53 protein-coding genes (1 of these 53 cut by a window edge) are annotated in these 55015 nt (G+C 70.2%); 39 read left to right on the top strand and 14 right to left on the bottom strand.

Annotated features, from left to right (window positions below; all coding sequences use genetic code 11):
- The 3 genes in view from CK240_RS11400 to CK240_RS11390 are tightly spaced (at most 39 nt apart) and all read right to left on the bottom strand, a layout consistent with a single transcriptional unit that may run on beyond the window.
- Positions 1-877, bottom strand: the 5' portion of a protein-coding gene (locus CK240_RS11400) for a 5-oxoprolinase subunit C family protein (protein WP_095640469.1). The gene continues 152 nt to the left of window position 1, outside the view; 877 of the gene's 1029 nt are visible here — the first part of the coding sequence; it begins with the start codon at positions 875-877; its stop codon lies off the left edge, out of view.
- Complete coding sequence (locus CK240_RS11395; RefSeq protein WP_095640468.1) at positions 874-1599, bottom strand: 5-oxoprolinase subunit B family protein; 726 nt, start codon at positions 1597-1599, stop codon at positions 874-876. Before CK240_RS11395 ends, CK240_RS11400 begins: the two co-directional genes overlap by 4 nt.
- Before the next feature lie 39 nt (positions 1600-1638).
- Positions 1639-2295 (bottom strand): arylesterase, encoded by a 657-nt coding sequence (locus CK240_RS11390; RefSeq protein WP_095640467.1) that lies wholly within the window; start codon positions 2293-2295, stop codon positions 1639-1641.
- A gap of 95 nt (positions 2296-2390) precedes the next feature.
- Here CK240_RS11390 and CK240_RS11385 point away from each other — a divergent pair, with 95 nt between their 5' ends.
- From CK240_RS11385 to CK240_RS11335, 11 genes are all read left to right on the top strand, one after another.
- Entirely contained in the window at positions 2391-3068 is a 678-nt protein-coding gene (locus CK240_RS11385) for an ABC transporter ATP-binding protein (RefSeq protein ID WP_095640466.1), read from the top strand.
- Positions 3069-3106: 38 nt separating this feature from the next.
- Entirely contained in the window at positions 3107-5584 is a 2478-nt protein-coding gene (locus tag CK240_RS11380) for an ABC transporter permease (protein ID WP_095640523.1), read from the top strand.
- Between the two features lie 62 nt (positions 5585-5646).
- Complete coding sequence (locus CK240_RS11375) at positions 5647-6225, top strand: DUF2585 family protein (protein ID WP_135058828.1); 579 nt, start codon at positions 5647-5649, stop codon at positions 6223-6225.
- 43 nt (positions 6226-6268) lie between these two features.
- Entirely contained in the window at positions 6269-6889 is a 621-nt protein-coding gene (locus tag CK240_RS11370) for a TetR/AcrR family transcriptional regulator (protein WP_095640464.1), read from the top strand.
- A gap of 17 nt (positions 6890-6906) precedes the next feature.
- A complete protein-coding gene (gene fni, locus CK240_RS11365) occupies positions 6907-7929 on the top strand; it encodes a type 2 isopentenyl-diphosphate Delta-isomerase (protein WP_095640463.1) in 1023 nt (340 codons plus the stop codon).
- 96 nt (positions 7930-8025) lie between these two features.
- On the top strand, positions 8026-8739 hold the full coding sequence (locus CK240_RS11360) for a fatty acid desaturase (protein WP_205957815.1): 714 nt from the start codon (positions 8026-8028) through the stop codon (positions 8737-8739).
- On the top strand, positions 8736-9263 hold the full coding sequence (locus CK240_RS11355; RefSeq protein WP_095640462.1) for a sterol desaturase family protein: 528 nt from the start codon (positions 8736-8738) through the stop codon (positions 9261-9263). Before CK240_RS11360 ends, CK240_RS11355 begins: the two co-directional genes overlap by 4 nt.
- Positions 9264-9269: 6 nt before the next feature.
- On the top strand, positions 9270-10478 hold the full coding sequence (locus CK240_RS11350; protein WP_095640461.1) for a nucleotide disphospho-sugar-binding domain-containing protein: 1209 nt from the start codon (positions 9270-9272) through the stop codon (positions 10476-10478).
- Positions 10475-11629, top strand: coding sequence for a lycopene beta-cyclase CrtY (gene crtY, locus CK240_RS11345; protein ID WP_095640460.1), 1155 nt, complete (start codon positions 10475-10477; stop codon positions 11627-11629). The genes CK240_RS11350 and crtY overlap by 4 nt, the downstream gene beginning before the upstream one ends.
- Positions 11626-13128, top strand: coding sequence for a phytoene desaturase (locus tag CK240_RS11340; protein ID WP_205957814.1), 1503 nt, complete (start codon positions 11626-11628; stop codon positions 13126-13128). The genes crtY and CK240_RS11340 overlap by 4 nt, the downstream gene beginning before the upstream one ends.
- Positions 13125-14036, top strand: coding sequence for a phytoene/squalene synthase family protein (locus tag CK240_RS11335; RefSeq protein WP_095640459.1), 912 nt, complete (start codon positions 13125-13127; stop codon positions 14034-14036). The genes CK240_RS11340 and CK240_RS11335 overlap by 4 nt, the downstream gene beginning before the upstream one ends.
- On the opposite strand, the gene CK240_RS11330 is transcribed toward CK240_RS11335, so the two are convergent.
- A complete protein-coding gene (locus CK240_RS11330; RefSeq protein WP_167650027.1) occupies positions 14033-14923 on the bottom strand; it encodes a polyprenyl synthetase family protein in 891 nt (296 codons plus the stop codon). The genes CK240_RS11335 and CK240_RS11330 overlap by 4 nt on opposite strands.
- A 427-nt stretch (positions 14924-15350) precedes the next feature.
- On the opposite strand from CK240_RS11330, the gene CK240_RS11325 reads away from it, so the two are divergent.
- The 5 genes from CK240_RS11325 to CK240_RS11305 all read left to right on the top strand — a co-directional run bounded on the left by CK240_RS11325 (position 15351) and on the right by CK240_RS11305 (position 18310).
- Positions 15351-15854 (top strand): type III secretion system chaperone family protein, encoded by a 504-nt coding sequence (locus tag CK240_RS11325; RefSeq protein ID WP_095640457.1) that lies wholly within the window; start codon positions 15351-15353, stop codon positions 15852-15854.
- 69 nt (positions 15855-15923) lie between these two features.
- Complete coding sequence (gene proC / locus CK240_RS11320) at positions 15924-16733, top strand: pyrroline-5-carboxylate reductase (protein ID WP_095640456.1); 810 nt, start codon at positions 15924-15926, stop codon at positions 16731-16733.
- On the top strand, positions 16730-17080 hold the full coding sequence (locus CK240_RS11315; RefSeq protein WP_095640455.1) for a tRNA-binding protein: 351 nt from the start codon (positions 16730-16732) through the stop codon (positions 17078-17080). Before proC ends, CK240_RS11315 begins: the two co-directional genes overlap by 4 nt.
- On the top strand, positions 17080-18030 hold the full coding sequence (locus CK240_RS11310; protein WP_095640454.1) for a 2-hydroxyacid dehydrogenase: 951 nt from the start codon (positions 17080-17082) through the stop codon (positions 18028-18030). Before CK240_RS11315 ends, CK240_RS11310 begins: the two co-directional genes overlap by 1 nt.
- Positions 18031-18109: 79 nt before the next feature.
- Complete coding sequence (locus tag CK240_RS11305; protein WP_095640453.1) at positions 18110-18310, top strand: CsbD family protein; 201 nt, start codon at positions 18110-18112, stop codon at positions 18308-18310.
- Between the two features lie 103 nt (positions 18311-18413).
- Here the strand turns inward: CK240_RS11305 and CK240_RS11300 are convergent, their stop codons facing one another.
- Positions 18414-19385, bottom strand: coding sequence for a DUF808 domain-containing protein (locus CK240_RS11300; protein ID WP_095640452.1), 972 nt, complete (start codon positions 19383-19385; stop codon positions 18414-18416).
- A 166-nt stretch (positions 19386-19551) separates the two neighbouring features.
- Between CK240_RS11300 and cobS the strand changes: the two genes are divergently transcribed.
- A complete protein-coding gene (gene cobS, locus CK240_RS11295) occupies positions 19552-20529 on the top strand; it encodes a cobaltochelatase subunit CobS (RefSeq protein WP_095640520.1) in 978 nt (325 codons plus the stop codon).
- A gap of 38 nt (positions 20530-20567) precedes the next feature.
- On the opposite strand, the gene CK240_RS11290 is transcribed toward cobS, so the two are convergent.
- Positions 20568-21152, bottom strand: coding sequence for an NADPH-dependent FMN reductase (locus CK240_RS11290; RefSeq protein ID WP_240517387.1), 585 nt, complete (start codon positions 21150-21152; stop codon positions 20568-20570).
- Positions 21153-21237: 85 nt separating this feature from the next.
- On the opposite strand from CK240_RS11290, the gene CK240_RS11285 reads away from it, so the two are divergent.
- A complete protein-coding gene (locus CK240_RS11285) occupies positions 21238-21624 on the top strand; it encodes a winged helix-turn-helix transcriptional regulator (RefSeq protein ID WP_095640450.1) in 387 nt (128 codons plus the stop codon).
- Here CK240_RS11285 and CK240_RS11280 read toward each other — a convergent pair.
- Positions 21609-22115 carry a hypothetical protein gene (locus CK240_RS11280; protein WP_095640449.1) on the bottom strand — a complete coding sequence of 169 codons (507 nt, stop codon included), beginning with the start codon at positions 22113-22115 and terminating at the stop codon, positions 21609-21611. The two genes, CK240_RS11285 and CK240_RS11280, sit on opposite strands and share 16 nt — an antisense overlap.
- A 114-nt stretch (positions 22116-22229) precedes the next feature.
- Between CK240_RS11280 and cobT the strand changes: the two genes are divergently transcribed.
- The 8 genes from cobT to CK240_RS11240 all read left to right on the top strand — a co-directional run bounded on the left by cobT (position 22230) and on the right by CK240_RS11240 (position 34141).
- Positions 22230-24092, top strand: coding sequence for a cobaltochelatase subunit CobT (gene cobT / locus CK240_RS11275; RefSeq protein ID WP_095640519.1), 1863 nt, complete (start codon positions 22230-22232; stop codon positions 24090-24092).
- The gene (locus tag CK240_RS11270) at positions 24092-25294 is read left to right on the top strand and encodes a patatin-like phospholipase family protein (protein ID WP_095640448.1); all 1203 of its coding nucleotides are present in this window, start codon (positions 24092-24094) and stop codon (positions 25292-25294) included. Before cobT ends, CK240_RS11270 begins: the two co-directional genes overlap by 1 nt.
- A 16-nt stretch (positions 25295-25310) precedes the next feature.
- Positions 25311-27104: an aminopeptidase P family protein gene (locus CK240_RS11265; RefSeq protein WP_095640447.1), complete on the top strand. Its 1794-nt coding sequence runs from the start codon at positions 25311-25313 to the stop codon at positions 27102-27104.
- Between the two features lie 128 nt (positions 27105-27232).
- Complete coding sequence (locus CK240_RS11260) at positions 27233-28612, top strand: FAD-binding oxidoreductase (RefSeq protein WP_095640446.1); 1380 nt, start codon at positions 27233-27235, stop codon at positions 28610-28612.
- A gap of 136 nt (positions 28613-28748) precedes the next feature.
- Positions 28749-29576 (top strand): glycoside hydrolase family 25 protein, encoded by an 828-nt coding sequence (locus tag CK240_RS11255; protein ID WP_205957813.1) that lies wholly within the window; start codon positions 28749-28751, stop codon positions 29574-29576.
- Between the two features lie 155 nt (positions 29577-29731).
- Positions 29732-31510 carry an aspartate--tRNA ligase gene (aspS, locus tag CK240_RS11250; protein WP_095640445.1) on the top strand — a complete coding sequence of 593 codons (1779 nt, stop codon included), beginning with the start codon at positions 29732-29734 and terminating at the stop codon, positions 31508-31510.
- A gap of 99 nt (positions 31511-31609) precedes the next feature.
- The gene (locus tag CK240_RS11245; protein ID WP_095640517.1) at positions 31610-32956 is read left to right on the top strand and encodes a DUF1800 domain-containing protein; all 1347 of its coding nucleotides are present in this window, start codon (positions 31610-31612) and stop codon (positions 32954-32956) included.
- Between the two features lie 12 nt (positions 32957-32968).
- Positions 32969-34141 (top strand): DUF1501 domain-containing protein, encoded by a 1173-nt coding sequence (locus CK240_RS11240; protein WP_095640444.1) that lies wholly within the window; start codon positions 32969-32971, stop codon positions 34139-34141.
- A 69-nt stretch (positions 34142-34210) separates the two neighbouring features.
- Here the strand turns inward: CK240_RS11240 and CK240_RS11235 are convergent, their stop codons facing one another.
- A complete protein-coding gene (locus tag CK240_RS11235) occupies positions 34211-34861 on the bottom strand; it encodes a TerC family protein (RefSeq protein ID WP_095640443.1) in 651 nt (216 codons plus the stop codon).
- 311 nt (positions 34862-35172) lie between these two features.
- Complete coding sequence (locus CK240_RS11230) at positions 35173-36357, bottom strand: SIMPL domain-containing protein (protein ID WP_167650026.1); 1185 nt, start codon at positions 36355-36357, stop codon at positions 35173-35175.
- Between the two features lie 209 nt (positions 36358-36566).
- Here CK240_RS11230 and CK240_RS11225 point away from each other — a divergent pair, with 209 nt between their 5' ends.
- Positions 36567-40139 (top strand): hypothetical protein, encoded by a 3573-nt coding sequence (locus tag CK240_RS11225; protein ID WP_135058826.1) that lies wholly within the window; start codon positions 36567-36569, stop codon positions 40137-40139.
- A 15-nt stretch (positions 40140-40154) separates the two neighbouring features.
- Here the strand turns inward: CK240_RS11225 and CK240_RS11220 are convergent, their stop codons facing one another.
- Positions 40155-40787: a lytic transglycosylase gene (locus tag CK240_RS11220; protein ID WP_095640440.1), complete on the bottom strand. Its 633-nt coding sequence runs from the start codon at positions 40785-40787 to the stop codon at positions 40155-40157.
- Positions 40788-40935: 148 nt separating this feature from the next.
- On the opposite strand from CK240_RS11220, the gene gatB reads away from it, so the two are divergent.
- Both gatB and CK240_RS11210 read left to right on the top strand, forming a co-directional pair.
- Entirely contained in the window at positions 40936-42450 is a 1515-nt protein-coding gene (gatB, locus tag CK240_RS11215; RefSeq protein ID WP_095640439.1) for an Asp-tRNA(Asn)/Glu-tRNA(Gln) amidotransferase subunit GatB, read from the top strand.
- 85 nt (positions 42451-42535) lie between these two features.
- Positions 42536-43141 (top strand): DUF4177 domain-containing protein, encoded by a 606-nt coding sequence (locus CK240_RS11210; RefSeq protein ID WP_095640438.1) that lies wholly within the window; start codon positions 42536-42538, stop codon positions 43139-43141.
- A 36-nt stretch (positions 43142-43177) separates the two neighbouring features.
- Here the strand turns inward: CK240_RS11210 and CK240_RS11205 are convergent, their stop codons facing one another.
- Positions 43178-43378: a SlyX family protein gene (locus CK240_RS11205; RefSeq protein ID WP_095640437.1), complete on the bottom strand. Its 201-nt coding sequence runs from the start codon at positions 43376-43378 to the stop codon at positions 43178-43180.
- A 47-nt stretch (positions 43379-43425) separates the two neighbouring features.
- Here CK240_RS11205 and hisS point away from each other — a divergent pair, with 47 nt between their 5' ends.
- From hisS to CK240_RS11180, 5 genes are all read left to right on the top strand, one after another.
- Positions 43426-44907, top strand: a complete 1482-nt coding sequence (gene hisS, locus CK240_RS11200; protein WP_095640436.1) for a histidine--tRNA ligase — start codon at positions 43426-43428, stop codon at positions 44905-44907.
- Positions 44904-45971, top strand: a complete 1068-nt coding sequence (locus CK240_RS11195; protein ID WP_095640435.1) for an ATP phosphoribosyltransferase regulatory subunit — start codon at positions 44904-44906, stop codon at positions 45969-45971. Before hisS ends, CK240_RS11195 begins: the two co-directional genes overlap by 4 nt.
- On the top strand, positions 45965-46657 hold the full coding sequence (gene hisG, locus CK240_RS11190; RefSeq protein WP_095640434.1) for an ATP phosphoribosyltransferase: 693 nt from the start codon (positions 45965-45967) through the stop codon (positions 46655-46657). The genes CK240_RS11195 and hisG overlap by 7 nt, the downstream gene beginning before the upstream one ends.
- 64 nt (positions 46658-46721) lie before the next feature.
- Entirely contained in the window at positions 46722-47015 is a 294-nt protein-coding gene (locus CK240_RS11185) for a hypothetical protein (RefSeq protein ID WP_095640433.1), read from the top strand.
- 70 nt (positions 47016-47085) lie between these two features.
- Positions 47086-47355 (top strand): DUF2171 domain-containing protein, encoded by a 270-nt coding sequence (locus CK240_RS11180; RefSeq protein WP_095640432.1) that lies wholly within the window; start codon positions 47086-47088, stop codon positions 47353-47355.
- Between the two features lie 96 nt (positions 47356-47451).
- On the opposite strand, the gene ftsY is transcribed toward CK240_RS11180, so the two are convergent.
- Together ftsY and CK240_RS11170 are read right to left on the bottom strand one after the other, a co-directional pair.
- Positions 47452-48540 carry a signal recognition particle-docking protein FtsY gene (gene ftsY / locus CK240_RS11175; protein WP_095640431.1) on the bottom strand — a complete coding sequence of 363 codons (1089 nt, stop codon included), beginning with the start codon at positions 48538-48540 and terminating at the stop codon, positions 47452-47454.
- Between the two features lie 194 nt (positions 48541-48734).
- Entirely contained in the window at positions 48735-49664 is a 930-nt protein-coding gene (locus tag CK240_RS11170) for a class I fructose-bisphosphate aldolase (protein ID WP_095640430.1), read from the bottom strand.
- A gap of 187 nt (positions 49665-49851) precedes the next feature.
- Between CK240_RS11170 and CK240_RS11165 the strand changes: the two genes are divergently transcribed.
- Positions 49852-50142, top strand: coding sequence for a hypothetical protein (locus tag CK240_RS11165; protein WP_095640429.1), 291 nt, complete (start codon positions 49852-49854; stop codon positions 50140-50142).
- Positions 50143-50189: 47 nt separating this feature from the next.
- On the opposite strand, the gene CK240_RS11160 is transcribed toward CK240_RS11165, so the two are convergent.
- Positions 50190-51392 carry a phosphoglycerate kinase gene (locus CK240_RS11160; protein ID WP_095640428.1) on the bottom strand — a complete coding sequence of 401 codons (1203 nt, stop codon included), beginning with the start codon at positions 51390-51392 and terminating at the stop codon, positions 50190-50192.
- 170 nt (positions 51393-51562) lie between these two features.
- Between CK240_RS11160 and CK240_RS11155 the strand changes: the two genes are divergently transcribed.
- From CK240_RS11155 to CK240_RS11140, 4 genes are all read left to right on the top strand, one after another.
- Positions 51563-52069, top strand: a complete 507-nt coding sequence (locus CK240_RS11155) for a peptidylprolyl isomerase (protein WP_095640427.1) — start codon at positions 51563-51565, stop codon at positions 52067-52069.
- Positions 52062-52652, top strand: coding sequence for a peptidylprolyl isomerase (locus tag CK240_RS11150; RefSeq protein ID WP_095640426.1), 591 nt, complete (start codon positions 52062-52064; stop codon positions 52650-52652). The genes CK240_RS11155 and CK240_RS11150 overlap by 8 nt, the downstream gene beginning before the upstream one ends.
- A gap of 432 nt (positions 52653-53084) precedes the next feature.
- Positions 53085-54191, top strand: coding sequence for a magnesium transporter CorA family protein (locus tag CK240_RS11145; RefSeq protein ID WP_167650025.1), 1107 nt, complete (start codon positions 53085-53087; stop codon positions 54189-54191).
- A 640-nt stretch (positions 54192-54831) separates the two neighbouring features.
- Positions 54832-55015 (top strand): transposase (locus CK240_RS11140; protein WP_135058825.1); only part of this gene is annotated, 184 nt, incomplete at its 3' end.

Raw genomic sequence — 55015 nt, 5'->3', positions numbered from 1 at the left:
GGCCCTCGTCCCGCGAGACGAAGCGGAAGGTCAGGGCCGCACCGGGGGGCGCCTGCGCCACGCGCGACAGGTCGCAGGGCAGGACGGTGGCGATGCGGGGATAGCCTCCGGTCGTCTGGCATTCGCACAGAAGGACATAGGGCGTGCCGTCGCCGGTGATCTGGATGTCGCCCGGCTGGACGATCTCGGACAGGATCGAGAGCCCGCCCGGAGCCTCGAAGCCTGTGCCGTCTCCGGGGTTCAGCCGGACCCCCATCCGGTTCCCGCGCGCGTCGCGGCGGAAGGTCGTGCGGCGGAACCGCTCGACCTGCTCGGTCGGAAAGGCCGAGGTCTGGAGGCTTTCGACGACCCTCACCGCGCCGCCGCCGAAGCGGGGCAGGGGGTCCAGCACCATGTCGGCCGGTCCGCCCGGATCAGGACCGGGCGCCAGTTCCTCGCCAACCTCCAGCGCCCTGCCGATCCCGGCTGCGAGATGCGCCGAGCGGGCACCGAGAACAAGGGGCGTCTCGATCCCGCCCGCCGGGGTCAGATAGGCAAAGCCGCCCTCGCCGGGGCTCAGGGACAGTTCCGCACCGGCAGGCAGGGCGTGGCTCGTGTTCCACGACAAGGGCCGTTCCTCGCCGCGCTCGCGCAGGGTGGCGCGGAAGGCGGCCCCGGTCAGGGCGATCCTCAGCGGCCCGGTCGCGCGGAAGCGGGCGGGCGCGTTGGCAAGCTCGACCACGGCAAGGCCCGGGGACTGGCCCAGCAGCGCGGCGCCCTCGGCCAGTGCCACGGGGTCGGCCGCGCCCCCGCGCGAAAGACCCTGCGCCAGCCAGCCCCGGCGGCCTTCATCCTGCAGGGTGACGCCGGGCGAGGAGGCGAGGACGATCAGGCTCATGCCGCGGGCTCGATGCTGATGCCGCCGCCCGGGTCGCGCATCAGGTCGGCCAGGCGGTCGGCCCCGATCGGCGGAAAGGCCACCGAATCCCCCGGCCGCAGCAGGAAGGGTTGCGCGGCGGCCGGGTCGAACAATCGCGCCGCCGTCTGGCCCACCTGCCGCCAACCCGTCTGCGCCGCGACCGCGAACAGGACCAGTTGCCGGATCGCGACCGTCAGCGCGCCGGCGTTCACGCGCGGGGTCAGCTGGCGCAGGCGCGGGATGTCCCATCCGACCGGAAGCTCGCCGATATAGGGCTGGCCGGGGGCAAAGCCGATGGTCAGCACGCGCAGGGGCGCGGTCGCCAGCGCCTCGACAGCCTGGGCGCGGGTCAGGCCCGCGATCTCGGCGGCCTCGTCCAGCTGGGGCGCATGGTCGGCCTCATAGCAGGTCGGGATGCGGATCAGCCGGTGCTCACCCGGCAGCGGCTCGGCCGTCCAGTCCCGCGCGCCGACCACCCGCCGCAGGCGTTCCTCAAGCCCGGCAGGGTCGGCCAGCGGGTCCAGCCGCAGGTAGGTCGAGACCAGCGAGACGGCCGTTTCCCGCACCTCGGGCCAGCGCGCCTCCTCGATGGCCGCGCGCAGGGCAAGGGCCGCGCGGTTGGCGGGCTCGGACAGGCGTGGGGCGAAACTCACGACCATGCCGTCCACGCCCGCAGGGGCGATCCTGGGCCAGTCGCTCATCGCAGGGCTGTAAGGGCAAACCGCGTCATGCGGGCAGGATCATGATCCCGAGGGCGGACGGCAAGGCCCCTCGCAGGCGCCGAGGCTTTCCACGAACTTCAGCACTTGGGGGCCCATGGCATTGACGACCAGCCGGACGCCATCGGCATTCGGGTGGATGCCGTCGTGCTGCATGAGCGACAGGGGATCGCCCGCCGCCACAATGGCCCCCAGCATCGAAGGGATCACGGGAACGTCATAGGCGGCGCCAAGCTCGGGGAACATGGCGTTGAAGGCATTGCGATACGCGCCCCCGTAGTTCGGCGGCGCGTTCAGCCCGACCAGCAGCGCCGGGACCTCGGCCCGGCGGGCGGCGTCCAGGATACCCGAAAGGTTGGCGCGTGTCACCGCCGGGTCGATGCCGCGCAGCAGGTCATTGCCGCCCAGCGCCACGATCAGCCCGTCCACCTCGGGCGTCAGCGTCCAGTTCACGCGGCTGAGGCCGCCGGCCGAGGTGTCGCCCGACACGCCCGCGTTGATCAGCGTCACGTCCGCGCCGTGCGCGCGCAGCCACGCCTGCAACTGCGGCACAAACCCCCTGGTCGGGGGCAGGCCGTAGCCCTGCGTGAGGCTGTCGCCCAGCGCCGCAACTGTCACGGGCTGGGCAAAGGCGGGCAGGGCGGTCAGCAGCAGCGCGGCGAGACTTCTGGCGAACATTGCGGTCCTCTGCATTTCCTTGTGATCTGTTGACGCCGCCAAGGGCCTGGGGGCGTTGTCGTCCATTCGCCGCAGCCCCTGAAAGGAAACGCCCGATGCCCGAACCGGTTCTGTCGCTGGACGACGTGCGCCTGACACTGCGGTCGAACGCAGGCCCTGTCGAGATCCTGCGCGGCATCACCCTGGCGGTGGACAAGGGCGAGACGGTGGGGCTGGTCGGCCCTTCGGGATCGGGCAAGTCGTCGCTGCTGATGCTGATGGGGGGCCTGGAACGTGCGACCGGCGGACGGGTCCGGGCGCTGGGCCAGGACCTGTCGGCGATGGGCGAGGACGCGCTGGCGCGGTTCCGCCGCGACAACCTCAGCGTCGTGTTCCAGAGCTTTCACCTGATCCCGACCATGACCGCGCTAGAGAACGTGGCGATCCCGCTGGAACTGGCGCGGCGCGCGGATGCGCTGGAACAGGCGGCAGCCGGGCTTGAGGCCGTGGGCCTGCGCGACCGGGGCCACCATTACCCTTCGCAGCTTTCGGGAGGCGAGCAGCAGCGCGTGGCCCTGGCCCGCGCGCTGGCGCCGCGCCCGGCGATCCTGCTGGCGGACGAGCCGACGGGCAACCTCGACGAGGCGACGGGCCGCCAGATCGCCGACCTTCTGTTCGGCATGGTGCGCGACAGCGGCACGACGCTGGTGCTGGTGACCCATGCGCCGGAACTGGCGGTCCGCTGCGACCGCACCATCCGCCTGCGCGACGGCCGGCTGGAGCAGGCGGCGTGAGCGGCCTGTCGCTGGCATGGCGCATCGCCGCGCGCGAGATGCGGGGCGGCCTGCGCGGCTTCGGCGTCTTCCTGACCTGCCTTGCGCTGGCCGTGGCGGCGCTGGCGGCGGTCGGAACGGTGCGCGCGGCGATCCAGGCGGGGCTGGCGCGCGACGGCGCGGCGCTGCTGGGCGGCGACGCCGAGGTGCAGCTGACCTATCGCTTCGCCACCGGGGACGAGCGGGCGGTGCTGGACCGGATCGCCACTGCCGTTTCGGAAACCGCCGAGTTCCGATCCATGGCCACGGTCGAGGGGGGAGAGCGCGCGCTGACGCAGGTCAAGGCCGTGGACGATGCCTATCCGCTGGTGGGCCGCGTTATGCTGTCGCCGCCGATCCCGCTGGAGCAGGCGCTGGCACCCGGGGGCGGCATCCCCGGCGCGGTGATGAAACAGGCGCTCGCCACGCGGCTGGGCCTGTCGGTCGGCGACCGCTTCCGGTTGGGAGAACAGGACTTCACCCTGACCGCGATGCTGGACAGCTTCCCGGACGACACGGGAGAGGGCCTCGCGCTTGGGCCGGTCACCATCGTGCGCACCGCCGATCTGGCGCAAAGCGGCCTGCTGGGACCGGGAACGCTGTTTTCCTCGCAATACCGGCTGCTGCTGCCGCCCGGCACCGACCTAGACTCCGCTCAGGCCCAGGTGACTGCGGCGCTGGAAGGTGCCGCGCCGCGGTGGCGCGACTCGCGGGAAGGGGCGCCGGGGCTTTCGACCTTCGTGGACCGGCTGGGATCGTTCCTGATCCTGATCGGGCTGTCCGGGCTGGCCGTGGGGGGCGTCGGCGTGGCGGCGGCGGTGCGCGCCTACCTTGACGAAAAGCTGCCGGTGATCGCCACGCTCAAGACGCTGGGGGCCAGCCGCGGCACGGTCTTCCTGGTCTACCTGCTGCAGATCGGCGTCCTGACCCTGGCGGGTGTCGCCATCGGCCTCGTGCTGGGCGGCGGGCTTCCGCTGGCGCTCGCCCCGCTGATCCAGTCGCGCCTGCCCATGCCCGCCGCCTTCGGGCTTTACCCCGGTCCGCTGGCCGAGGCCGCGCTTTACGGCATCCTGGCCGCGCTGGTCTTTGCCTTGTGGCCGCTGGCGCTGGCGGCGGAAACGCGGGCGGCGGTCCTGTTCAGGTCGGCCGTCGCAGGCGGGCGCCGCTGGCCGCGCGCGCCCTATCTGGCGATGATCGGCGCGGCGGCCCTGGCGCTGGTCGCCGCCGCCTGCCTGTTCTCGGGCAACTGGAGGCTGACGCTGTGGACGCTGGGCGGCATCGCGGGGGCACTTGGCCTGCTGGCGCTGTCGGCACAGCTTGCGGCCCCGCTGGCCCGCGCGCTGATGCCGCTGGCCCGTACCCGCCCGGCGCTGCGGCTGGCGCTGGGCGCGGTCAGGACGCGGCGGGCCGAGGCCTCGGCGGTGGTCCTGTCGCTGGGGCTGGGCCTGGCGGTGCTGGCCGCCGTGGGGCAGATCGACGGCACGCTGCGCGGCTCGATCGCGCGCGAGATGCCCGAGGTCGCGCCCTCGTTCTTCTTCGTGGACCTGCAGCCCGACCAGATCGACGGCTTCAAGGCCATGATGGCCGACAACCCCGCTGTCAGCCGCGTCGAGGCTGCCCCCATGATGCGGGGCGTCGTCACGCAGATCAACGGCCGCCCGGCGCAGGACGTCGCGGGCGATCACTGGGTCGTCCGGGGCGACCGGGGCGTGACCTATTCCGACAACCCGCCCGCGCGCACGACAATCACGGCGGGAGAATGGTGGCCCGCCGATTACGACGGCCCGCCGCTGATCAGCTTCGCGGCCGAGGAAGCCGCCGAGATCGGGCTGTCCCTGGGCGACACGCTGACCGTCAACATCATGGGCCGCGACATCACCGGAACCATCGCGTCCTTCCGGCAGGTGGACTTCCGCAACGCGGGGATCGGCTTTGTCATGTCCATGAACCCCGCCGCGCTGCGAGGCGCGCCGCATACCTGGATCGCCACCGTCTATGCCGAGCCCGAAGCCGAGGACGCCATCCTGCGCGCCGTCACCGACCGCTGGCCCAACGTCACGGGCATCCCCGTGGGCGAGGCGATCGAGCGTGTCTCGGACCTGCTGGGCGGCATCGCGGTCGCGGTGCGATGGGGGGCGGCGGCCACGCTGGTCACGGGCTTTGCCGTGCTGATCGGCACCGCCCTGGCGGGCGCGCGAAGCCGCCGCTACGAGGCCGCGATCCTCAAGGCGCTGGGCGCAAGCCGCGCGGTGATCCTGGCCAGCTTCGCCCTGCGCGCGGCGATCCTCGGCGCGCTGGCGGGCCTTGCCGCCATCGCCGCCGGGGCCGTGGCAGGCTGGGCCGTGGCGCGCTTCGTGCTTGAGGTGGACCATGCCGTGATCTGGTCCAGCGCCGTCCTTCTGGTGGTCGCGGGTGTCCTTGCGGCGCTTGCGGCGGAACTGGCCTTCGCGCTGCGGGCGTTGAGGGTCAAGCCCGCCACGCTGCTGAGGTCCGAGTGAGCGGCCCGGGTGCGGACCCGTCCAACCAGCGAGGAGGGTGTTCCCCTTTGCATTTCGACGACATGAACCGACGCCCCCGGCCGACGCGGCGGCAGCCGCTGGCCCGCCCGCCGCTCAGTCCCGCGCTGACGCTTTGCCTGGGCATCCTGCTGGTGAACGGTGCGGTGGCGCTGTGGCTTCTGCTGCTGGGCCGCAGCCTCCTGCCCGCGGGGGTGCCCCTGCAATGGTGGAGCGGCAGCACGTTCGTCGACCACAACTCGCAGCACCTGACGGATTACTATTCGGCGCTTCATGTCATTTCGGGGGCGGGGCTCTACTTCGCGGCGCGTCGGGTCTGCCCGCTCTGGCCCCTGCACAAGCGGCTGCTGATGGTCATCGCCTGCAGCGGCGTGTGGGAGGTCGTCGAGAACACCCCCTGGATCATCGCGCTGTTCAACGATCCCGGCGGGCCCGGCGTTTACCGCGGCGACAGCATCGTGAACGCCTTCAGCGACACCGCCTTTGTTGCCTTGGGCTTCATCGTGGCGCATCACATGCCCCGTTGGTTCATCATCGGGGCCGGGCTGATGGCCGAGATCGGCGTGGCGGTCGTGATCCACGACGGCTTCGTCCTCGGGACCGCCAGGATCATCCTGCGCTGATCCGCAGAGGAATCGGCCCGAGGGCCGGGAAAGGAATGCACAGGTGAGGTCCAAGGGCGCCCGCAACGCGCGCTTCGACGAGCGCCGGGCCGAGCTTTTGGGCCGGCTCAGGGCGCGGCTGACGCAGCGCGGCGCCATGCGGCCGACGCTGCGGGAACTGGCGACGGCCGCCGGGTGCAGCGTCTCGACGCTGAACCACTATTTCGGGCGGCGCGACGACATCGTCATGGCGGTTTTCGAGGATTCGGGCCAGCGCGGGCAGGGGCAGTTCCAGGCCACCCGCGTCGCCGGGCCGGATTTCGAAACCTCGGTGCGCGACGCGGCCACCCTGTCCTGGACGGTCATGACGCGCCACGGCGTCGCCGGGATGCTGGCCATGGGCATGGTCGAGGGGATGCGCGACGACCTGCTGGGCCCCGTCTTCATCGACAGGATGTTCGAGCCCTTCGTGATCGCCTTGGCCGAACGGCTGGAAACCCACGTGGCACGTGGACAGATGCGCGAGGTGGACACCCGCATGGCAGCCCTCGCGCTGGCCTCTCCCCTGCTGCTGGGGGCGCTGCACCAGGGCGAGCTTGGCGGGGCGAAGGCTTATCCGCTCGACGGCGAGGCTTTCGTGGACCATGTGGTGCAGGGCTTCGTGCGCGCCTATCGTGCGGACTGACGGCATCCGGGGATCGCATGGACGACATCGCTGACCGCAAGTCCGAGCATCTGGCGATCGTGACCGAGGGGCGCGGCGTTCAGGACACGCGCGGCACCGGCTTCGACGCGGTACGCTTCGTCCATGACGCGCTGCCGGAACTGTCCTTCGACGCCATCGACCTGCGGACGTCCTTTCTGGGGCGCAACCTGTCCGCGCCGCTGATGGTGTCGGCGATGACCGGCGGCACGGCCGAGGCCGCGCGCATCAACCTGTCCATCGCCGAGGCCTGCGGCGCGCTGGGGCTGGCGCTGGCCGTGGGGTCGCAGCGCATCGCCATCGAGGGGCGGGGCGCGGGCGGGCTGGGGGCCGAACTGCGGGCGCGGGCGCCGAACGTCCCGATCCTGGGCAACCTCGGCGCGGTCCAGCTTGCGCGCGGCATGGGCGTGGACGAGGCGCGCCGCGCCGTCGAGATGCTGGAAGCCGACGCGCTGATGCTGCACCTCAACCCCCTGCAGGAGGCGATCCAGCCCGGCGGCGACCGCGACTTTTCCGGCCTTCTGGCGCGGATCGAGGCGCTGGCCCGCGCGCTGCCCGTTCCCCTGGGCGTCAAGGAGGTCGGCGCGGGACTGTCCGCCGCCGTGGGGCGGCGGCTGCTGGATGCGGGTGTGGTGATTCTGGACGTGGCCGGCGTCGGCGGCACGAGCTGGGCACGGGTCGAGGCCGAACGCGGCGACGACCGCCTGCGGCGCATCGCCGCGCCCTTCTTCGACTGGGGCATCCCGACGGCCGAGGCCGTGGCCGCGCTGGCGCCGCTGATGCCCCCGGGCGGGACGTTGATCGCCTCGGGCGGGCTGCGGCACGGGCTGGACGTGGCGCGCTCGATCCGGCTGGGCGCGGACCTTGCAGGGCAGGCCGCGGGCGCCCTGCCGGCCGCGCGCGAAGGCGCCGGGGCGCTGGCCGCGCATCTCTCCGAGGTTGTCGAGCAGCTTCGCATCGCGATGTTCTGCACCGGCTCGGCCGATCTTGCGGCCTTGCGCCGGGCGCCGCTTGCTGGCTGACTTGGCCTGCGGGACGGCTGGAAAGGCGCTCCGCCCTGCGATAGATTGTGACAGGTGATACAGAAACGGCGAGGGGAGGTTTCAGGCGTGACCGCGGTGCTTCGACGTTCCCGAGCGACAAGCCTTGTCAGCCTTGCCCTGGCCGCAGGCGTGATCGGCGCCTGGGCCGCGCTGCATGTCTTCGCCGTGTGGCGCCTTGACGCGCCTGCCCATCCCCTTCTGGCGGTGCTGTGCCTGATCGGGCTGACATGGCTTTCCGTGGGCCTGTTCATCGTGGCGCACGACGCCATGCATGGCGCGGTTGCGCCCGGCCGTCCCCGCCTGAACGCCGCTGTCGGCGCGCTGGCGCTGGCGCTTTACGCCGGGTTTTCCTGGCGCAAGCTCATCGTCAAGCACATGGCCCACCACCGCCACGCGGGCACCGACGACGACCCCGATTTCGGCCGCGGAGGGCCGGTCCGCTGGTACGCGGGCTTCGTGCGCACCTATTTCGGCTGGCGCGAGTTCTGGGTGCTGGGCAGCGCCGTCATCCTTTACGCGCTGATCCTCGGGCCGCGCTGGCCCTATGTCGCCTTCTGGGCGGTGCCCTCGATCCTCGCGTCCATGCAGTTGTTCGTCTTCGGGACCTGGCTGCCGCACCGGCCCGGCCATGACGACTTCCCCGACCGCCACAACGCGCGGTCCACCCGCGTCAGCGACCCGCTGTCGCTGCTGACCTGCTTCCACTTCGGCGGTTATCACCACGAACACCACCTGCACCCGTCCGTGCCGTGGTGGCGGCTGCCCTCGACCCGCAGGACCCGCGCATGAGCCTTCTCGGTCCCCTGCTGATCGTCGTCCTGACCGTCGCGGTGATGGAGGCCGTGGCCTATTCCGTTCACCGCTGGATCATGCACGGCCCCCTGGGCTGGGGCTGGCACAAGTCGCACCACGAGGACCGCCACGGCCCCTTCGAGAAGAACGACCTTTATGCCGTGGTCTTCGCGGGCCTTTCGATCATCCTGTTCATGATCGGCAGCCGCTGGTGGCCCTGGCTGTGGTGGGTCGGCGTGGGCATGAGCGTCTACGGCGTGATCTATTTCGTCGTCCATGACGGGCTGGTGCACCAGCGCTGGCCCTTCCGCTATGTTCCCCGGCGCGGCTATTTCCGCAGGCTTTATCAGGCGCACCGGCTGCATCACGCGGTCGAGGGGCGCGACGACTGCGTGTCCTTCGGCTTTGTCTATGCGCCGCCGGTGGATGACCTCAAGGCGCGGCTCAAGGCATCGGGGGTGCTGGCGCAGCGCCAGTCGCGCCACCAGGACGCCTGGCGGCCCGACCGCGGCGAAGACTGACGCCGCATGGCCCGCATCGCCTTCTGCCTGCCTGCGCTGTCCAGCCACGCCGCCGTCCACGCGGCGCTGGCGCGGGCACTGGCGGCGCGGGGGCATGACTGCCGGATGGTGGGCGGCGAGGGGCTGGGACCGCTGGCTGCCCGCGAGGGGATCGCCTTCGAAAGCCTCGGCACGCGTGAGCCGGACCTGCACAACGCGGGCCTTCTGCGGACGCTGGCGGCCACCGCCGCCACCACGCGCGCCTTTGTCCGCCAAGGGCCGGATGCCCTTGCCCGCCTGAGCCCGGACCTCGTCGTGGCCGATCAGGCCGAGCCCGGCGCGAGCCTTGCGGCCGAAGCGGCGGGCCTTCCCCGCGCGACGCTCGCCTCGGCCCTGCCGCTGGACCGCGACGAGGCGATCCCGCCGCCCTTCGTCGACTGGCCTTGGGCGGACGGAGACGAGGGCAGGCGGCGCAACCGGGGCGGCTGGCGCGTGGCGGACGCGCTGATGGTGCTGCAATCGCGCGCCTTGGCCCGGGGCTGCCGCGATCACGGGCTGCCGATGCGGCGGCGGCTGGACGACTGGATCTCGCCCGATCTGGACCTGCGGCAGATGGTGCCCTCGCTGGACTTCCCCCATGCATCCGGATCGGGGGCACGGGCGGTTGGGCCGCTGCGGGACGGCGGGACCGGAGAGTTCGACATTCACACCGACGGCCGCCCGCTGGTCTTCGCGTCGCTCGGCACGCTGCAGGGCGGTCGGCTGGCGCTGCTGGCCGCCATCGCCCGCGCCGCCGAGGATCTGGGCGTCTGCCTTGCGCTGGCCCATTGCGGCGGGCTGACCGACGCGCAGGCGCAGGCGCTGCCCGGCGGTGCGGTCGTGCGCGACTTCTTCCCCCAGCGCGCGGTGCTGGCGCGGGCCGCGGCCTGCGTGACCCATGCGGGGCTGAACACCGTCTTGGACTGCGCGGCGGCGCAGGTCCCCATGGTGGCGATCCCGCTGGCCTTCGAGCAACCCGCAACCGCCGCGCGGCTGGCCTTTCACGGCGCGGCCCGCGTGCTGTCCCCCCGCCGCGCGACCCGCGCCACGATCCGCGAGGCGCTGGGGGCGGTCCTGTCCGACCCGTCGTATCGCGCGGCGCTGGCGGCCCCCGCCGCCGAGATCGCCGTGGCGGGCGGCGTTTCCCGCGCCGCCGACCTGATCGAGACGCGGCTTGTCCGCAGGGCGGCGGCATGACGCCGGACGTGATCCTCGCCGGGGCGGGCCTCGCCAATGCCCTGATCGCCCTTGCGGTGGCCGAGGCGCGGCCGGGTGCCCGTATGCTGATGCTGGACCGCGCGCCCGGTCCGTCGGGCTCGCATACCTGGTCCTTCCACGACCCCGACCTGCGGCTGGCCTGGCACCGCCGCCTTGCCCCCGCGATCCGCTGCCGCTGGCAGGGGCAGGAGGTCCGCTTTCCCGACCACGCCCGAACCCTGCGCGCGGGCTATGCCTCGCTGGACGGCGCGGGGCTGGCGCGGCTTCTGGCGGACACCCCCGGCCTCACCCTGCGCTGGGGGGCCGGGATCACCGCGCTTGATGCCACCAGCGCAACCCTTGGGTCCGAGCGGATCGAGGCGCCCTGCGTCATCGACGGCCGGGGGGCCGCCCCTTCGCGCCATCTCGTCACCGGCTACCAGAAGTTCGTGGGGCTGGAATTCGAGATGGACGCACCCCACGGCGTCACCCGCCCGGTGATCATGGACGCGACCGTGCCGCAGCGGGACGGCTATCGCTTCGTCTATCTGCTGCCCTTTTCCCCCACGCGCCTGCTGATCGAGGACACCCGCTACAGCGACGGCCCGGCCCTGGACGAGGACGCGCTTGCCCGCGCCATCGCCGATTACGCCCGCGACAAGGGCTGGACCGGCCGCGAGGTCCGGCGCGAGCGCGGCGTCCTTCCGATCGCGCTGGCCCATGATGCCTGCGGGATGTGGGAACAGGCGCAGGGCGGGGCGGTTCCCGTCGGGATGCGCGCGGGCCTGTTCCATCCCGTTACCGGCTATTCGCTGCCGGTTGCCGCGCAGGTGGCCGACGTGGTGGCGGCGGCCGGGCCGACGACGGCCGAGGTCTTCGACGCCGTCCGCGCCCATGCCCTTGCACGCGCGGGCGACGACCGCTTCCTGCGCCTGCTGAACCGGATGCTGTTTCACGGCTGCCCGCCCGAGGACCGCCACCGTGTCCTGTCCCGCTTCTACCGCCTGCCCGAGCCGCTGATCGAACGCTTCTACGCCGGCAGACTGACCCGGCTGGACCGGCTGCGGATCGTCACCGGCAAGCCCCCCATTCCCATCCGCGACGCGCTGCCCTGCCTGCGCGAAGCGCCGCTGCTGAAGGAAACCTCGTGACGTCAGGCACCACTCCCGGATCGGCCATCGTCATCGGCGCGGGCTTCGGCGGGCTCGCGCTCGCCATCCGCCTGCAATCGGCGGGCATCGCCACGACGCTGCTGGAGGCCCGCGACAAGCCCGGCGGCCGCGCGTATGTCTGGCGCGAACAGGGGCATGTCTTCGACGCCGGCCCCACGGTCATCACCGATCCCGACTCGCTGCGCGAACTCTGGGCGCTGACGGGGCAGGAGATGGAGCGCGACGTGACCCTGCTGCCGGTCAGCCCCTTCTACCGGCTGCTCTGGCCCGACGGGAAACGCTTCGACTACGTGAACGAGGCCGATGCGCTGGAACGCGAGATCGCCGGCTTCAACCCCGCCGACCTGGACGGCTACCGCCGCTTCCACGACTATTCCGAACAGGTCTATCAGGAAGGCTACCTGCGCCTCGGCACCGTGCCCTTCCTGAAGCTGGGCCAGATGCTGCAGGCCGCGCCCGCGCTGGTGCGGCTGGAGGCCTACCGCTCGGTCCACAGCGTCGTCGCGCGCTTCATCAAGGACCCGCACCTGCAACAGGCCTTTTCCTTCCATACGCTGCTGGTGGGCGGCAACCCGTTTTCCACCAGTTCGATCTATGCCCTGATCCACGCGCTGGAACGGCGCGGGGGCGTCTGGTTCGCCAGGGGCGGCACCAATGCGCTGGTCTCGGGCATGGTGGCGCTGTTCGAACGCCTGGGCGGCACGCTGCGCCTGAACGCCAAGGTCGCGCGGATCGAGACGGAAGGGGCGAGGGCAACCGGAGTGACGCTTGCGGACGGTACGCGCCTGAGTGCCGGCATGGTCGCCAGCAATGCCGACGTGATGCACAGCTACCGCGACCTTCTGGGCGGCACCCGGCGCGGGCGGACCAAGGCCGCGCTGCTGAAGCGCCAGCGCTGGTCCATGTCGCTGTTCGTGGTCCATTTCGGCCTGTCGCAGAAGCCCGAGGGTCTGGCGCATCACACGATCCTGTTCGGCCCCCGCTACCGCGAGCTGGTGAACGAGATCTTCCGCGGCCCGAAGCTGGCCGAGGATTTCTCGCTTTATCTCCATTCCCCCAGCGTCACCGACGACAGCCTCGCGCCGCCGGGGATGTCCACGCATTACGTCCTTGCCCCCGTGCCGCACCTCGGCCGCGCGGCGATCAACTGGGCGCGTGACGGCGAGGCCTATGCCGACCGCATCCTCGCCAGCCTCGAGGAGCGGCTGATCCCGAACCTGCGTGCGAACCTGCGGGTGAAGCGGATCTTCTCGCCCGCCGATTTCGCATCCGAACTGAACGCCCATCATGGCAGCGCCTTCTCGGTCGAACCGATCCTCGCGCAGTCCGCCTGGTTCCGGCCCCACAACCGCGACCGCAGCATCCGCAACTTCTACATCGTCGGCGCGGGCACCCATCCCGGCGCGGGCATCCCCGGAGTCGTGGGTTCCGCGAAGGCCACGGCGGGCGTGATGCTGGCCGACGCGGGCGCGGCATGACGGCGCCGGTCGCCGAATCGCAGGCCGCCATCGCGGCAGGCTCGCAAAGCTTCGCCGCGGCGGCGAAGCTGATGCCGGCGGGCATTCGCGAGGACACGGTGATGCTTTACGCCTGGTGCCGCCACGCCGACGACGTGGTGGACGGGCAGGAACTCGGCAGCACCCCGCAGGCGGGCGGCGACCCGGCGGAACGCCTCGCGCGCCTCAAGGCCGACACGATGGAGGCCCTGCACGGCAGCGGCCCGGTCAGCGCGCCATTTGCCGCGCTGCGGGCGGTGGCGCGGCGGCATGACTTTCCCGACCGCTGGCCCTTGGACCTGATCGACGGTTTCGCGATGGACGTCCGGGGGCGCGACTATCGGACGCTGAACGACACGCTGGATTACAGCTATCACGTCGCAGGCGTCGTGGGCGTGATGATGGCCCGCGTCATGGGCGTGCGGGACCAGGCGGTGCTGGACCGCGCCTGCGATCTCGGGCTGGCCTTCCAGCTGACCAACATCGCCCGCGACGTGATCGGCGATGCCCGGATCGGGCGCCTCTACCTGCCCGGCGACTGGCTGGAGGAGGCGGGCGCCAGCGTCGAGGGCGACATCCCTTCCCCCGAGCTTTACGCCGTCATCCTGCGCCTGCTGGACGCGGCCGAGCCCTATTACGCCTCGGCCTTTGCGGGCCTTCCCGCGCTGCCCGCCCGCTGCGCCTGGTCCATCGCGGCGGCAGCGCGGATCTATCGCGCCATCGGCACCCGCATCCGGCGCGGCGGCCCCGAGGCCTATCGGCAGCGCATCGGCACCTCGGGCGCGGCCAAGGCGGGCCTGGCGGTGCTGGCGCTGGGGGATACAGGCGTGTCGCGCGTCATCCCCCGCCAGGCGCCCCGCGACGGGTTGTGGACGCGCCCCCGGGTCTAGGCGGCGCGGCTGGCGCGGCCCGGCAACACGCGGGCGATATGCGCGGCCAAGGGCAGGCTGTCGAAGCCGCAGCCGCCCAGCAGGTCGTCCACCTCGGTCCGCAGGGCGTCGTAATGCGCCTGCGCCTGCGGCAGGCTGCGGACGGCGAGGACGCCGCGCGCCAAGCCCGGGGCCTGCGTGTCGCGGCGGGTGTCCTTGCCCAGCGCGCTCGCCTCGGCCTGCACGTCCAGCAGGTCGTCGTAGGACTGGAAGGCCCGGCCCAGCGTCCGCCCCAGCGCGGCCAGCCTGTCGATGTCCGCCCTGCCGAGGCGCTGCAGCATGCCGAACATCTCGAACCCCGCCGCGAACAGGGCGCCGGTCTTGAGATCCTGCTCGCGCTGCACCCCCGCCGCGTCCTTGGGCGCGTGGATGTCCAGGTCCTGCCCTGCGCAAAGTCCCGCCGGACCTATGGCGGCGGACATCGACGCGACAAGCCGGGCGCGGGTGTCGGCATCCGCCCCGCGCGCCGTCGCCAGCAGCCGCATCGCCTCGGTCACAAGGGCGATCCCGGCCAGGATCGCGCGGCATTCGCCGTGAACCAGATGCGTCGTGGGCCGGCCCCGCCGGGCCTTCGCGTCGTCCATGCAGGGCAGGTCGTCGAAGACCAGCGAGGCCGTATGCACCAGCTCGATCGCGCAGGCCGCATCGATCAGGGCAGGGCGCACGCCGCCCGTCGCCTCGCCCGCGATCAGCAGGACCATCGCGCGGAACCGCTTGCCGGGGGCCAGCACCGCGTCGGCCATCGCCCGCCCCAGGGCCGGAGAAGCCAGCCCGAAGCCCGCTGCGATCTCGGTCAGGCGATCATCCACAACGCAGCGCCAGTCGGCGGGTCCGGTCACGTCACGCATGCACTTGTCATCCATCCAAACCGCTGCCGCCTTGCTGTCGCACATATGATCCAGAATATCAGACATCATGGGCCGGACGGGAAGCCGCAACCGTGGCCCTTCACAAAGAAAGCGCGCAACGCGGCAAGCGGTTCAATGCGCCGGAACCCTCAGGGGCCGTGCGGCAGGCCTTCCTCCGCGCCTGCCCCTCGGCGCGGGCGGCCGGAGTCGGACAGGATCGCTTGCGGCGGGCCGACGCTGCCCCGCCCCCGGGAGGACGACCCGCTGGCGGCACCATCTCCGCTGAAGGAAGGGGCTCAAGAAAACTCTTTACAGAATGATAATTTAGCCTGACACCTTGATCTGCATAAGGCCTGCCGCCAGCCGTTCTGGGGACAGGATCGACAGGCCGGGATCAACCTGGCCGTCAAGGGCAGGGGCAGGACACATGGGGCAGCTGGATCACCGAATCCAAGCCGACGAGACTCATCCCATCGACATCGCCGAAGCCGTGGCCCTGCGCCGCGGCTGGGATTCCGAGCGGATGGCGGACGACCAGATCGCCGTGACGGTCAGGGGACAATGGCGCGACCATGCGCTGACGCTCGCCTGGTCCGCGCGGGACGAGATGCTGCGGCTGATCTGCTGCTTCGACCTCGATCCGCCCGAGGCGCGGATGCCGGGGCTGTGCCAGGTCCTGAACCTCGTCAACGACGAGGTCTGGGACGGCAGCTTCACCTTCTGGGCGCAGCAGCGCGTGATGGTCTGGCGTTACGGTCTGGTGCTGTCGGGACAGGCCCTGGCCGAGGCCGGGCAGATCGAGCGCATGATCCGCAGCGCCGTCGAAAGCTGCGAACGGTTCCATCCCTCGTTCCAGTCCGCCTGCCGGGGCGGAGAGCCCGAGGCGGCCCTGGCTCTCGCCCTGTCCGGCACGCTGGGACGCGCGGCCTGAGCGCCGCCTCTGGACAGCGCCGCGCCGATCGTTACCCCTTGCAGCCGGCAAACGCAGGCGAGGGGGCACATGGATCTGGCGCATCTGAATGACAGGGGGCTCGTGCTGGTGGGCTGCGGGCGCATGGGCGGCGCGCTTCTGCAGGGCTGGCTTGCGCGCGGACTTGCCCCCAAGGCGGTCCATGTCATCGACCCAAGGGTGCCCGCCTGGGTGGCCGAGCGTGGTATCTCGACCGAGGGGGCCGGGCCCGCCGACCCCGCCGTGATCGTGCTGGCGGTCAAGCCGCAGATGATGGGGGACGTTCTGCCGAACCTGGCCCGGTCAGGCGGCGCGGACAGGCTGGTGCTTTCGGTCGCGGCAGGGGTGACTCTGGCCGCTTATGGCCGCTCTTTCCCGGGCGCCCCGGTGGTGCGCGCGATGCCGAACACGCCCGCCGCGATCGGGCAGGGCATCACCGCGATCGTCGGAAACGAACAGGCCGGCGCTGCCGCGCTGGACATGGCCGAATCGCTGATGGCCGCCGTGGGACGCGTCGTGCGCCTGTCGGACGAATCGCAGATGGACGCCGTGACGGCCGTTTCCGGTTCCGGTCCCGCCTATGTCTTCCACCTGATCGAGGCGCTTGCGGCGGCAGGCGAGGCCGAGGGGCTGCCGGCCGATCTTGCGCTTGATCTCGCCCGCGCGACGGTCGCGGGGGCAGGGGCGCTGGCGATGCACGAGGACGAGGACCCGGCGAAGCTGCGCGAGGCTGTGACCTCTCCCGCCGGCACGACTGCCGCCGGGCTGGCGCACCTGATGGACCCCGACAGCGGCCTTGGCCCTCTGATGCGCCGCACCGTGGCGGCGGCGGCGGCGCGCGGACGGGAGCTCGGGCAATGACCGGACCCGCCGCACAGATCACCTATGACGACTTTGCCCGCGTGGACATCCGCGCCGGAACCATCATCCGCGCCGAGCCTTACCCCGAGGCCCGCGTCCCCGCGATCAAGCTGTGGATCGATTTCGGCCCGGATATCGGGGAAAAGCGCAGCTCGGCCCAGATCACGCGCCACTACGAACCGGCCGGGCTGGTCGGGCAGCAGGTGCTGGCCGTCGTGAACTTCCCGCCCCGCCAGATCGGCAAGGTCATGTCCGAGGTGCTGGTTCTCGGCCTGCCCGACGCCGAGGGCCAGGTGGTCCTGATCGGCCCCGACAGCCCGGTCCCGAACGGGGGAAGGATGTACTGATGCGCCTGCTCGTGACGCGCCGGATGACCAGGGCCGCCGAAGAGACGATATCGGCGGCGTTCGACGCCAGTTTCCGCGATTCGACCACGCCCCTGACCGAGGCAGAGGCGATTGCCGCCCTGCGCGAGAACGACGCGATCATCCCGACCCTCGGCGATCCCTTCAACGCGACGGTGCTGGGCACGTCCGACCGGCGCGCGCGGGTGCTGGCGAACTTCGGCGCGGGGTTCAACCACATCGACCTTCAGGCTGCCCGCGCGGCGGGAATCGTCGTGACGAACACGCCCGATGTGGTGACCGACGCCACTGCCGACATCGCGCTGACGCTGATCCTGATGACGGCCCGTCGCGCAGGCGAGGGCGAGCGTCTGGTCCGCGCGGGCCGATGGACCGGCTGGCACCCGACGCAGATGCTGGGGATGCACGTCACCGGCCGCACCGTGGGCATCGTCGGCATGGGCCGCATCGGGCAGGCCATCGCCCGGCGCTGCCACTTCGGCTTCGGGATGCCGGTGATCTTCCACAACCGCTCGACCGTCACCGGCCTGGACCTGCCCGCGCGGCAGGTGGCGCTGCCGGACTTGCTGGCGCAGGCCGATGTCGTGGTCATGGCGGTCCCGGGGGGCGCTTCGACCCGCCACCTGATCGGCGCGGCGGAACTGGCCGCCATGAAGCCCGGCGCGATCCTGGTCAACATCGCCCGCGGCGACGTGGTGGACGAGGCCGCCCTGATTGCGGCGCTTGAGGCGGGGCCCTTGGGTGGCGCGGGCCTTGACGTCTATGAGCGCGAGCCGGAGGTGCCCGAAGCCCTGCGCCTGCGCGAGAACGTGGTCCTGCTGCCCCATTTGGGCACGGCAACCGAGGAGGTGCGCACCGACATGGCGATGCGCGCCCTGGCGAACCTCGCCGCCTTCTTCAAGGGCGATGCGCCGCCGGATCGGGTGGCTTGACCTTCAAGCGGGAAACCAAGCGGAACCCGCGACTTGCCGGGGCGTTGTTCATGCAGATTGAAGCAACGGAGGCCAGACAATGAACTGGGACATCATCCAGGGCAAGTGGGACCAGCTGAAGGGCTCGGTCAAGCAGGAATGGGGTGAGCTGACCGACGACGAAGTCACCCAGATCAACGGCGACCGCGACAGGCTGTCGGGCAAGCTGCAGGAACGCTACGGCTGGGCCAAGGCCGATGCGGAAGAGAAGATGAACGACTTCCTTCGCCGTCAGGGCTGAGCCGCCCAAGGCCGCAATCGCAAGGGGCGCCACGCCGGGCGCCCCTTTTTCATATCCGGGCGCTGCGGACCGCCGCGCCCATTGAATGCTCGGCCAGGAATGCTCATGCCTCGCGCCCCAGCATCCGCTGGCCGCCGCGCCACAGGGGGGCAAGGACGTTCTTGGACAGCGGGATCAGCGCCAGCCCCAGCGCCAGTCCGAACAGTCCGTCGAAGAAGGCCGTCACCACCCAGCCGACGAAGCCCTGCATCGCCGGGACGGCGTGCGCCGCGAACTCGGACCAGTGATGGATGGTGTCATACATCAGGCCGAAGCCCAGTTCGGCCAGGCCGTGCAGCACGATGTTGCCGCCGACCCACAGCATCGCGGCAGTGCCCACGATCGTCAGGACCTTCATGAAGCCGGGCATCGCCTTGACGATGGTGCGGCCGGCGGACCGCAGGAACCCTTCGCGCGTGCGGGCCAGAGAGACGCCGTAGTCGTCGGCCTTCACGATCAGCCCGACCGCGCCATAGACGGCGGCGGTGATCGCCACCGCGACGGCGAACAGCACGATCGCCCGCATGACGAGCCCCTGTTCCGGCGGGATGGTGGCAAGGGCGATGGTCATGATCTCGGCCGACAGGATGAAGTCCGTCTTGATCGCCCCCTTCACCTTGGATTCTTCCAGCTGGCGGGCGTCGCCGACCTCCTCGCCCTCGTAGCTGTCATGCTCGGGATGGGGATTGAGGGCGTGCCAGACCTTTTCGGCGCCCTCGAAGCAGAGATAGGCCCCGCCGATCATCAGCAGGGGCGTGATCGCCCAGGGCGCGAACTGCGACAGGATCAGCGCGATCGGCAGCAGGATCACGACCTTGTTGAAGATCGAGCCCTTGGCGATGCGCCAGACGATCGGGATCTCGCGGGTGGCGTCGAAGCCGTGGACGTATTTCGGCGTGACCGCCGCGTCGTCGATCACGGCGCCCGCCGCCTTCATCCCGGCCTTGGCGGACATCCCCGCCACATCGTCCACCGATGCCGCCGCAACCTTGGCGATCCCCGCCACGTCGTCCAGAAGTGCGATCAGCCCGCTCATTGCCGTTCCCTTGCCAGTCAGCCTGGGGGCGAACGCCAGGGGCGGCATTTCGGTTCGATCCCCTGAAGCCGCAGGGCCCGGCCCGCCTTCCGCACGGCAACACGCCTTGCGCGCGGCCCAAGGATGTTCCATCACCGGCCGGATGGACCGATGGGGGACTGCGGCGATGGCTACTCTGGATCAGAACGCGAAACCGACCGAAGAAATCGACGTCCGCGACGTCTTCGGCGTGGACAGCGACATGAAGGTCAAGGGCTTCGCCGAACGCACCGACCGCGTGCCGGAACTGGACCCCACCTACAAGTTCGACCCCGACACCACGCTCGCGATCCTGGCGGGCTTCGCCTATAACCGCCGGGTGATGATCCAGGGCTATCACGGCACCGGGAAGTCCACCCATATCGAGCAGGTCGCGGCCCGCCTGAACTGGCCGACCGTGCGCGTGAACCTCGACAGCCACGTGTCGCGGATCGACCTGATCGGCAAGGACGCGATCAAGCTGGTCGAGGGCAAGCAGGTCACCGTCTTCCACGAGGGCATCCTGCCCTGGGCGCTGCGCAACCCGACCGCCATCGTCTTCGACGAATACGACGCGGGCCGCGCCGACGTGATGTTCGTGATCCAGCGCGTGCTGGAGGCCGAGGGCAAGCTGACCCTTCTGGACCAGAACGAGGTCATCACGCCCAACCCCTATTTCCGCCTGTTCGCCACCGCGAACACCGTGGGCCTGGGGGATACGACCGGCCTTTATCACGGCACCCAGCAGATCAACCAGGGCCAGATGGACCGCTGGAACCTGGTGGCGACGCTGAACTACCTGTCCCACGACGCCGAGGTCGCCATCGTGCTGGCCAAGGTGCCGCAGATGAACACCGAAAAGGGTCGCAAGTGCGTGGCGCAGATGGTGACGCTGGCCGACCTGACCCGCACGGCCTTCATGCAGGGCGACCTGTCCACCGTCATGTCGCCGCGCACGGTCATCAGCTGGGCGCAGAACAGCCGCATCTTCGACAACGTGGGCTACGCCTTCCGCCTGACCTTCCTGAACAAGTGCGACGAACTGGAGCGCCAGACCGTGGCCGAGTTCTACCAGCGCCTGTTCGACGAGGAACTGCCGGAAAGCGCGGTGGCGAAGGCGGGGTAAGGGGGCGCGCCGTCAGCGCGCCCCGCCCGGCGCGCGTCTCAAGCCTCGCGCGCAGCCTTGGTGGCCTTGGTCCACCAGACCAGCTCCTCCAGCGTCGACTTCAGCGAGCCTTGCAGGACCCCCTCGATCTCGCTCATGGGGGCGTTCTGGCCGCCGGTCCAGACCTTGAAGAACTCGGACCCGCCGATGTGGACGGCGTTGCGCAGGGGGACCATCTGCAGCTCGACCGCGATCAGGCGCAGGTGCTCCAGCGCGCGGGCGCCGCCCATGCTGCCATAGGCCAGCGCGCCCATGGGCTTGCGGTTCCAGCCGACGTAATCCTGGTCCAACGCATTCTTCAGCGCCCCGGTGATCGAGTGGTTGTATTCCGCGACGACGAACAGGTAGCCGTCGAACTCGGCGACCTTCTTCTGCCAGCGGACCGCGCGCTCGTCCTTCGAGGGGACCCAGGCGTTCGACGCCACCTCGTCGAAGAAGGGCAGGTCGAAGTCGCGCAGGTCCACCAGTTCGAAGTCCAGTTCCGGGTGGTCCTTGACCTTGTCCATCAGCCAGGCAGCGGGCTTGTCGGCGAAGCGCGCCTGACGGGTCGAGCTGATGATGACGGCGATGCGGGGCTTGGCCATTCTGGTCTCCATGATTAACTAGGTATCCAAAAGATACTTCGGATCAGGTAGAGAGCGCCGAAAGGCCCCGCAAGAAGGCACCTTCATGAAACCATGCGACACCCATGACACCGGAACCTGCCAGCGCATCAGCGAGATGCTGTCGCGCATCGGCGACAAGTGGACGCTGCTGGTGGTCCGCGCCCTGGGTCGCGGTCCCCACCGGTTTTCGGCGCTGCGGCGGGAACTGGGCAGCATCTCGCAGAAGATGCTGACGCGCACGCTGCGGAACCTGGAACGCGACGGGCTTGTCCGCCGCACGGTGACGCCCACCACGCCGCCACAGGTGGAATACGCGCTGACGGCCATGGGCGAGGACCTGTTCGGCCCCATCGCGGCCCTGGCCGACTGGACCATCACCCATGCCGACTGCATCGATGCGGCGCGGGCCGCCTATGACGGGCGGGAAGAAGGCGTTCAGCGCGCCGCATAGTCCATCAGCGCCCGGAACAGCTCGGGCGGCAGGTTCTGCGGGTCGGTGATGGTGATGGTCGTTCCGGGCGGCAGGTCGGCGGGGTCCGCAGGCGTCCCGCCAGGGCGCCGCGTGATCGTGGTGGCCGAGGCCATGTCGCGCGGCAGCACGGGGGCCACGCCTCCGCCCGGAGCGGGGGCAAGGGGCGGCATCTGCGGCATCCCTTCGGCGCGGATCGGCCCCTGCTCGGCCAGGGACCGGGCCTGCGCGGCGGCCAGCGCATCTTCCAGTTCGCGGGTGCGGCGGGCGTCCATCTCGGCAAGCTGGGCGTTCACCTGCGCCTGCACGTCCTGCTGCATCTTGGCGGTGACGGCGCCAAGCTGCGCGTTCACGGCCTCGACTCCCTCGGCAAAGCCCTTGCGATAGGCGTCGTTCACGGCGGCGGTGCAGTCCTGCGCCATGGCGGGCAGGGCGGGCAGGATCAGGCTCAGGGCGAGGGTGGTCGGGCGCATGGAAAGCCTTGCTTTGCGGAAACTCGCGGGGCGAACGTCCGGGCGCGGCGAAGGGTTCGCCCGGCGCTTACGCGACTCATGGACATGTCCTGCATCCTGTCCGAAAACAGGCGCATGAAGAAAACCGACAACCCCGCCGATCCGTTCAAGAAGGCGCTGGCCGAGGCGACCCGCGCGCTGGCCGACGAGCGCGAACTGAACGTCACCTACAGCGCCGACCCCTCGGGCGTTGCGGGCGACACGATGCGCCTGCCGCAGGTCAGCCGCCGCATGACGCGGGACGAGATCGTGCAGGCGCGCGGCACCGCCGATGCGCTGGCGATGAAACTGCGCCACCACGACGACGCGACCCACGCCCGTTATGCGCCGGCCGGACCGATGGCGCGCGAGCTTTACGAGGCGATGGAAACCGCCCGCTGCGAGGCTCTGGGCGCCCGCGACATGCCGGGCGCGCTGTCGAACATCGACGCGAAGCTGGGGGCCGAGGCCGACCGCAAGGGCTACGCCCAGATCAAGGCCCCTGCCGACGCGCCGCTGTCGGTCGCGGCCGGCTACCTGGTGCGGCAGGCGGCGACGAACCGCCAGCTGCCCGCCGCCGCGCAGCACGTGGCCGACCTGTGGCGTCCCTTCGTGGAACAGCAGGCCGGCGGCGCGATGGCCGACGTGAACGCGGTGCTGGCCGATCAGGCGGCCTTTGCGCGGCTGTCGCGCAAGGTGATCGCCGATCTCGGCTATGCCGACCAGTTGGGGGACGACCCCGACGAGCCGCAGCAGGACGACGCCGACGAGAACGCCGAGCAGGACGAGGAAGCCGGCGACAACCAGTCGCGCGAGCAGGAGGAAGGCGAGGACGCCGAGGCCAGCCCCGAGCAGAGCCAGGAGCGGACCCAGGACGAGCGGCAGGCGCAGGTTTCGCTTGACGACCAGACCGACGAGGAACTCGTCGAGGACGCCGAGATGGCGGACAGCGAGATGCCGCCTGAACTGCCTCCGCCCGTCAGCGAGGCCAGCGCCGACTACAAGGTCTATACGCAAGCCTTCGACGAGGAGATCCGGGCCGAGGAGCTGGCCGATCCGGCCGAGCTGGAACGCCTGCGCGCTTATCTCGACAAGCAGCTCGAACCCCTGCGCGGGGCGGTGAGCCGCCTGGCCAACAAGCTGCAGCGCCGCCTTCAGGCCCAGCAGAACCGCAGCTGGGAGTTCGACAAGGAGGAAGGGACGCTTGACGCGGGCCGTCTTGCGCGCGTGGTGGCGAACCCGACGACCCCGCTGTCCTTCAAGTGGGAAAAGGACACCGAGTTCCGGGATACCGTTGTCACGATCCTGATCGACAACTCGGGGTCCATGCGCGGGCGGCCCATCAGCATCGCCGCGATCTGCGCCGACGTGCTGGCGCGGACGCTGGAACGCTGTTCCGTGAAGGTGGAAATCCTCGGATTCACGACGCGCGCCTGGAAGGGCGGGCAGAGCCGCGAGAAATGGCTGGCCGACGGCCGCCCCGCCGCGCCGGGCCGCCTGAACGACCTGCGCCACATCATCTACAAGGGCGCCGACGCGCCTTGGCGGCGGGTGCGCCCGAACCTCGGCCTGATGATGAAGGAAGGGCTGCTGAAGGAAAACATCGACGGCGAGGCGCTGGAATGGGCGCACCGTCGGCTGGTGCGGCGGTCCGAGGCGCGGCGCATCCTGATGGTGATCTCGGACGGCGCGCCGGTGGACGACTCCACCCTGTCGGTGAACCCGGCCAGCTATCTGGAAAAGCACCTGCGCGACGTGATCGCCATGATCGAGCGGCGCGCCCAGGTCGAACTGATCGCCATCGGCATCGGCCATGACGTGACGCGCTATTACCAGCGCGCGGTGACGATCACCGACGTGGACCAGCTTGCGGGCGCGATGACGGAACAACTGGCGGGACTGTTCGAAAGCGACCCGCGCAAGAGGGCGCGGGCGATGGGCGGCGCGGCCCGGCGTTGATGAGGGACTGCTGCGGCCCCGCACGGGCGCATGGGCGCCGCTTCGGCGCTGCCGCGGCGGTGACGCTGGCGCTTGTGCTGGCGCTGCCCGGTTGCGGGGTGGTGCCGATCCGGCTGGCTCCGGCGGTGCCTGCCGTGGCACAGTTGCAGGCCGAGCCACCGGGCTATGTCCGGATACGAGCCTTCGGGGACGAGCTGGGCCCCAGCGGTGCGTCGGCCGATGATCTCGGCCGCGCGGCGCTGGAGCGGTTGCAGTCCAGCGAGCCGATCGACCTGCTGGCCCTGTCGGGCGGCGCCGATGCGGGGGCCTTCGGCGCGGGCGTGCTGAAGGGCTGGACCCAGCGCGGCGACCGGCCCGAGTTCGACTATGTGACCGGCGTCTCGACCGGCGCGCTGATCGGGGCGCTGGCCTTCCTGGGACCGGATTACGACGACGCGCTGGAACGCTTCTACACCCAGACCACTGCCAGCGACGTCCTGATCCTGCGCCCGCTTGCGGCGCTGGCGGGTGCGCCCTCGATCGGCGACAGCGCCCCCTTGCGCCAACAGATCGACCGGATCGTGACGCCGCGGATGGTCGCCGCCATCGCGGCCGAGCGGCGGAAGGGCCGGATGCTGCTGATCGGGACCACGAACCTCGATGCGCAGCGGCAGGTGATCTGGGACGTGGGGCGGATCGCGGCCTCGGACCAGCCGGACCGGGTGCAACTGATCCGGGAGATCCTGCTGGCCTCGGCCTCGATCCCCGGCGCCTTTCCGCCCGTGACCATCGACGTGGTGGCGGACGGGCGCCACTACCAGGAACTTCACGTGGATGGCGGCGTCACGCGCGGCGTCTTCGCCTATCCGCCGGGCCTGCGCCTGCCGCCGCCCAGGGGGCCAAGGCGGATGTGGGTGATCCGCAATTCCAAGCTGGCGGCCGAATACCAGCCCACGCGGCCGGGCGTCGTCTCCATCGCCGAACGCAGCCTGACCACGCTGATCAAGCACCAGTCCGTCGGCAACATCGCGGACATGGAGGCGCAGGCGCGGCGCGACGGCTTCGACTTCAACGTCACGGCGGTTCCGCCGAACCTCGCGCTGCCGCCCTACAAGCCCTTTGATGCAGCCTACATGAACACGCTGTTCCGGGCAGGGCTGGCGACGGGCCGCTCGGGCCGCGGCTGGGCGGATGATGCCGGGCCCCTCCTGGGGCAGAACTGAAGGAAAGGAACCGGGCATGACCTGGCAGGAGTTTTCGGCCCCCTCGGACCCGGCGGCAAGCGCACCGCGCCTTGCAGCGCTGCGGGCGCTGATGGCGGCCGAGGGGCTGGACGCCGTGATCGTGCCCCGCGCCGATGCCTGGCAGGGCGAATACGTGGCGGATGCGGATGCGCGGCTGCGCTGGCTGACCGGCTTTTCGGGCAGCGCGGGCTTTGCCATCGTCACGGGTTCGCAGGCCGGCGTCTTCATCGACGGCCGCTACCGCGTGCAGGTCCGGGCCGAGGTGGACCCGGCGCTCTTCGCTCCGGTCCCTTGGCCCGAGACGACGGCCAGCGCCTGGCTGAAGCAGGCGCTGCCGGACGGCGGCGTGCTGGGCTATGACCCGTGGCTGCACACCCGCGCCGAGATCGAGGCGCTGGACAAGGGCCTTGCGGGCAGCGGCATCACCCTGCGCGCCATCCCGAACCCCGTCGACGCGATCTGGTCCGACCGGCCCGAGCCTCCTGCCGGTGCCGCGCGCATCCATGACGCGGTCGTGGCGGGGGCGACCCCGGCCGAGCGGCGCGGGCAGATCGCCCAGGCACTGACCGGGGCCGGGCAGGGCGCTGCGGTGCTGACCATGCCGGACTCGATTGCGTGGATGCTGAACATCCGGGGCGCCGACATCCCTCGCAACCCGGTCGTGCAGGCTTTCGCGACGGTGGATGCGCAGGGCCGGGTCGGGCTTTACGCCGATCCCGCCAAGTTCGACACGCAGGTCCGCGCGCATCTGGGCAACGAGGTCACGATCTCGCCGCCCGATCGCTTCATGGCGGCGCTGGCCGCGCTGGAAGGCCCGGTGCGGCTGGATGCCGACACCGCGCCCGAGGCGGTGTTCCGCGCGCTGGAACAGGCGGGCAGCGAAATCACCCGCGAACGCGATCCTGTCGCGCTGCCCAAGGCGCGCAAGACCACGGCCGAGCTGGAGGGGATGCGCGCCGCCCATCGACGCGACGCGGTGGCGATGATCCGCGCGCTTTCCTGGATCGACGCCCGGCAGCCGGGCAGCTTCACCGAGATCGACGTGGTGCGCGCGCTGGAAGGCTTCCGGCGCGAGGCGGGGGCCATCGACATCAGCTTCGACACCATCTGCGGCTCGGGGCCGAACGGCGCCATCGTGCATTACCGCGTGACCGAGGCCACGAACCGGACCGTGGGCGAGGGGGAGCTTCTGCTGCTCGACTCGGGCGCGCAGTTCGCGGACGGCACCACCGACATCACCCGAACCATCGCCATCGGCGCACCGCCCGAGGCGGCGCGGGACGCCTATACCCGTGTCCTGCAAGGCATGATCGGCCTCAGCCGGCTGCGCTTTCCCAAGGGCGTCGCGGGCCGCGACATCGAGGCGGTGGCCCGCGCGCCGCTGTGGTCGGCGGGAATGGATTTCGACCACGGCACCGGCCACGGCGTCGGCGCCGCTCTTTGCGTCCACGAGGGGCCGCTGCGGATCTCGCGCCGGTCCGAACTGCCGCTGGAGCCGGGCATGATCTTTTCCAACGAGCCCGGCTATTACCGCGAGGGCGAGTGGGGCATCCGCATCGAGAACCTGGTGGTGGTGGAGCCTGCGCAAAGCCCCGATGGCCGCGAGATGCTGGGCTTCGAGACGCTGACGCTGGTCCCCATCGACAAGCGCCTGATCGAGATCGGGATGCTCAGCCGCGCCGAGATCGCCTGGCTGGATGCCTATCACGCGCGGGTGCGGGACGAGATCGGGCCTCTGGTGCCCCGCGACGTGCGGCCCTGGCTCGAGGCGGCGACAGCGCCGCTGTAGGGCCGCGGGCGCCGGGGGCGCTGCCCCGCCGACTGCGCCGGCTTCACGGGACGTATCAACGGGGAAGAAGAGCCTTGAGGACGGCGGGGTGCGCTGGCATGTTCCCCGCGCCTTCAAGGAGTTCCACCATGCCCATTTCCGAAGCCGTCCTGTCCGAGCTGCGCGCCATTCTGGGGGACCGGCTTTCGACCGGGGAATCCGACCGCGAACTGCATGGCGCTTCGGAAACCTTTCACCGCGCCCCGCCGCCCGATGCCGTGGCCTTCCCGCTGAACACCGCGGAAGTCTCGCGCGTGCTGAAGGTGTGCAACGACAACGGCGTGCCGGTGATCGGCTGGGGTGCGGGCACCTCGCTGGAGGGGCACGCGCTGGCGATCCACGGCGGGCTGGTGATCGACCTGATGCGCATGGACCGCGTGCTGGAGGTGCGGGCCGAGGACATGCTGGCCGTGGTCCAGCCCGGCGTCACGCGTGAGGCGCTTAACACGGAACTGCGGGCGACGGGGCTGATGTTCCCGGTCGATCCGGGGGCGAACGCCTCGATCGGCGGCATGGCCGCGACGCGCGCCAGCGGCACCACGGCGGTGCGCTATGGCACCATGCGGCAGAACATCCTGGCGCTTGAGGTCGTGCTTGCCGACGGCCGCGTGATCCGCACGGGAACACGCGCGGCCAAGTCCAGCGCGGGCTATGACCTGACCGCGCTGATAGTGGGGTCCGAGGGCACCCTTGGCATCATCACCGAACTGACCCTGCGCCTGCACGGCCAGCCCGAGGACGTGGCCGCCGCCGTCTGCGCCTTCCCCTCGCTGACCGAGGCCGTGACCTGCGTGGCCCAGACCATGCAGCTGGGCATCCCCATGGCGCGGATCGAGTTCATGGACCCGATGGCCATGCGCGCGATCAACCTGGACATGGGCTCGGCCTACCCCGAGGAACCGCACCTGATGATCGAGTTCAACGGCTCGCCCGACGCGGTGCGCGCCAATGCGGAAGCCTTCGGCGAGATCGCGGCCGAGCATGGCGGCAAGGGGTTCCAGTGGGCCTCGACCCTCGAGGAGCGCAACCGCCTGTGGGCCGCGCGGCACAACAGCTACTGGGCCACGCTGAAGCTGCGTCCGGGCGCGACGGGGGTCGTGACCGACATCTGCGTGCCCATGTCCGAGCTGCCCGGGGCGGTCGCGGCGGCGGCGGCCGACATGGAGGCGGCCGGCCTCCTGGGCGACATCGTGGGCCATGTGGGCGACGGCAACTTCCACACGCTGATGCTGGTCGAGCCCGGCAACGCCGGGGAAATCGCCACCGCCAAGCGCATCGCCCGCCGCATGGCGGACCGCGCGATCGCCGTCGGCGGCACGATCAGCGGGGAACACGGCATCGGCGTCGGCAAGCGCGACCTGATGCTGGACCAGCATGGCGAGGCCTGCGCGGTCATGTCCGCGATCAAGCGGGCGCTGGACCCCAACAACATCATGAACCCCGGCAAGCTGCTGCCCGATTTCAACTGACCGGGCCTGCCGGGCGCGTCCTGACGATTTCGTGAAGCCCCACCCCCGGGCTGCCTGCGGCGTGCAGGTGACTTTGCCCGGAATCCAGTGGAATAGTCCGCCGAAAACACGCTCAAGAAACGGAACGAGGCAGGACATGAAACTCTGGATCAAGGCGGTTGCGCTGGCGGCGGTCACGGCGCTGGCAGCCTGCGGCGGCGGGCCGACGCGGCGCGTCGTGACCGACATCAGCATCGGCTCGGGGCAGTCGGTGCAGGGCAGCTTCACCGGCGGGGCGGTGCCGCTGCTGGGCGACACGGCGCCGCATGTCTGGACCAGCGGGCATCCCTACAACCTGCCCGTCCACGGGGTGGACGTGTCGCGCTATCAGGGCGACGTGAACTGGCATCAGGCCCGGGCGTCGGGCATCAACTTCGCCTTCATCAAGGCGACCGAGGGAGGCGATCACTCGGACCCCGCCTTCCGGCGCTACTGGGCCGAGACGCGGGCGGCCGGCATCCCGCGCGGAGCCTACCACTTCTACTACTTCTGCCGGTCGGGGGCCGAGCAGGCGGCCTGGTTCATGGCCAACGTCCCGCGCGAACGCGGCGCATTGCCGCCGGTGATCGACCTGGAATGGAACCACCAGTCGCGCAGCTGCCCCTTCAAGCCCTCGGCCGCCGAGGTGCGCCGCGAGGTGGGCATCATGATGTCGATGCTGCACCAGTATTACGGCCAGCGCCCGATCATCTACACCACGGTCGATTTCTACCGCGACACTGGCGTGCGGAACGTGGGCGCCGAGTTCTGGCTGCGGTCGGTTGCCGACCATCCGCGCGGCACCTACCCCGGCCAGCAGTGGAGCTTCTGGCAGTACACCGGCACCGGCACCGCGCCGGGCTTCCGCGGCAACGTGGACCTGAACGCCTTCGCGGGCAGCCGGGCCCAGTGGAACCGCTGGCTGGCCACCAGGTCGCAGCGCTGAACGCCTGAGCCGGCGCGCCTGCCCCGTGGGCGCGCCGTCCATCCGGGCCGAGGTTTCGCATTTCTGTGCGGACGATGGCCTTGTGCCGTTCCGACCGGCTTGACTTGACTGCCGTCGCGGCGTTCATGCGGCACCGGACCACAAGAGGACGCGCCATGAACGCCTATCGCAGCCACACCTGCGGCCAGTTGACCGCCGCCGACGCCGGGACCACCGTGCGCCTGTCGGGCTGGGTGCATCGGGTGCGCGACCACGGGGGCGTGCTGTTCATCGACCTGCGCGACCATTACGGCATCACGCAGGTGATCGCCGACAGCGACTCGGCCGCCTTCCCCACGCTGGAAAAGCTGCGCGCCGAGACGGTGATCCGCATCGACGGCCGGGTGAAGCTGCGCGACGCCAGCCTTGTGAACCCCAAGCTTTCGACCGGCGAGATCGAGGTCTATGCGACCGACGTCGAGGTGCTGGGCGCGTCCGACGACCTGCCGCTGCCGGTTTTCGGCGACCAGGATTACCCGGAAGAAACGCGGCTGGCCTATCGCTTCCTCGACCTGCGCCGCGAGTCCCTGCACAACAACATCATGCTGCGCTCGCGCGTCATCAAGTGGCTGCGCGACGCCATGTGGGACGCAGGCTTCACCGAGTTCCAGACGCCGATCATCACCGCGTCCTCGCCGGAAGGGGCGCGCGACTTCCTCGTGCCCTCGCGCCTGCATCCGGGCAAGTTCTACGCGCTGCCGCAGGCGCCCCAGCAGTTCAAGCAGCTGATCATGGTCGCGGGCTTCGACCGCTATTTCCAGATCGCCCCCTGCTTCCGCGACGAGGACCCGCGCGCCGACCGCTCGCCCACCGACTTCTACCAGCTCGACGTCGAGATGAGCTTCGTCGAGCAGAAGGACGTCTTCGCCGCCGTCCAGCCGGTGATCCAGGGCCTGTTCGAGACCTTTGGGGGCGGCCGCCGCGTGGACTCGGACTGGCCGCTGATCCCCTATGTCGAGTCGCTGAAGAAATACGGCACCGACAAGCCCGACCTTCGCAACCCCATCGAGATGGTGGACGTCAGCGAACACTTCCGCGGCTCGGGCTTCGGCATCTTCGCCAAGCTGCTGGAACAGGACGGCACCGAGGTCCGCGCCATCCCCGCGCCGACCGGGGGCAGCCGCAAGTTCGCCGACCGGATGAACGCCTTTGCGCAAGCGCAGGGCTTGCCGGGGATGGGCTACATCTTCTGGCGCAAGGACGACGCGGGCGCGACCGAGGCGGCCGGTCCCATCGCCAAGGCGCTCGGCCCCGAGAAGACCGAAGCCATCCGCACCGCGCTGAACCTCAAGGAAGGCGACGCCGTCTTCTTCCTCGGCGGCAAGCCCTCGGACTTCGAGGCGGTCGCCGGCCGGGCGCGGACCGAGATCGGGCGAGAGCTTGGCCTCATCGACGAGAACCAGTTCAAGTTCGCCTGGATCGTCGATTTCCCGATGTACGAGAAGACCGACGACGGAAAGATCGACTTCAGCCACAATCCCTTCTCGATGCCGCAGGGCGGGATGGAGGCGCTGGAGGGCGACCCGCTGAAGGTCCATGCCTACCAGTATGACCTCGCCTGCAACGGCTACGAACTGATCTCGGGCGGCATCCGCAACCACACGCCCGAGATCATGTTCAAGGCCTTCGAGATCGCGGGCTATGGCCGCGACGAGGTGGAAAAGCGCTTCGGCGGCATGGTCAAGGCCTTCCGCTATGGCGCGCCCCCCCACGGCGGCTGCGCGGCGGGCATCGACCGCATCGTGATGCTGCTGGCGGACGAGCAGAACATCCGCGAGGTCATCATGTTCCCGATGAACCAGCGGGCCGAGGACCTGATGATGGGCGCGCCCTCGGAACCCACGAACGAGCAGCTGCGCGAGTTGCGCCTGCGGGTGCTGCCCAAGGACGCCTGAGCGGCCTCCCGCCGTCAGCAAAGCGTGAGATGCCTCTGGCCGCCGCCCATGGGATAAGGGGCGGCGGCGCGCGTTTGCGCCGCGCGGCATGGACGGATGATGACGATCGATCCAGAGCGTGCGGCCATCCGGCTGGGCTATGGCCTGTCGCCCCGGGTGCCTCCGGCGGACACCGGCTTCCTTCTGGACTCGGTGGCTCAGGCCACGCAGCCGGACGGCTGGACCGCGACGGCCGCCACCGCCGCGCATCTGGCCTTCGGCGAGGTGCGCAAGGCCCGTGACGAGGGCGCGCTGAGCGCAGAGGAGTACCGCGCCGAGGTGCAGGTGCTGGAAGGCCAGCGGCTCGATGCCTTCCGCAACCGCTTGGCCCGCGCGGCCGGTGCGCCCGCGGGCTTCGGGGAACGCCTGGTGCAGTTCTGGGCGGACCATTTCACCGTCGTCGCGCAGAACCCGACCCAGCACCTGATGGCCGCCGCCTTCGTGGACGAGGCCATCCGCCCGCATCTGGACGGACGCTTCGGTGCCATGCTGTTCGCCGCCGCGACCCATCCCATAATGCTGATCTACCTGAACCAGAACGCGAGCGTCGGCCCGAACTCGCGTTTTGCGCGGCGGCGGCCGGAACTGCACGTCGGGCTGAACGAGAATCTCGGCCGCGAGGTCCTGGAACTGCATACGCTGGGGGTGGGGGCCGACTACACCCAGGGGGACGTGCGGGAACTTGCCAAGGTGCTGACGGGGCTGACCTACAACCCCAGGGATCACCGCCGCTTTCGCCCGCAGGTGGTCGAGCCGGGGACCGAGACGGTGCTGGGTGTCAGCTATGGCGACGGCCTGCCCGAGATCGCCCGCGCCCTGGACGACCTGGCCGTGCATCCGGCGACCGCGCGGCACCTTGCGCGCAAACTCGCCACGCATTTCGCGGCCGATGATCCGCCCGAGGCGCTGGTCGCCGATCTTGCCGCGGTGTGGACGGACAGTGGCGGCGATCTGCGCGCGGTCAGCGCGGCACTCGTGACGCATCCGGACCTTGCCGCGACCTTCCGGCAGAAGGCGCGCCAGCCCTTCGACTTCGTCGCGGCGGCCCTGCGCGCCCTGGGAATGGGGGCCGGGGAGATCCTTGCGCTGGACCGCCCGCAGGTCCGGCAGTACCTGCTGGTGCCGATGCAGCGCATGGGCCAGCCCTTCGGCAAGGCGCGCGGCCCCGACGGCTGGCCCGAGCCCGCCGGCGACTGGATCACCCCGCAGCTTCTGTCGGCCCGCATCGGCTGGGCGCTGTCCATGCCGCAGCGGCTGGTCGAAGCCTTTCCCGATCCCCGCGCGTTCCTGTCCACCGCCTTGGGCACGACTGCATCCGAAGCGCTGGTGCGCGCCGTTCCCCGCGCCGAGAACACGCGCGAGGGGGTGGCGATCGTGCTGGCCTCGACCGAGTTCAACCGCCGCTGAAAGGGGCCGCCCATGCCGACGCGCCGCGCCTTGCTGAAGACCGCAGCCCTTGCCGCCTGTTCGGCTGCGGCCCACCCGTTGCTGTCAACGATGACCTTCGCCTCGGCGCCGGGCGAGAGCCGGCTGGTCGTGATCGTCCTGCGCGGCGCGATGGATGGGCTGGACGTGGTGCAGCCCTATGGCGACCCGGCGCTGCGGCAACTGCGGCCCGCCCTGTCGGCGGGCCCCGAGGGCGGCGCGCTGGTTCTGGACGATTTCTTCGCCCTGCACCCGGCGCTGGACGCCCTGATGCCCCTGTGGCAGGCGGGCGAGCTTGCCTTTGCCCATGCCGTCGCCACACCCTACCGCGACAAGCGCAGCCATTTCGACGGGCAGGACCTGCTTGAGGCGGGGACGGGCAACGACCTGCCCATCGACCAGCAGAAGGGCGGCTGGCTGAACCGGCTGCTTCAGGCCGTGCCGGGCGCCACTGCCGAGACCGCCTACAGCGTCGGGACCGAGGAGATGCTGATCCTGTCCGGGCAGGCGCGCGCCCTCAGCTGGGCGCCCGAGGCGGCGCTGGCATTGTCCCCCCAGGCCAGGCTGCTGCTGGCCGAGGTTTATCACGACGATCCCCTGTTCCGCGATGCCGCCCTTGCCGCCGAGGAGATCGGCGCCACGCTGACGGGAAAGACGGGCAAGGGGCCGGGCGGCGACGCGGCGCGGCTGGCCGCCTTCGCGGCGGACCGGCTGAACGGCGGGACGCGAATCGCGTCCTTCTCGCTGTCGGGCTGGGACAGCCACGCCCGGCAGGCGCAGGTACTCAAGCGTCCGCTGGGGGATCTGGCGACCGCCATCCTGACGCTGCGCGATGGCCTCGGCGCAAACTGGGCGCGCACGACCGTCCTGGCGATGACCGAGTTCGGCCGCACGGCACGCGAGAACGGCTCGGGCGGAACCGACCACGGCACCGGCGGCGCGCTGCTGATGGCAGGCGGCGCCGTGCGGGGCGGGCGCGTCCACGGCGACTGGCCGGGCCTTGGCGAGGGGCGGCTTTACCAGGACCGCGACCTGCTGCCCACGCGGGACGTGCGGGCCTATGCGGGCTGGGCGATGCGCGGGCTGTTCGGCACCAAAGCCGGGCTGATCGAGCGCACGATCTTTCCCGGCCTCGACCTCGGCCCCGACCCGCGCATCCTTGCCTGAGCATGACGTCCCAAGAAAAACCCCGGCCGAAAGGGCCGGGGTCGGGACTTCCAGGGTCAGGGGAGGGCCTCAGAGGGCCATCTGCACCGAGATCTCGTGCCAGCCCTCGTAGATCATCTTCAGCGAAACGAAGAGGATGATCAGCAGGCCGATCCAGGCGATCCAGCGATAGCGGTTGATCAGCTTGGCGATGAAGGTCGAGGCGAGACCCATCAGCGCGATGGACAGCACCAGACCGATGATCAGCACCTCGAAATGGTGCCGCGCGGCGCCGGCCACGGCCAGCACGTTGTCCAGCGACATCGAGACGTCCGCGATGACGATCTGCGTCGCAGCCTGCGCGAAGGTCTTGCGCGGCGGGCCCGCAACCTGGCCGTCCTTGTTGAGGTCGGCGTTTTCCAGCGCCTCGTGCGCCTCGATCTCGTGCTGGTGCTGGCCCGCGCTGAGTTCGCGCCACATCTTGTAGCAGACCCACAGCAGCAGCAGGCCGCCGGCCAGCAGAAGGCCGGTGATCGCCAGAAGCTGCGTGGTGATCAGCGCAAAGCCGATCCGCATGATCGTGGCGGCGATGATCCCGACAAGGATCGCCTTGTTGCGTTGGTCCTTGGGCAGGCCTGCGGCGGCCAGGCCGATCACGATGGCATTGTCGCCCGCCAGCACCAGGTCGATCGCTATGACCTGGAACAGCGCCACAAGCCAGTCACCTGTGATGAATTCCATGCTGTTCCCTTTGTTCCACCGGGCCGTGACAGCCGGCGTTCCGTTGTGGATGGCCGCAGCCGTCCGAGTTTCTCCCGGCCGCCTTGCCTGCCGGGCCCGATAGACGCTGATCAGGCCGAGGGCAATGCCCGGCAGGCCTCATTCTGCCACAAGTTCGGTGTTCGGAAAGCAGGATAAGCGAGATGGCGCAGATGCGGGGCACCCGGTGCGCGAGGGCAGGTGCCCTCTGCGCTTTTCCGGCATCGATTCCGCAGGCGGCGGAAAGGAGAGCCTGCGGCCCATCCTTTCCGTCATGCGCGGACAGGTCTCAGTCAGTTCGGCGGTTTCGTCCCAGGGGTGGTCTCGGCGCCGCCTTCCGGTCGGCTGTCCGGCCCGGGGGTGCTGCCCTCCACAGGCGGAACCGGCGGCGCGGACCCGGTCGAAGCCGGTCCGGCACCCGTCCCCTGACCTGCTGCGGGCTCGTTCGCGGCGGGCTGCGGCCCCGGCGCCTGTCCGGCCGGACCGCCCGGCACGGGCGCACCCATGCCTTGCGAAGCAGGGGAAGGCGCACCACCCCCCATGTGGCCCGGCGGCATCGTGCCGTGATGACCCTCCATGCCGGCGCCGGGATGTGGAATCATGCCGGGATGGTGACCCGGCATGGCTTCATGCCCATGCATCGGCATTTCGTGGTGGTGGCCGGGTCCGCCGTGATGGCCGCCGTGTGATCCGCAATCCATGCTTGCCCCACCCGTCGGCAGCAGGGACCAGACGCCCGTCACCTGCGCGCTCAGGGTCAGCTCGCCCGCCTCGACGGGGGTCGAGGCCTCGGTGTCGGCGGCGCGCGCCATCATGGCCATCGGCCGCGGGCCCTGGGTCATGCTGGTGTCGGTCAGCGAGACAAGCGGGCCGAGTTCCATCCCCGCCGCCCGTGCGATCACCTCGGCACGGCGCCGCGCCTCGGCCACGGCCTCGGTCCGGGCACGGTCCTCGGTCTCGGCGGCATCCTCGCGCGAGAAGCTGATGCCCTGCACGTCGGTTGCCCCTGCCGCGACCATGGCGTCCAGCATCGGCCCCAGCCGGGTGAGGTCGCGCACGCGGGCCGTCACGATGTTCTGCGCCTGATAGCCCGTGATGACCGGCGGCTGCCCCTCGCGCGAGTAATCCTGCAGCGGCGACAGGCTAAGTCCCTGCGTCTGCAGATCGGCGGGTGCAAGGCCCTGGGCGCGCAGCGCCTCGATGATCGCGGTCTGGCGGGTGGCGTTGTCCGACATCGCCTGCGCGGCCGTTGGCGCCTGCGTGGTCACCCCCAGTGACACGGTGGCAAGGTCGGGGGCGACGCTGGCGCGGCCCTCGCCCTGCACGTTGATCGTGGGCGCCTGTGCCCCCGCGCCCATGCCGCAACCGGCCGTCCGGGGATGCGCCACGGCCGGCAGCGCCAGCATCGCAAGCGCCAGGGCGGCCGACAGCGGCAAGCGTGCGGCGGACCGCAGGGAAATGGAGGGGAGCGAGCTCATGATAACTCCTTGCCGTGCCTTTGCGCGCGCAACCGCGCCGAGGGCCAGTCTGGCCCAGCCTTGGCAACGCAGCAAATGCGCGCAAGGCTCCCTCACGATGAGGTGTTTCGCTTTGCAGAGGGGCGCAGTTCGGTTATCCATGGGGTTGAGCAGCAACGGACCGGATCGCGCATCAACGACGACCGGCCAGAACGGATAAGCCCCGGCCCATGAGCAAGCGTTCCGCGCCCGAATTCGCCCTGTCATTCAGCAACGATGCCGTTCACCTCATGGAAAGGACCGATCCGCCCGCGGCTGCCTCCGTGCGGTGGAAGGAACGAGCGGTTGCCGCCTTCGACGCGCCCGATTTCCGGGCCGAGATGGCCAAGCTTCGCAAGCTGGTGGCGAATGGACGCGACGCCAAGGTCGCGCTGATCATTCCCGACGACCAGATCCTTTACACCTCGCTGCCGATCCCCGGCGATGATCACAGGCCCGCCGAGCTGGGCGAGGCGCTGGACGGACTGACGCCCTATCCCGTGGCGGATCTCGCCTGGGACTGGCGGCCCAGCGACGCGGGCGACGTGCGTGTGGCCGCGGTCGCGCGCCAGACCCTGCGCGAGGCCGAGGATTTCGCCCGCCGCCACGGCTTTGCCGCCGCAGGCTTCCTGGCCGACCCCGCCGACGGGCTGTTTCCGGCCACCCCGCGCTTCGGCGAGACCGCCGGGACCGAGGAGGTCCTGGGCGAGGCCGACCTGCCGGGCGACCTTCCGGCGGACCAGGCGCCCGTGCAGCCGACAGACGAGACGCCAGCCGCCGGCGCCCTAGCGGATGCGGAACTCGAGGACGCCATAGAGGGCGCCGCTGATCGGGTGAGCGCCGTGGTCCCGGAGGGGCAGGCGGATCATTCAGCCGTGTCCGGGGCTCACACGTCGGACGAGGTGGCGGGCGAGGTGGGGGGCGGTCACGCCTCGTTTGCGGGCGAGGCACAGGAAGGCCCTAGTGAGGCAAAGGCGGATGTTGCGCCCGAACCGATGCCTTCGACCGATGCGGATGCGCCCGGCACGCGTGCGGAAGCAAGCGCAGGATCGGAAGAAAGCGGGGCCGAGGCCCCGGTTTCGGCGGCAGACGAGGACAGCCGCGCCGCCTCCGGCACGGATTCGGCCATCGCGGCGCCGCAGGGGGCAGAGGCACCCTCTGCGCCCGCTCCCTTGCAGCCGCCTGCTGCCGCTCAGGTTCCCGAGGCCGGGTCTTCCGATCCCGCATCGCCGACCCCCTTGCGGCAATCGGACATGGCCGCCGGGCGGGCGGCACGCGGCAGACTGGCTGCGGGGGCGGCGGCGCGTCAGGCGGCAGTGTCGCCGCAGCGCACTCAGGACGCGGGCGGGGCGGACGTTTCCTCTGAAAAGCCGTCCCTGCCTGATCGCGGCAGGGTCGTGATCGAGCGCGCAGCCGCGGCCCGCGCGCTGCGCGTGGATCCGCCAGCGCCCATGCCGGTCGCCCAGCATCCGGGCGCGCGCGGTGGTGTCGGCGCACTGCTGGTGATGCTCTGCGCGTTGCTGGTCGGGCTGATGCTGATCTGGGCCTTCGCCACCCCGGGCGAGCGGCCTGTCGCCGCGACTCCGGCCCTTCCGGCAGGCGGTACTGTGCCGCAGCCAGAGGCCGAGGGGACAATGGCCCCGGTGCCTGCCACATCCCCGGACACAGAGGATCGGGCAACGGCCGAAGACAGTCAGGTCATGATTCCGGAGCCTGCCGCCGTGCAGCCGGATCCCGTGCCTGTCGAGGCAGAGGATGCGACCCTGTCGAGCGCGGACGAAGGCGCTGCGGCCGAGTTACAGCCGGAAACGGTTCCGGCAACCTCGCCGGCGGCTCTGCCGCAGGCGCCTGCTGCGGCGCAGACCCGCCCCGTCGAGACTGCCCCCGCTGCCGTGGACACACCGGTGGCGCCTGCCGCGGCGACGCCGCAAGCGCCTGTCGTTGCCGGACAGGCAGAAGATGCCTTGTCCGCTGCCGATGCCGCTGTGTCCGCCGACAACGTCAGCAATAGCGTCGCCGAGAGCGCCCCGGCCCAGGCGGCGGCTGCGCCCGTGCCTTCCGCCACCACGGCCGCCGGTTCGGCGCCCGTTGCGGATGCGCCCTCCATTCCCGCGCCCGCATCGGTCGGCGATGGTGCTTCGTCCGCAGGCGAGGCGCAGGCTTTGGCCCCGGCGGCCTCGGCCCGTTCGCCTGCCGAGATCGAGGCTGCCGCGTCCTCTGCCGCCGCGCCATCGTCCACGCCGCAGACCGCTGCGCCCTCGGCCCAGCCTGCGGCACCTGCAGCGGCAATACCCGAGCGACCGGTCACGGCAGTGCGCCGCTCTCTGCCTGCGGCGGCGGCGGATGTGCCCGCGGCGCCCGCCGTGTCTGAGGCCGATCCCCTTCCGGCCGTGGTGCCGGGACGCCGGGCGCTGACCCGGTCCGAACGGCCGGCCTCGCGCCCCGCCTCGGCACAATCCTCCCGGGCAGCCGCCGCTCCCCGCGCCGCCGCGCCTGCGCGTCCCTCGGCCACGGCTGCCCCGCGTCCCGCACCCTCGCGGCCCGAGGCGGCCCCCCGTGCTTCGGCCCGGCCCGCCGCGACCCGCGAGCCGGTCTCGTCAGGCCGGCCTGTCCCGCGGCCCGAGGAAGGCTCGGCCGACGAATCCGTGACGGCAGCCGAGATGACCCCGGCCGAGCGTGTCGTCGCGGATGCGCTGCTGGCCGACCTTTATGCCCTTCATCCGTCGCTTCAGCGGCTTTCCCCTGCTCCGGCGTTTCATGGTCCCCGGCTTGCCGAGGCGCGGCCGTCTCGCCGTCCCGGCGCGGCGCCTTCTGCCGTCGATGCGGCGGTAGCCGAGGCCGTGGCCAGCAAGCCGGCGGCGAAATCCTCGGGCGACCGCCCCGCCTCTCGGGCCGCCAAGGCCGACGAGGCCAAGGCCGCCCCCGCGAAAGCCGCGCCCGTGAAGGCGGCCGCCAACACCAACGGTCGCCCGGCCTCGCGTCCCGCCCGTGGCGGAGCGGCTTCGAAGCCTTCGTCGGCCGTAGAAAGCGCGGTGGCCGAGGCTGTCGCCACCGCCAGGCCGTCGCCGGTGACGCTGGCCTCGGCAGCGTCACTCGCGCCCGTCCGCAAGCCGACGCGTCCCGCCGCGACAGCCCCCGCGCCCGAGGCTGATGCCCAAGCCGAGGCGGTTGCCGCCGCGGCTGCCACGGCGCTGCGTGCACCCGTTCCGACGCCGGTTCCCGATCCCGCGCCGGTTACGCAGGCGGCCCCGACCGCGACCGCCAGCGCCGCGCCGGTCCAGGACGACTCGGCCCAGCGCATGCGGGACGAGCAGCTGCAGCAGCAGGCCGAGGAACGCGCCCGCCAGCGCGCCGCCTCGGATGCGCAGGCCGAGATGCAGGCCCGTGCCGCCGCCGAGGCCCGCGCGCGCGCCCAGGCCGAGGCAGAGGAACGCGCCGCCATTGCCGCGCGCGGCAGCTATCGCCCGCCCGAGATCGATGATGAGCCCGAGATCGCCCAGAAGCCTGCGGAAGGCCGTTCGGGGGGCGATGTCGCCAAGAACGCCACCCTGCGCGGGATCGAGACGACCAAGACCCAGGTCATCGGCGTGATCGGGGCAGGGCGGGCCAGCCGGGGTCTGATCCGCCTGCGCAACGGCAAGGTCGTGACGGTCCGGCTGGGCGACCGGATCGACGGCGGTGCGATCAACTCGATCGGCAACGGCAAGATCACCTACGTCAAGGGCGGCCGGACCTACAACCTGCCGATCCTGAACGGACGCTGATCGCGGGCGTCCGCCTTACCGGCAATAGCTCTGGCGCCGGGTCCATCCGGCGATCTCGGCGCGCTTCTCCTTGGACCGCAGCGGCATCCAGCTGCGGGCCACCCCGCGCCAGCCACGGCCGCCCTGCGCCTCGGTTCCGCCCGCGATGGCGCCGTCGCGTCCGACCTCTTGCGCCATGATCCGCACCGCGCAGCGCAGGTTGCCCGCGCCGTCCTCGCCTGCGCCGCAAGCGCCCTCTTGCGACTGCGGCCGGGACAGCCGCAGCAGCCCCCAGCGCGAGCCCTGCGCCGCGCCCTCATGATGGGCGACGGCCGACACGAGCCCCGCCCAGAAGGCCGCGCGGTTCTCGCGCGTCTGCCTGGCATAGCCCGGGCAGAACTGCATCACGTCCGACGGCACGGTGGACAGCAGCGTCACGCCTTCGGACTGCAGCGCGGAAAGCGCCGCTTCGGTCCATTCGGGATTGTCCTCGCCCCAGCGCATGGCGGGCTGTTCCTTGCGCAGGCCCACGGCCGAGGCGAGCCGATCGGTGGCCGAAGGCCGCTCGACGGGGGCGATGGTGGGGGCGGTCGTGGCCCGCCGCCCGGCCTCGGCCGCGCCGCATCCGGCCAGTGCCAGCACCGTCAAAGCCATGAGTCCCTTGCGCATCTTTGTCCTCTTTGTCTGTCCGGCGCCGGACTAGTCGGGCTGCGGGACAAGCTCAATGGACATTCCGGCGACCGGCCGGTTCGCAACCAGCCCTTGTCGCGCGAGGGCCACGGCAATAGAAACCAACCCAACGCTGCCGGAGACGAAGATGCTGGACCACCTTTCCTATACCGCCCCCGAACCCAAGGTCATCGCCGGGGCCAAGGGAGACTGGGAACTGGTCATCGGGCTTGAGGTCCACGCGCAAGTCGCGTCCAACGCCAAGCTGTTTTCCGGCGCGTCGACGGCCTTCGGGGCAGAGCCGAACTCGAACGTCAGCTTCGTGGACGCGGCAATGCCGGGGATGCTGCCGGTCATCAACGAGTTCTGCGTGGCGCAGGCGGTCCGCACCGGGCTGGGATTGAAGGCGCAGATCAACCTGGTTTCGGCCTTCGACCGGAAGAACTACTTCTACCCGGACCTGCCGCAGGGCTATCAGATCAGCCAGCTTTACCACCCCATCGTGGGCGAGGGCGAGATCATCGTGGATATGGCGCCCGGCGTTGCCCGCCGCGTGCGGATCGAGCGCATCCACCTGGAACAGGACGCGGGCAAGTCGATCCACGACATGGACCCGGCGCTGAGCTTCGTGGACCTCAACCGCACCGGCGTCGCCCTGATGGAGATCGTCAGCCGCCCCGACATCCGCGGCCCCGAGGAAGCGGCCGCCTATGTCGCCAAGCTGCGCCAGATCATGCGCTACTTGGGCACCTGCGACGGCAACATGCAGAACGGCAACCTGCGCGCCGACGTGAACGTGTCGGTCTGCAAGCCGGGCGATTACGAACGCTTCCAGGCCACCGGCGACCATTCCGTCCTGGGCACGCGCTGCGAGATCAAGAACATGAACTCGCTGCGCTTCATCCAGGCCGCCATCGACTATGAGGCCCGCCGCCAGATCGCCCTCATCGAGGATGGCGGAACGGTTGTTCAGGAAACGCGCCTGTATGATCCGGACAAGGGCGAAACGCGGTCGATGCGCTCGAAGGAGGAAGCGCACGACTACCGCTATTTCCCCGACCCCGACCTGCTGCCGCTGGAGATCGAGCAAGGGTGGGTGGACGACATCGCCGCCACGATGCCGGAACTGCCGGACGAGAAGAAGGCGCGCTTTGTCACGGAACTGGGCCTGTCGGAATACGACGCAGGCGTGCTGACGGCCGAGGTCGAGAATGCCGACTTCTTCGAGGTGGTGGCACGGGGCCGCGACGGCAAGCAGGCCGCGAACTGGGTCATCAACGAGCTGTTCGGGCGGCTGAACAAGGAAGGGCTGTCCATCGGCGAAAGCCCGGTGTCCTCGGCGCAGCTTGGCGGCGTTCTGGACCTGATCGCCAGCGGCGAGATTTCGGGCAAGATGGCCAAGGACCTGTTCGAGATCGTCTGGACCGAGGGCGGCGAGCCTTCCGAGATCGCGCAGGCGCGCGGCATGAAGCAGGTCACCGACCTTGGCGCGATCGAGGCGGCGGTCGATCAGATCATCGCCGCGAACCCCGCGCAGGTGGAAAAGGCCAAGGCGAACCCCAAGCTTGCCGGCTGGTTCACGGGGCAGGTGCTGAAGGCGACGGGCGGCAAGGCCAACCCGGCGGCAGTCAATGAGATGGTGGCGAAGAAGCTCGGGCTCTGAGGCGTCCCCGCGTCCGGGCCCGAAACGCGGGCCGGGGGCGGGGCGTTCGGCTGCACCCGAAGCGATCCAGCGCAAGGAGCCCGCGATGCAAGCCTATGAATACACCGTCCTGCCCGCGCCGAACCGGGGCGAGAAGGTCCGGGGCGCCCGCAGCGGGGCCGAGCGCTTCGCCCATGCGCTGACCATGGAAATGAACCGCATGGCGCAGGCCGGCTGGGAATATGTCCGGGCCGAGACGCTGCCCTGCGAGGAGCGCAGCGGTCTGACCAGCCGCACCACCGTTTATCACAACGTGCTGGTCTTCCGCCGCGCGCTGGCCCCTGCCTATCCGCAGCACGAGTGGGCTGCGGCGCGCCCGCTTGCCGCCTCGCACGAGGCAGGGCCCGCGCTGCGGCCCTTGGCGGCGGCGGCGCAGCCCGCCCCCGCGCCCGGGTCCGAGCCGCCCTCGGACTGGCCGGACGGCGAGCCGGCCGAGGAAACCCTGTCCGAGCCCGCCAGGGCCGAGGCCGCGCGGGTGGACGACTATGACGAGCCCGGCTTCGATCCCGACCGCACCGAGGGTCCGGCCGAGCCGCCGCCCTTCGTCCAGCGGCCGCCGCTGGCGGCACAGCGGCCCGAGCCGAAGGCGGGCGGCATCTTTTCGGAACCCATGCCCGGCGGCACCAGCCGCCTCGGCCCGGCGGAACGGTAAACGCCCGGCCGTGCGCGCCTCAGCAAGCGGGCGCGCTCACCAGTGCGGCGGCCGCTGGTCGGCCAGCGGGATCGTGCCCTCGGCGGCCTCGCGCTCGGCCTCGCGTTCCATCAGCAGGCCGACGCGGCGCGACAGGGCGCGGACCTCGGCCGCCTGCCGCGTGACCACGTCCGACAGGTCCTCGACCGTGCGCTGAAGGTGGGCGATCCGTTCTTCCAGCGCCTGCAACTTGTCCATGCCGCCCCCTTCCGCTAATCGAAGCCCGCGACCTGAAGGATACCCGCATGGCCAAGGATCAGAAACCGCGCCGCCCGCGCGCCGAAACGCCCAAGGGCTTCCGCGACTATTTCGGGCCAGAGGTGACGGAACGCAAGGCGATGCTGGACCGCATCGCCGCCGTCTATCACCTGCACGGCTTCGAGGCGCTGGAAACCAGCGGGGTCGAGACGGTCGAGGCGCTTGGCAAGTTCCTGCCCGACGTGGACCGCCCGAACGCGGGGGTTTTTGCCTGGCAGGAGGAAGCGGTGCCCGGCGGCGGTTCCGGCGACTGGCTGGCGCTGCGCTATGACCTGACGGCCCCCTTGGCGCGGGTCGCGGCGCAGTATCGCAACGACCTTCCCTCGCCCTATCGCCGCTATGCGATGGGGCCGGTGTGGCGGAACGAGAAGCCGGGGCCGGGGCGCTATCGCCAGTTCTACCAGTGCGACGCGGACACCGTGGGCGCGGCCAGCGTCGCGGCGGATGCCGAGATCATCGCCATGCTGGCCGATGCGCTGGAAACGGCGGGGATCGCCCGCGGCGACTATCTGGTGCGGGTGAACAACCGCAAGGTCCTGAACGGCGTGCTGGAAGCCGCGCGTGTCCAGCCCGAGCAGGCCGCCGATGTGCTGCGCCAGATCGACAAGTTCGACAAGGTCGGCGAGGCCGGCGTGCGCGAGCTGCTGACCACCGGGCGCACCGACGCATCCGGCGCCGAGATCGAGGGTGTGGGACTGGACGCCTCGCAGGCCGAACCCGTGCTGCGCTTCCTGACCTCGAAGGGCGACGACAACGCCACGACGCTGCAGAACCTGCGCGCCGCCGTGGGCGGCTCGGCTGTGGGTGCCGAGGGCGTGGACGAGCTGGCCCAGATCGCGGCGATGCTGGATGCGATGGGCATGGGCGCGGACCGCGTGGTGATCGACCCCTCGGTCGTGCGGGGTCTCGGTTATTACACCGGCCCGGTGTTCGAGGCGGAACTGACCTTCGAGATCCTCGACGACAAGGGCCGCAAGCGCCAGTTCGGCTCGGTCGCGGGCGGCGGGCGCTATGACGACCTGGTGGAACGCTTCACCGGGCAGAAGGTGCCCGCGACGGGTGTCTCCATCGGCGTGGACCGGCTGCTGGCCGCGCTGCGCGAGAAGGGGCTGGCCGGGACCGAGGCGCAGGGGCCGGTTGTCGTCACCGTCATGGACCGCGACCGCATGGCCGACTATCAGGCCATGGCGGCGGAACTGCGGGCCGCTGGCATCCGGGCTGAGGTCTACCTTGGCAATCCCAAGAACTTCGGCAACCAGCTCAAGTATGCCGACAAGCGGGCCGCGCCCATCGCCATCATCCAGGGCGCGGACGAGGCCGCGCGCGGCGTGGTGCAGGTCAAGGATCTCATCCTCGGCGCGAAGATCGCCGCGCAAGCCTCTGTCGAGGAGTGGAAATCCCAGCCCGCTCAGGTCGAGGTCCCGCGCGGGGCGGTGATCGCCACCGTGCGCGAGATGCTGGCGCGATGATCCCCCGCACCGCCAAGTCGGCTGTGGGCCGCCGCATCCTCGACGCCTTCCGCGCGGCCGGTGCGGTCGAGGTCGCGCCCGACATCCTGCTGCCGGCCGACACGCTGCTGGACCTGTATGGCGAGGACATCCGCGCCCGCGCCTACCTGACCACCGACCCCATCCGGGGCGAGGTCGCCCTGCGTCCGGACTTCACCGTGCCGGTGGTCGAGATGCACATGGCCCAGGGCGCCGAGCCCGCGCGCTATTGCTACCTGGGCGAGGTGTTCCGCAAGCAGGACCACGGCGACACCCGTCCCGCCCATCCGCGCGACAATGAGTATCTTCAGGCCGGGTTCGAGCTTTTCTCGCGCGCTCCCGATGCAGATGCCGAGGTCTTCGCCCTGTTCCACGGCATCCTGGCGCCCTGCCGCCTGTCGGCCACGATGGGCGACATGGACCTGCTGCTGGATGCTGTCGCCGGTCTGCCGCTGTCGGCCCCGCGCCGCGCACTGCTGGCTCATCACATCTGGCGGCCCGGGCGGTTCGAGCGTCTGCTCGACCGCTTCTCGGCCGTCGAGCCGCCCCGCCATTTCGCCATCAACGGTGCCCCCTGGACCGGCCTGCGGTCCGAGGCCGAGATGGAGGCGCGCATCTCGCGGCTCGAGGCCGGCGCCGAAGGGCCACCGCTGGACCCTGCCTGGCGCACCCGCCTGCACCGGCTGTTCTCGGTGGCCGGACCGGCGCCCACGGCGCTGGACGAGCTGCGCATCCTTGCGGACCATATCCCCGCCATTGCCGAGGCCGTCGAGCGCCTGTCGGCCCGCCTGAACGCCATCGCGGCGCGCGGCATCGATCCGGCGGCGATCCGCTTCGACGCAAGCCACGGGCGGCACACGATGGAATATTATGATGGCATGACCTTCAGCTTTACCGCCGAGGGCCGGCCCGACTGGCCCCCGGTCGCTTCGGGCGGCCGTTACGACGCGCTGACCCGCGTGCTGGGGCAGGGCGAGGCGATCCCCGCCGTCGGCGGCATCATCCGCCCCGGCCTTGTCGCGGAACTGGAGTGCGCGCCATGCTGAAGCTGGGCCTGCCCTCCAAGGGCCGCCTGATGGAGCAGAGCTTCGACTGGTTCGCAGGACGCGGCATCCGCCTGTCGCGCAGCGGGTCTGACCGCGAATATGCCGCCCGGGCCGAAGGCGTCGAAGGCCTGTCGCTGGTGCTGCTGTCGGCGGGCGAGATCCCGCGCGAGCTTGCCGCCGGCCGCATCCACCTGGGCGTCACCGGGTCCGACCTGATTCGCGAAAAGCTCGCCGGCTGGCGGTCGGATGTCGTCGAGCTTGCGCCCATGGGCTTCGGCCATGCCGACCTGGTGCTGGCCGTGCCGGCCTGCTGGCGCGACTGCGAGACGCTGGACGACTTCGCCTCGATCGCCCGCGACTTCCGCGCGGCGCATGGCTTCCGGCTGCGGATCGCGACCAAGTACCACCGGCTGGTGCGCGCCTTCCTGTCGGAACACGAGGTCGCGGACTATCAGCTGGTGGACAGCCAGGGCGCGACCGAGGGCACGGTGGCCAACCTGACCGCCGAGGCCATCGCCGACATCACCTCGACCGGCGAGACGCTGCGCGCGAACCACCTGAAGATCCTGCCCGATGCGGTGATCCATGAAAGCCAGGCAACGCTGGTCGCCAACCGCCGCGCGGTCGAGACGGGCGCCACGGCCGAGCTCGCCGCGCATCTGGGGCTGCCACCGCATGTCGCCTGAGCAGGGTTGCAAGCGAAAGGCCTGACCCGGCGTGCGTGTTCGGCCCGCCAAACGGGGAAGTTCCATGCGCAGCCTCATCGCCCTTGCCGTTCTGGCCAGCCCCGCAGTCGCCTCGTCCGAGGATGCATGGCAGGCCTTCCGTGGGGACGTGCTGGCGAAGTGCCAAGCGCTGGTTCCCCGGGGCGAAACGGCAACCATCGAGGTCAATCCGTTCGGATCTGACCGTTTCGGCGCGGCAATCGTCTCGACCCGCGTGGCGGAAGGCGCCGAGCGCATGGTCTGCATCTACGACAAGCGCGACGGGACGGCAGAACTGACTGTGCCCTTCGCCCCCAGGGATGAGGCGGCAGGGGAATAAGGGATCCCCATGCCGCGTTCCTGCGTTGGGGGCCGAGGCGACAGATGCCTTGGCAGCAGGAGGCCCCAAGATGGTGAGTGCGAGCGAGATCACCGAACACATGGAAATCGTCGGCGCAGACGGCGTGCACATCGGCAAGGTCGATCACGTGCAGGGCGATCGCATCAAGATGGCGCGCAAGGACGCGCAGCACGGGCAGGATGAGCCGCATCACCATTACGTGCAACTTGCCGCCGTCGCCTCGCTTGATGGCGGCAAGGTCTGGCTGTCGGCAGATGCCGTGAACGCCCGCCAGCTGTTCGAGGAAGAGGACGGGTCGCCGGCCGAGTTCAGCGGCTGACCATTTCCCTTCCATGAGCCTCCGGCCTGCCACCGTCACGCGGCGGGCCGGATCGCGCGGGGTCGCGATCAGAAGGGCGGCACGCGCCGTCGGGTCCTACAGCCCCACGAGTGCCCGCGCGAACTCGCCCGGGTCAAAGGCATCCAGGTCGTCGATCTGCTCGCCCACGCCGATGGCATGGATGGGCAGCCCGAACCTGTCGGCAAGCGCCACCAGCACGCCGCCCCGCGCCGTGCCGTCCAGCTTGGTCATCACCAGCCCGCTGACGTCGGCCAGCTTGCGGAAGGTTTCCACCTGGTTCAGCGCGTTCTGGCCGGTGGTCGCGTCCAGCACCAGCAGGGTGTTGTGAGGGGCCGAGGGGTCCTTCTTGCGGATCACGCGGACGATCTTGGCCAGTTCCTCCATCAGGTCGGCGCGGTTCTGCAGGCGCCCCGCCGTGTCGATCAGCAGCAGGTCCGCGCCCTCGGCCTCGGCCCGCGTCATGGCGTCATAGGCGAGGCTCGCAGGGTCCGAACCCTGCGCGGCGACCATCACCGGCACGCCCGCCCGCTGGCCCCACACCTGCAACTGCTCGACCGCCGCCGCGCGGAAGGTGTCGCCCGCGGCGATCACCACCTTCTTGCCCGCCGCCTTGAACTGGCTGGCCAGTTTGCCGATGGTGGTCGTCTTGCCCGAGCCGTTGACGCCCACGACCAGCACGACCTGCGGGCGCTTGGGATACAGCGGCAGCGGACGCGCGACAGGGGTCATGATCCGCGTGACCTCGTCCGCCAGCGCCTGCTTCAGCTCGGTCGCGCTGATCCGGCGGCCCATGCGGCCCTCGGCGATGTTCGCGGTCACACGCAGGGCCGTGTCTGTGCCCATGTCGGCCGAGATGAGCATGTCCTCAAGCTCTTCCAGCATCGCGTCGTCCAGCTCGCGCCGGGGCTCGGGCGGCGCGGCCTCGGTGCGGCCGAACAGGCGGCCCATCAGGCCGGGACGGCTTTCCGCCGCAGGCTGGGGCGCGGCCTCTGCGGGTGCCGGGGTCGGGACGGGCGCTTGCGGAACCGGGGCAGCCGGCGGCGGTGCCACGGGCGCCGCCGCTGGCGCCTCGGCCGCTCCCTCGGACACGATGCTGTCCAGTCCCGCGCCGATCTTCGACGAGGACTTCGTCAACCGCTCGCGCAGCTTCGAGAAAAACGACATGAGACCGCCCTTTCGCTTGGCCCGACAAGCTATTCAGTCCTGCGCCAAAGGAAAACCCCGCAGGAAACTTCTTCTTCGCTCAAAAATCCCGGGGGAGCCGCCGTCAGGCGGCGGGGGCAGCGCCCCCCTGACAACGGTGCAAACGAAAACGGGCGGCGAGATCCTCGCCGCCCGCCCGATCGGATCGGAATGCCTCAGGCCTTGCCGAGGTAGATGTCCACCAGCTTGCCCAGCATCTCCAGCGCGTCGGCGCGCGAACGCTGGAAGCTGTTGCGGCCGATGATCGAGCCGTTGCCGCCGCCGTCGCGGATGGCGATGGCGTCTTCGTAGACCGCGTCCGAACCCTTGGCCGCGCCGCCCGAGAAGACCACGATGCGGCGGCCGCCGAAGGCCGCGTCCATGCAGTGGCGCACGCGGGCGGCCTGCGTGGAGATGTCGATGCCCTGCTCCTGGTAGACCTTCCGGGCTTCCTTGTTCTCAAGGAAGTCGGTCGAGAGCTTGATCTTGATGATATGCGCGCCCAGCAGCGCCGCGATCTGGGCCGCATAGGCCGCGATGTCGATGGCGGTCTCACCGTCCTTGGTGATCGCCTCGCCGCGCGGATAGGACCAGATCACCGTGGGAATGCCGACCGATGCTGCCTCGGCGCGCATTTCCGAGATCTCCTCGAACATGTCCAGCGCCATGTCCGAACCGGGGTAGATCGTGAAACCGATGGCCGAGCAGCCCAGGCGCAGCGCGTCCTGCACGGTCGCGGTCACGGCCTGGTTCTTGCCGGCAGTGTCCGACATCAGCGAGTTGGCCGAGTTGCACTTCAGGATGGTCGGGATCTGGCCCGCGAAGGTGTCGGCGCCCGCCTCGATCATGCCCAGCGGCGCGGCATAGGCGTTCAGCCCCGCGTCGATCGCCAGCTGGTAATGGTAGTGGGGATCATAGCCGGCCACGTTCTTGGCAAAGCTGCGGGCGGGTCCGTGCTCGAAACCCTGGTCCACGGGCAGGATGATCATCTTGCCGGTGCCGGCCAGCTTGCCGGTCATCAGCATGCGGGCCAGGTTGGCCTTCACGCCGGGATTTTCACCTTCGTAGTTGGCGAGGATCTTCTTGACGGTATCGGTCATCTGCATCGGACAGCCCCTGCTGTGGTCATGGTCGGCGATGCCATATCAGACGGCGGGACAAGGGAAAGGGGCGATTGCGCTAACGGCCGCACGCGGCCGCCGGCAAAGGCGACCTGCGACGGAACGCGGGGCAGGGCATCCACGTTTGCGAGAGAAGAACGGCATCCCGTGCATCGGAACAGGAAGGTGGCACATGTCCCACAATGACAACATCCCGGAAAGGTCGGCCCGCAGGCACCGGCCGGCGCTCTGGGCGATCGGCACCGCGATCGGCCTGGCGCTGGTCGCGTTCCTGCTGTTTTCCTCGATGGGAAGCGACGAGCCCGAGGGGGGCGACGTCGAGGTCGTGGCGCCCGGCACGGATGCCGCCGCAGGCACCGCCGGCGGAAGCGGGAACGACGCTTCAGCAGGGACCGACGCCGAGCCGGGCACCGCCTCGGCGCCCGCAGGCGCAGGCTCGGCCCCGGCAGGCACGAGCAACTGAGCCTGCTCACACGGAAAGGGCGGCCGCATGGGCCGCCCTTCTTCTTTTCAGCGCTTGGCGGCGATCAGGGCCGCGACGCCCGGCAGGTCCTTGCCCTCCATCCATTCCAGGAAGGCCCCGCCCGCAGTCGAGATGAAGGTGAAGTCCGCAGCCACGCCGGCCTTGTTCAGCGCGGCCACCGTATCGCCGCCGCCGGCCACCGAGATCAGCTTGCCCGCGCGGGTCAGTTCCGCCGCCGCTGCCGCCGCCGCGTTGGTGGCCGCATCGAAGGGTTCGATCTCGAAGGCGCCCAGCGGGCCGTTCCAGACCAGCGTCCGGCACTGGGCGAACACCTCGCGGATCTGCGCAACCGTTTCGGGTCCGGCGTCCAGGATCATCGCGTCGGGGGGACAGGCATTGGCCGAGACGACCTCGCTGGGGGCGCCCGCCTTGAACTCGCGCGCGACGACCACGTCCACGGGCAGGTGGATGGTGCAGCCCGCGCCCTGCGCCTTGGACAGGATGTCGCGCGCGGTATCGGCCATGTCGCGCTCGGCCAGGCTTTTCCCGACCTCGATGCCCTGGGCCACCAGGAAGGTGTTGGCCATGCCGCCGCCGATCACCAGGTGCTCGACCTTGGTGATGAGGTTCGACAACAGGTCCAGCTTGGTGGACACCTTGGCCCCGCCCACGACGGCGACCACGGGGCGTTCGGGGTTGCCAAGCGCCGCGTCCAGGGCGTTCAGCTCGGCCTCCATCAGCTTGCCGGCGCCCGCCGGGATCAGGCGCGCCAGCCCTTCGGTCGAGGCATGGGCCCGGTGCGAGGCCGAGAAGGCGTCGTTCACATAGGCCTGTCCCAGTGCGGCCAGCGAGGCGGTGAAGGTCTGCTCGTTCGCCTCCTCGCCCGGGTAGAAGCGGGTGTTTTCCAGCAGCAGCACGTCCCCCGGCTTGAGCGCGGCGACCGCCCGCTTGGCTTCTCCCCCGATCGCCTCGGCGGCGAAGGCGACAGGCTGGCCCAGCGCCTGTTCCAGCGCGGGAACGATCTGGCGCAGGCTCATCTCATCGACGCGTTTGCCCTTGGGGCGCGCGAAATGGGCTAGAAGCACCGGGATGCCGCCCTTCTTCTGGATCGCCTTGACGGTGGGGACGATCTTCTCGATCCGCGTGGCGTCGGTCACGCGGCCGTTTTCCACGGGCACGTTCAGGTCCACACGGGTCAGGACGACCTTTCCATCCAGATCCATGTCGTCAATGGTATTGAAGCGCGCCATCGGGCATCCTTCCTGCCTTGCGGATTTGCGGGTGTTTGTCCGTCAAGCGCGGGCGCGCGTCAACTCTGCGTCAACTCCGGTCGGGCCGGCCGGACCCATGGCGGCCCTGATGCGTTGCGTCGGTGCCGCGGCAGCCCTAGACCGATGCCGCACGAACGAAAGGAACTCCGATGGCCGAGATCAAGGACCCGGAAAACACGATCATCATGGAGCTGAAGGACGGCCGCGTGGTGATCGAGCTTCTGCCCGATGTCGCCCCCAAGCACACAGCCCGCATCAAGGAACTGGCGCGCGCCGGGAAATACGACAACGTGGCCTTCCACCGCGTGATCGAGGGCTTCATGGCCCAGACCGGCGACGTCCAGCACGCCAACATGGAAAAGGGCTGGGACGCGCGGCGCGCGGGCACGGGCGGATCGGACCTGCCGGACCTGCCGGCCGAGTTCTCGCGCCTGCCGCATGCGCGCGGCACCATCGGCGCGGCCCGGTCGCAGAACCCCAACAGCGCCAACAGCCAGTTCTTCATCAACTTCAAGGACAATGATTTCCTGAACGGGCAATACACCGTCTATGGTCAGGTGATCGAAGGCATGGAGCACGTCGACAAGATCGCCCGCGGCGAGCCGCCGGCGAATCCCGACCGCATCGTCTCGATGAAGGTGGCGGCCGATGCGTAAGCTGCTGATCTCCTCGGCCTTGATCCTGTCGGCCGGCATGGCGTCCGCCCAGGCCCCGCAGGCGGCCGACGGTCCGGGCCCCAACATGGTGATCGAGGTCGCCGATGCTTCGGGCGCGACCAAGGGCACCATCGTCCTGGACCTGCTGCCCGAAAAGGCGCCGAAACACGTCGAGCGGCTGGTGACGCTCGCGAAGCAGGGGGCCTATGACGGCGTGGTGTTCCACCGCGTGATCGACGGCTTCATGGCCCAGACCGGCGACGTCCAGTTCGGCAAGCAGGGCGGCGACACGACCCGCGCCGGCATGGGCGGATCGGATCTGGCCGACCTTTCGGCCGAGTTCAACGACCAGAGCTTCCAGGCCGGCACCGTGGGCATGGCGCGCAGCCAGGACCCCAACAGCGCCAACAGCCAGTTCTTCATCGACCTGGCGCCCGCACCCTTCCTGGACGGGCAATATACGGTCGTGGGCCAACTGGTCGAAGGCTGGGACGTGCTGAACGCGATCAAGAAGGGCGACCAGAACGCCAACGGCGCGGTGGAAGGGCCGGACTACATGGCCAAGGTCACCATCGTCGAATGATGTTGCTCGGGCCCTCGCCACCCGCGGGGGCCTCGCCATCGGCGCGCTGCTGTCCGGGGGCCGGGTGCCCGGACGAGTGAATGGAAGGTTCCTGATCTTCCACCGATGAGGTCCCGGCGTCGAGGCTGTCGCCATGGTCGGTGCTTGCTGCGCAGGCGAAAGTCGGCAGTTGCCCGGAAGACGCCGGCACGACGGCATGTCCGCAAGGATATTCGGAATGTTCGACGGAGCCCACGAAGGCGTCCTGCCGATCGGCGGAAGCGCGGCAAGCGGTGCCCTTCGGACAAGAATGACAACGGCCCGCTTCGGAGCCTGCGATCCTCCTGAGGGGCGGGACGCCGCCGTCGTCTCTCGACGCGCCCCATGAAACAACAGATTCGTCCCGCCTCAGGCACCTGCTAACGTAAGAACTGCTGTTCGAGAGGCGCGCGGGTGCTCGGGCGTCCCGTCCGCAACAGGATATCATCACTGAAGGTGCCTCATGACTGCCTCCAACCTTTCGCCATCCGGGGCTGCCCTCGTCATCGACCCTGCGGCGGCACTTCAGGCATCCGGCGTCTGATGCTGACGCTGCACACGATCTCTGCGGGCCCCGTGTCCCTGACAGACACCGATTACCCGCCCTTGCCCGAAGACCTGGTCTGGATCGATCTGCACAATCCGACGCAGGACGAGGAGGAAGCGGTCGAGGCCATGCTTGGTCTTCAGGTGCCGACCCGGCAGGAGATGGCCGAGATCGAGGAATCGTCGCGCCTTTATGAAGAGGCGGGCGCGTTGATCATGACCGTCACGCTGATCGACAAGGCCACCACGAACCGGCCGATGCGCACACAGACCACCTTTGTCCTGACCGAGCAACGGCTGATCACGGTACGCTATTCCGATCTCATGCCCTTCCGTGCCTTCGAGGCCCGGCAAGCCAGGCAGCCCGAGCAATACGCGTCCTCCGGTGTCGTGTTCGTCGCGCTGCTTGAAAGCATCATCGAGCGGATCGCCGATCTTCTGGAAGCCGCCGAGAGCGATGTGGGCGCGATTTCCGACCTGATCTTCTACCCCGAAGCCACCACGCAGAACTCGGAAGAGCACAGCGCCGAAATGCGCACCCTGCTGCTTCGCCTCGGCCGGCGGAACCGCATGCTGGCGATCCTGCGCGAAAGCCTTCTGGGCATGAACCGCCTCGTCCTGTTTGCGCGCGCCGCGGCTCCATGGATCAGGAACGGCACCTTGCAGCGCCTGAAGGCGGTCGAGCGCGACCTCCGCTCGTTGTCCGAGCATGAGGCACGGGTCGAGGCCGAGATCTCCTATCTTCAGGATGCCACCCTGGGCCTCATCAACATCGAGCAGAACACGATCATCAAGGTGTTCTCGATCGCGGCCGTCCTGTTCTTGCCACCGACTCTGGTCGGCACGATCTACGGCATGAACTTCGAGCATATGCCCGAGCTCGACTGGCGGATCGGCTATCCCCTGGCCCTGGTGATGATGGTTGTTTCTGCGAGCCTTCCTTACTGGTGGTTCAAGAAGAAAGGTTGGCTCTAGGGTCAGCCCACGACCTGTCGTGGCAAGAGCCGGTCCTTCCGGTTTCCCGGCGTTGCGCGGACTGGTCATGATGCCTGCCGCGCCGGCAATCGGAACGCCTGCGGCGGGCAAAGTTTCAGACGACGTGGGACATGCCGACTCCACCCGTCTCTGACCGACTTCGCAGAAGACAGGGGGCGCGGGGGCGATCCGGTCCGAGGCTGCAATTCGTTGGCGAACGTCATGCCCTGCTCGGATCGCCCGTGGACGCGAACGCGCTCCTGCACTCGCAGTTCCTGCACGACCCTCTGACGCCGGAAGGAACTCCCCCCTTCCATCTTGTGGGTAGCACCGGGATTGCGGACTGCAGGATCCGAGCCGAACGGCAAGCCCTCATGTGCCGTGATGGCTTGTCCATGACTGCCTTTAGCCGCCGCTGCGGATGCTTGGAGAGGGGCGACGCCGGCTGTCTCCCCGCTCTGGACTGATCCAGTCGCAAAGCTGAGATCCAGTCAGAAGCGGGTTTCGCGTCGCGTTTGTGCGGCAGTGGAGCCAAGACCTGACCAGGACGGGTGGCCGATGCACTGACCTGCTCTTAGGCTCCAGACCCATTGATTTCAGGCGTTTGGCATGATTCAGGCTCCGCCAGGAGACCTGATCGATGAGCAATCTTTACTGGCTGAGCGATGCCCAGATGGAACGCCTGAAGCCGTTCTTTCCCAAGAGTCATGGCAAGCCCCGCGTCGATGATCGCCGCGTTCTCAGCGGCATAATCTTCATCAACCGCAATGGGTTGCGGTGGTGTGATGCGCCGAAGGAATACGGGCCTGCCAAGACCCTCTACA

Origin of the sequence: Paracoccus salipaludis, assembly GCF_002287065.1 — a bacterium.
GTDB classification, from domain to species: domain Bacteria; phylum Pseudomonadota; class Alphaproteobacteria; order Rhodobacterales; family Rhodobacteraceae; genus Paracoccus; species Paracoccus salipaludis.
The sequence above is the reverse complement of the archived record's forward strand: the minus strand, read 5'-3'. Positions and strand labels throughout refer to the sequence as shown.

What these genes read in the sequence shown, in the direction of transcription:
- CK240_RS11395 (WP_095640468.1), bottom strand. Translation starts at nt 1,599, where the DNA reads ATGAGCGACTGGCCCAGGATCGCCCCTGCGGGCGTGGACGGCATGGTC.
- CK240_RS11390 (WP_095640467.1), bottom strand. Translation starts at nt 2,295, where the DNA reads ATGTTCGCCAGAAGTCTCGCCGCGCTGCTGCTGACCGCCCTGCCCGCC.
- CK240_RS11385 (WP_095640466.1), top strand. Translation starts at nt 2,391, where the DNA reads ATGCCCGAACCGGTTCTGTCGCTGGACGACGTGCGCCTGACACTGCGG.
- CK240_RS11380 (WP_095640523.1), top strand. Translation starts at nt 3,107, where the DNA reads ATGCGGGGCGGCCTGCGCGGCTTCGGCGTCTTCCTGACCTGCCTTGCG.
- CK240_RS11375 (WP_135058828.1), top strand. Translation starts at nt 5,647, where the DNA reads ATGAACCGACGCCCCCGGCCGACGCGGCGGCAGCCGCTGGCCCGCCCG.
- fni (WP_095640463.1), top strand. Translation starts at nt 6,907, where the DNA reads ATGGACGACATCGCTGACCGCAAGTCCGAGCATCTGGCGATCGTGACC.
- CK240_RS11355 (WP_095640462.1), top strand. Translation starts at nt 8,736, where the DNA reads ATGAGCCTTCTCGGTCCCCTGCTGATCGTCGTCCTGACCGTCGCGGTG.
- CK240_RS11350 (WP_095640461.1), top strand. Translation starts at nt 9,270, where the DNA reads ATGGCCCGCATCGCCTTCTGCCTGCCTGCGCTGTCCAGCCACGCCGCC.
- crtY (WP_095640460.1), top strand. Translation starts at nt 10,475, where the DNA reads ATGACGCCGGACGTGATCCTCGCCGGGGCGGGCCTCGCCAATGCCCTG.
- CK240_RS11335 (WP_095640459.1), top strand. Translation starts at nt 13,125, where the DNA reads ATGACGGCGCCGGTCGCCGAATCGCAGGCCGCCATCGCGGCAGGCTCG.
- CK240_RS11330 (WP_167650027.1), bottom strand. Translation starts at nt 14,923, where the DNA reads ATGCGTGACGTGACCGGACCCGCCGACTGGCGCTGCGTTGTGGATGAT.
- CK240_RS11325 (WP_095640457.1), top strand. Translation starts at nt 15,351, where the DNA reads ATGGGGCAGCTGGATCACCGAATCCAAGCCGACGAGACTCATCCCATC.
- proC (WP_095640456.1), top strand. Translation starts at nt 15,924, where the DNA reads ATGGATCTGGCGCATCTGAATGACAGGGGGCTCGTGCTGGTGGGCTGC.
- CK240_RS11315 (WP_095640455.1), top strand. Translation starts at nt 16,730, where the DNA reads ATGACCGGACCCGCCGCACAGATCACCTATGACGACTTTGCCCGCGTG.
- CK240_RS11310 (WP_095640454.1), top strand. Translation starts at nt 17,080, where the DNA reads ATGCGCCTGCTCGTGACGCGCCGGATGACCAGGGCCGCCGAAGAGACG.
- CK240_RS11305 (WP_095640453.1), top strand. Translation starts at nt 18,110, where the DNA reads ATGAACTGGGACATCATCCAGGGCAAGTGGGACCAGCTGAAGGGCTCG.
- CK240_RS11300 (WP_095640452.1), bottom strand. Translation starts at nt 19,385, where the DNA reads ATGAGCGGGCTGATCGCACTTCTGGACGACGTGGCGGGGATCGCCAAG.
- cobS (WP_095640520.1), top strand. Translation starts at nt 19,552, where the DNA reads ATGGCTACTCTGGATCAGAACGCGAAACCGACCGAAGAAATCGACGTC.
- CK240_RS11290 (WP_240517387.1), bottom strand. Translation starts at nt 21,152, where the DNA reads ATGGCCAAGCCCCGCATCGCCGTCATCATCAGCTCGACCCGTCAGGCG.
- CK240_RS11285 (WP_095640450.1), top strand. Translation starts at nt 21,238, where the DNA reads ATGAAACCATGCGACACCCATGACACCGGAACCTGCCAGCGCATCAGC.
- CK240_RS11280 (WP_095640449.1), bottom strand. Translation starts at nt 22,115, where the DNA reads ATGCGCCCGACCACCCTCGCCCTGAGCCTGATCCTGCCCGCCCTGCCC.
- cobT (WP_095640519.1), top strand. Translation starts at nt 22,230, where the DNA reads ATGAAGAAAACCGACAACCCCGCCGATCCGTTCAAGAAGGCGCTGGCC.
- CK240_RS11270 (WP_095640448.1), top strand. Translation starts at nt 24,092, where the DNA reads ATGAGGGACTGCTGCGGCCCCGCACGGGCGCATGGGCGCCGCTTCGGC.
- CK240_RS11265 (WP_095640447.1), top strand. Translation starts at nt 25,311, where the DNA reads ATGACCTGGCAGGAGTTTTCGGCCCCCTCGGACCCGGCGGCAAGCGCA.
- CK240_RS11260 (WP_095640446.1), top strand. Translation starts at nt 27,233, where the DNA reads ATGCCCATTTCCGAAGCCGTCCTGTCCGAGCTGCGCGCCATTCTGGGG.
- CK240_RS11255 (WP_205957813.1), top strand. Translation starts at nt 28,749, where the DNA reads ATGAAACTCTGGATCAAGGCGGTTGCGCTGGCGGCGGTCACGGCGCTG.
- aspS (WP_095640445.1), top strand. Translation starts at nt 29,732, where the DNA reads ATGAACGCCTATCGCAGCCACACCTGCGGCCAGTTGACCGCCGCCGAC.
- CK240_RS11245 (WP_095640517.1), top strand. Translation starts at nt 31,610, where the DNA reads ATGACGATCGATCCAGAGCGTGCGGCCATCCGGCTGGGCTATGGCCTG.
- CK240_RS11240 (WP_095640444.1), top strand. Translation starts at nt 32,969, where the DNA reads ATGCCGACGCGCCGCGCCTTGCTGAAGACCGCAGCCCTTGCCGCCTGT.
- CK240_RS11235 (WP_095640443.1), bottom strand. Translation starts at nt 34,861, where the DNA reads ATGGAATTCATCACAGGTGACTGGCTTGTGGCGCTGTTCCAGGTCATA.
- CK240_RS11230 (WP_167650026.1), bottom strand. Translation starts at nt 36,357, where the DNA reads ATGAGCTCGCTCCCCTCCATTTCCCTGCGGTCCGCCGCACGCTTGCCG.
- CK240_RS11225 (WP_135058826.1), top strand. Translation starts at nt 36,567, where the DNA reads ATGAGCAAGCGTTCCGCGCCCGAATTCGCCCTGTCATTCAGCAACGAT.
- CK240_RS11220 (WP_095640440.1), bottom strand. Translation starts at nt 40,787, where the DNA reads ATGCGCAAGGGACTCATGGCTTTGACGGTGCTGGCACTGGCCGGATGC.
- gatB (WP_095640439.1), top strand. Translation starts at nt 40,936, where the DNA reads ATGCTGGACCACCTTTCCTATACCGCCCCCGAACCCAAGGTCATCGCC.
- CK240_RS11210 (WP_095640438.1), top strand. Translation starts at nt 42,536, where the DNA reads ATGCAAGCCTATGAATACACCGTCCTGCCCGCGCCGAACCGGGGCGAG.
- CK240_RS11205 (WP_095640437.1), bottom strand. Translation starts at nt 43,378, where the DNA reads ATGGACAAGTTGCAGGCGCTGGAAGAACGGATCGCCCACCTTCAGCGC.
- hisS (WP_095640436.1), top strand. Translation starts at nt 43,426, where the DNA reads ATGGCCAAGGATCAGAAACCGCGCCGCCCGCGCGCCGAAACGCCCAAG.
- CK240_RS11195 (WP_095640435.1), top strand. Translation starts at nt 44,904, where the DNA reads ATGATCCCCCGCACCGCCAAGTCGGCTGTGGGCCGCCGCATCCTCGAC.
- hisG (WP_095640434.1), top strand. Translation starts at nt 45,965, where the DNA reads ATGCTGAAGCTGGGCCTGCCCTCCAAGGGCCGCCTGATGGAGCAGAGC.
- CK240_RS11185 (WP_095640433.1), top strand. Translation starts at nt 46,722, where the DNA reads ATGCGCAGCCTCATCGCCCTTGCCGTTCTGGCCAGCCCCGCAGTCGCC.
- CK240_RS11180 (WP_095640432.1), top strand. Translation starts at nt 47,086, where the DNA reads ATGGTGAGTGCGAGCGAGATCACCGAACACATGGAAATCGTCGGCGCA.
- ftsY (WP_095640431.1), bottom strand. Translation starts at nt 48,540, where the DNA reads ATGTCGTTTTTCTCGAAGCTGCGCGAGCGGTTGACGAAGTCCTCGTCG.
- CK240_RS11170 (WP_095640430.1), bottom strand. Translation starts at nt 49,664, where the DNA reads ATGCAGATGACCGATACCGTCAAGAAGATCCTCGCCAACTACGAAGGT.
- CK240_RS11165 (WP_095640429.1), top strand. Translation starts at nt 49,852, where the DNA reads ATGTCCCACAATGACAACATCCCGGAAAGGTCGGCCCGCAGGCACCGG.
- CK240_RS11160 (WP_095640428.1), bottom strand. Translation starts at nt 51,392, where the DNA reads ATGGCGCGCTTCAATACCATTGACGACATGGATCTGGATGGAAAGGTC.
- CK240_RS11155 (WP_095640427.1), top strand. Translation starts at nt 51,563, where the DNA reads ATGGCCGAGATCAAGGACCCGGAAAACACGATCATCATGGAGCTGAAG.
- CK240_RS11150 (WP_095640426.1), top strand. Translation starts at nt 52,062, where the DNA reads ATGCGTAAGCTGCTGATCTCCTCGGCCTTGATCCTGTCGGCCGGCATG.